At 39.6% G+C, this 57,671-nt stretch carries 54 protein-coding genes and 1 pseudogene (2 of these 55 only partly in view); 23 read left to right on the top strand and 32 right to left on the bottom strand.

All coding sequences use genetic code 11. The features are described from left to right. Window positions 1-19, top strand: the end of a protein-coding gene (locus tag MP622_RS02410; protein WP_044737390.1) for a hypothetical protein. 1,529 nt of this gene lie to the left of the window's left edge; 19 of the gene's 1,548 nt are visible here — the last part of the coding sequence; its start codon lies beyond the left edge, outside the window; it ends in the stop codon at window positions 17-19. A gap of 97 nt (window positions 20-116) precedes the next feature. Here the strand turns inward: MP622_RS02410 and MP622_RS02405 are convergent, their stop codons facing one another. The 4 genes from MP622_RS02405 to MP622_RS02390 form a co-directional block, all read right to left on the bottom strand. After that, window positions 117-614 carry a DUF2505 family protein gene (locus MP622_RS02405; protein ID WP_151503737.1) on the bottom strand — a complete coding sequence of 166 codons (498 nt, stop codon included), beginning with the start codon at window positions 612-614 and terminating at the stop codon, window positions 117-119. A gap of 136 nt (window positions 615-750) precedes the next feature. Continuing rightward, complete coding sequence (locus MP622_RS02400; protein WP_151503736.1) at window positions 751-1,026, bottom strand: hypothetical protein; 276 nt, start codon at window positions 1,024-1,026, stop codon at window positions 751-753. Between the two features lie 18 nt (window positions 1,027-1,044). Next, the gene (gene pnuC, locus MP622_RS02395) at window positions 1,045-1,629 is read right to left on the bottom strand and encodes a nicotinamide riboside transporter PnuC (protein WP_151503735.1); all 585 of its coding nucleotides are present in this window, start codon (window positions 1,627-1,629) and stop codon (window positions 1,045-1,047) included. 106 nt (window positions 1,630-1,735) lie between these two features. Further along, window positions 1,736-2,224, bottom strand: a complete 489-nt coding sequence (locus MP622_RS02390) for a hypothetical protein (RefSeq protein ID WP_151503734.1) — start codon at window positions 2,222-2,224, stop codon at window positions 1,736-1,738. A 263-nt stretch (window positions 2,225-2,487) separates the two neighbouring features. Between MP622_RS02390 and MP622_RS02385 the strand changes: the two genes are divergently transcribed. Then, entirely contained in the window at window positions 2,488-2,931 is a 444-nt protein-coding gene (locus tag MP622_RS02385; protein WP_243792316.1) for a GNAT family N-acetyltransferase, read from the top strand. A gap of 4 nt (window positions 2,932-2,935) precedes the next feature. Here the strand turns inward: MP622_RS02385 and MP622_RS02380 are convergent, their stop codons facing one another. From MP622_RS02380 to MP622_RS02345, 8 genes are all read right to left on the bottom strand, one after another. Beyond that, entirely contained in the window at window positions 2,936-4,729 is a 1,794-nt protein-coding gene (locus tag MP622_RS02380) for a GGDEF domain-containing protein (RefSeq protein ID WP_243792314.1), read from the bottom strand. A 202-nt stretch (window positions 4,730-4,931) separates the two neighbouring features. Then, window positions 4,932-5,270, bottom strand: coding sequence for an FKBP-type peptidyl-prolyl cis-trans isomerase (locus tag MP622_RS02375; protein ID WP_016166921.1), 339 nt, complete (start codon window positions 5,268-5,270; stop codon window positions 4,932-4,934). A 28-nt stretch (window positions 5,271-5,298) separates the two neighbouring features. Beyond that, entirely contained in the window at window positions 5,299-5,829 is a 531-nt protein-coding gene (locus tag MP622_RS02370; protein ID WP_243792313.1) for a YaeQ family protein, read from the bottom strand. Between the two features lie 61 nt (window positions 5,830-5,890). Further along, window positions 5,891-6,901 (bottom strand): GTP-binding protein, encoded by a 1,011-nt coding sequence (locus tag MP622_RS02365; RefSeq protein ID WP_243792311.1) that lies wholly within the window; start codon window positions 6,899-6,901, stop codon window positions 5,891-5,893. 135 nt (window positions 6,902-7,036) lie between these two features. Beyond that, a complete protein-coding gene (locus MP622_RS02360) occupies window positions 7,037-7,723 on the bottom strand; it encodes a GntR family transcriptional regulator (RefSeq protein ID WP_016166924.1) in 687 nt (228 codons plus the stop codon). 15 nt (window positions 7,724-7,738) lie between these two features. Continuing rightward, window positions 7,739-11,338: an urea carboxylase gene (uca, locus tag MP622_RS02355; RefSeq protein ID WP_243792309.1), complete on the bottom strand. Its 3,600-nt coding sequence runs from the start codon at window positions 11,336-11,338 to the stop codon at window positions 7,739-7,741. Between the two features lie 16 nt (window positions 11,339-11,354). Continuing rightward, window positions 11,355-13,187, bottom strand: a complete 1,833-nt coding sequence (gene atzF / locus MP622_RS02350) for an allophanate hydrolase (RefSeq protein ID WP_243792307.1) — start codon at window positions 13,185-13,187, stop codon at window positions 11,355-11,357. Between the two features lie 338 nt (window positions 13,188-13,525). Further along, window positions 13,526-14,704 (bottom strand): outer membrane protein transport protein, encoded by a 1,179-nt coding sequence (locus MP622_RS02345; RefSeq protein ID WP_243792305.1) that lies wholly within the window; start codon window positions 14,702-14,704, stop codon window positions 13,526-13,528. A 1,021-nt stretch (window positions 14,705-15,725) separates the two neighbouring features. Here MP622_RS02345 and MP622_RS02340 point away from each other — a divergent pair. The 5 genes from MP622_RS02340 to trpC all read left to right on the top strand — a co-directional run bounded on the left by MP622_RS02340 (window position 15,726) and on the right by trpC (window position 19,293). Next, the gene (locus tag MP622_RS02340) at window positions 15,726-16,310 is read left to right on the top strand and encodes an NAD(P)H-dependent oxidoreductase (protein ID WP_243792303.1); all 585 of its coding nucleotides are present in this window, start codon (window positions 15,726-15,728) and stop codon (window positions 16,308-16,310) included. 11 nt (window positions 16,311-16,321) lie between these two features. Beyond that, a complete protein-coding gene (locus MP622_RS02335; protein WP_243792301.1) occupies window positions 16,322-16,645 on the top strand; it encodes a putative quinol monooxygenase in 324 nt (107 codons plus the stop codon). 195 nt (window positions 16,646-16,840) lie between these two features. After that, the gene (locus MP622_RS02330; RefSeq protein WP_016166930.1) at window positions 16,841-17,425 is read left to right on the top strand and encodes an aminodeoxychorismate/anthranilate synthase component II; all 585 of its coding nucleotides are present in this window, start codon (window positions 16,841-16,843) and stop codon (window positions 17,423-17,425) included. After that, complete coding sequence (gene trpD, locus MP622_RS02325) at window positions 17,426-18,472, top strand: anthranilate phosphoribosyltransferase (protein WP_243792299.1); 1,047 nt, start codon at window positions 17,426-17,428, stop codon at window positions 18,470-18,472. A gap of 14 nt (window positions 18,473-18,486) precedes the next feature. Beyond that, window positions 18,487-19,293 (top strand): indole-3-glycerol phosphate synthase TrpC, encoded by an 807-nt coding sequence (gene trpC / locus MP622_RS02320; protein ID WP_243792298.1) that lies wholly within the window; start codon window positions 18,487-18,489, stop codon window positions 19,291-19,293. Window positions 19,294-19,468: 175 nt separating this feature from the next. Here the strand turns inward: trpC and MP622_RS02315 are convergent, their stop codons facing one another. Then, the gene (locus tag MP622_RS02315; protein WP_243792296.1) at window positions 19,469-19,819 is read right to left on the bottom strand and encodes a DUF3147 family protein; all 351 of its coding nucleotides are present in this window, start codon (window positions 19,817-19,819) and stop codon (window positions 19,469-19,471) included. Between the two features lie 354 nt (window positions 19,820-20,173). Here MP622_RS02315 and MP622_RS02310 point away from each other — a divergent pair, with 354 nt between their 5' ends. Then, the gene (locus tag MP622_RS02310; protein WP_243792294.1) at window positions 20,174-20,860 is read left to right on the top strand and encodes a Smr/MutS family protein; all 687 of its coding nucleotides are present in this window, start codon (window positions 20,174-20,176) and stop codon (window positions 20,858-20,860) included. Window positions 20,861-20,953: 93 nt separating this feature from the next. Beyond that, window positions 20,954-21,502, top strand: coding sequence for a GTP cyclohydrolase I FolE (gene folE, locus MP622_RS02305; RefSeq protein ID WP_171069590.1), 549 nt, complete (start codon window positions 20,954-20,956; stop codon window positions 21,500-21,502). Between the two features lie 56 nt (window positions 21,503-21,558). On the opposite strand, the gene arsH is transcribed toward folE, so the two are convergent. The 3 genes from arsH to MP622_RS02290 all read right to left on the bottom strand — a co-directional run bounded on the left by arsH (window position 21,559) and on the right by MP622_RS02290 (window position 23,837). Then, window positions 21,559-22,263: an arsenical resistance protein ArsH gene (arsH, locus tag MP622_RS02300; RefSeq protein ID WP_016166936.1), complete on the bottom strand. Its 705-nt coding sequence runs from the start codon at window positions 22,261-22,263 to the stop codon at window positions 21,559-21,561. Next, window positions 22,260-23,309, bottom strand: a complete 1,050-nt coding sequence (gene arsB / locus MP622_RS02295) for an ACR3 family arsenite efflux transporter (protein WP_016166937.1) — start codon at window positions 23,307-23,309, stop codon at window positions 22,260-22,262. Before arsB ends, arsH begins: the two co-directional genes overlap by 4 nt. A gap of 204 nt (window positions 23,310-23,513) precedes the next feature. After that, a complete protein-coding gene (locus tag MP622_RS02290) occupies window positions 23,514-23,837 on the bottom strand; it encodes a metalloregulator ArsR/SmtB family transcription factor (RefSeq protein ID WP_016166938.1) in 324 nt (107 codons plus the stop codon). A gap of 90 nt (window positions 23,838-23,927) precedes the next feature. Between MP622_RS02290 and arsC the strand changes: the two genes are divergently transcribed. Continuing rightward, complete coding sequence (arsC, locus tag MP622_RS02285; RefSeq protein WP_243792292.1) at window positions 23,928-24,350, top strand: arsenate reductase (glutaredoxin); 423 nt, start codon at window positions 23,928-23,930, stop codon at window positions 24,348-24,350. Window positions 24,351-24,400: 50 nt separating this feature from the next. Here the strand turns inward: arsC and MP622_RS02280 are convergent, their stop codons facing one another. The 4 genes from MP622_RS02280 to hemE form a co-directional block, all read right to left on the bottom strand. Then, on the bottom strand, window positions 24,401-26,284 hold the full coding sequence (locus MP622_RS02280; protein WP_243792291.1) for a DUF4105 domain-containing protein: 1,884 nt from the start codon (window positions 26,282-26,284) through the stop codon (window positions 24,401-24,403). Window positions 26,285-26,346: 62 nt separating this feature from the next. Then, entirely contained in the window at window positions 26,347-26,817 is a 471-nt protein-coding gene (locus tag MP622_RS02275; protein WP_016166941.1) for a DUF3015 family protein, read from the bottom strand. Window positions 26,818-26,953: 136 nt separating this feature from the next. Beyond that, window positions 26,954-27,760, bottom strand: coding sequence for a DUF817 family protein (locus MP622_RS02270; RefSeq protein ID WP_228130573.1), 807 nt, complete (start codon window positions 27,758-27,760; stop codon window positions 26,954-26,956). Window positions 27,761-27,783: 23 nt separating this feature from the next. Then, on the bottom strand, window positions 27,784-28,854 hold the full coding sequence (gene hemE / locus MP622_RS02265; RefSeq protein ID WP_243792289.1) for a uroporphyrinogen decarboxylase: 1,071 nt from the start codon (window positions 28,852-28,854) through the stop codon (window positions 27,784-27,786). A gap of 202 nt (window positions 28,855-29,056) precedes the next feature. On the opposite strand from hemE, the gene MP622_RS02260 reads away from it, so the two are divergent. Together MP622_RS02260 and MP622_RS02255 are read left to right on the top strand one after the other, a co-directional pair. Further along, window positions 29,057-30,295 carry a L,D-transpeptidase gene (locus MP622_RS02260; protein ID WP_243792288.1) on the top strand — a complete coding sequence of 413 codons (1,239 nt, stop codon included), beginning with the start codon at window positions 29,057-29,059 and terminating at the stop codon, window positions 30,293-30,295. 173 nt (window positions 30,296-30,468) lie between these two features. Further along, complete coding sequence (locus tag MP622_RS02255; protein WP_243792286.1) at window positions 30,469-31,158, top strand: pirin-like bicupin family protein; 690 nt, start codon at window positions 30,469-30,471, stop codon at window positions 31,156-31,158. Window positions 31,159-31,278: 120 nt separating this feature from the next. On the opposite strand, the gene MP622_RS02250 is transcribed toward MP622_RS02255, so the two are convergent. The 3 genes from MP622_RS02250 to MP622_RS02240 form a co-directional block, all read right to left on the bottom strand. After that, the gene (locus MP622_RS02250) at window positions 31,279-32,721 is read right to left on the bottom strand and encodes a capsule assembly Wzi family protein (RefSeq protein WP_243792284.1); all 1,443 of its coding nucleotides are present in this window, start codon (window positions 32,719-32,721) and stop codon (window positions 31,279-31,281) included. A gap of 137 nt (window positions 32,722-32,858) precedes the next feature. Then, window positions 32,859-34,385: a lysine--tRNA ligase gene (lysS, locus tag MP622_RS02245; RefSeq protein WP_151503720.1), complete on the bottom strand. Its 1,527-nt coding sequence runs from the start codon at window positions 34,383-34,385 to the stop codon at window positions 32,859-32,861. A 129-nt stretch (window positions 34,386-34,514) separates the two neighbouring features. Further along, window positions 34,515-34,955, bottom strand: coding sequence for an SRPBCC domain-containing protein (locus MP622_RS02240; RefSeq protein WP_243792283.1), 441 nt, complete (start codon window positions 34,953-34,955; stop codon window positions 34,515-34,517). A 286-nt stretch (window positions 34,956-35,241) separates the two neighbouring features. Here MP622_RS02240 and MP622_RS02235 point away from each other — a divergent pair, with 286 nt between their 5' ends. Further along, a complete protein-coding gene (locus MP622_RS02235; protein WP_243792281.1) occupies window positions 35,242-35,757 on the top strand; it encodes a YqiA/YcfP family alpha/beta fold hydrolase in 516 nt (171 codons plus the stop codon). Window positions 35,758-35,817: 60 nt separating this feature from the next. Here MP622_RS02235 and MP622_RS02230 read toward each other — a convergent pair whose 3' ends face one another. Beyond that, the gene (locus MP622_RS02230) at window positions 35,818-36,363 is read right to left on the bottom strand and encodes an adenine phosphoribosyltransferase (RefSeq protein ID WP_016166950.1); all 546 of its coding nucleotides are present in this window, start codon (window positions 36,361-36,363) and stop codon (window positions 35,818-35,820) included. Window positions 36,364-36,843: 480 nt separating this feature from the next. Here MP622_RS02230 and rubA point away from each other — a divergent pair, with 480 nt between their 5' ends. The 7 genes from rubA (at window position 36,844) to pgaD (ending at window position 44,167) form a co-directional block, all read left to right on the top strand. Further along, on the top strand, window positions 36,844-37,008 hold the full coding sequence (gene rubA, locus MP622_RS02225) for a rubredoxin RubA (RefSeq protein ID WP_016166951.1): 165 nt from the start codon (window positions 36,844-36,846) through the stop codon (window positions 37,006-37,008). Between the two features lie 57 nt (window positions 37,009-37,065). Further along, complete coding sequence (locus MP622_RS02220) at window positions 37,066-38,244, top strand: FAD-dependent oxidoreductase (RefSeq protein ID WP_243792279.1); 1,179 nt, start codon at window positions 37,066-37,068, stop codon at window positions 38,242-38,244. Between the two features lie 60 nt (window positions 38,245-38,304). Then, a complete protein-coding gene (gene estB, locus MP622_RS02215) occupies window positions 38,305-39,243 on the top strand; it encodes an esterase EstB (protein ID WP_243792277.1) in 939 nt (312 codons plus the stop codon). Window positions 39,244-39,255: 12 nt separating this feature from the next. Then, on the top strand, window positions 39,256-40,149 hold the full coding sequence (oxyR, locus tag MP622_RS02210) for a LysR family transcriptional regulator OxyR (RefSeq protein WP_243792275.1): 894 nt from the start codon (window positions 39,256-39,258) through the stop codon (window positions 40,147-40,149). Between the two features lie 295 nt (window positions 40,150-40,444). After that, the gene (pgaB, locus tag MP622_RS02205; protein WP_243792273.1) at window positions 40,445-42,439 is read left to right on the top strand and encodes a poly-beta-1,6-N-acetyl-D-glucosamine N-deacetylase PgaB; all 1,995 of its coding nucleotides are present in this window, start codon (window positions 40,445-40,447) and stop codon (window positions 42,437-42,439) included. Between the two features lie 12 nt (window positions 42,440-42,451). Then, complete coding sequence (gene pgaC / locus MP622_RS02200) at window positions 42,452-43,714, top strand: poly-beta-1,6-N-acetyl-D-glucosamine synthase (RefSeq protein ID WP_044737415.1); 1,263 nt, start codon at window positions 42,452-42,454, stop codon at window positions 43,712-43,714. A 27-nt stretch (window positions 43,715-43,741) separates the two neighbouring features. After that, window positions 43,742-44,167, top strand: coding sequence for a poly-beta-1,6-N-acetyl-D-glucosamine biosynthesis protein PgaD (pgaD, locus tag MP622_RS02195; RefSeq protein WP_104441684.1), 426 nt, complete (start codon window positions 43,742-43,744; stop codon window positions 44,165-44,167). A gap of 372 nt (window positions 44,168-44,539) precedes the next feature. Here pgaD and MP622_RS02190 read toward each other — a convergent pair whose 3' ends face one another. Beyond that, complete coding sequence (locus MP622_RS02190) at window positions 44,540-46,162, bottom strand: inorganic phosphate transporter (protein WP_243792271.1); 1,623 nt, start codon at window positions 46,160-46,162, stop codon at window positions 44,540-44,542. A 440-nt stretch (window positions 46,163-46,602) separates the two neighbouring features. Here MP622_RS02190 and metH point away from each other — a divergent pair, with 440 nt between their 5' ends. Then, window positions 46,603-50,289 (top strand): methionine synthase, encoded by a 3,687-nt coding sequence (gene metH / locus MP622_RS02185; protein ID WP_243792270.1) that lies wholly within the window; start codon window positions 46,603-46,605, stop codon window positions 50,287-50,289. A gap of 57 nt (window positions 50,290-50,346) precedes the next feature. Here metH and MP622_RS02180 read toward each other — a convergent pair whose 3' ends face one another. Next, window positions 50,347-52,692 (bottom strand): nucleoside 2-deoxyribosyltransferase, encoded by a 2,346-nt coding sequence (locus MP622_RS02180; RefSeq protein WP_243792268.1) that lies wholly within the window; start codon window positions 52,690-52,692, stop codon window positions 50,347-50,349. A 176-nt stretch (window positions 52,693-52,868) separates the two neighbouring features. On the opposite strand from MP622_RS02180, the gene MP622_RS02175 reads away from it, so the two are divergent. Beyond that, complete coding sequence (locus MP622_RS02175) at window positions 52,869-53,072, top strand: amino acid transport protein (protein WP_243792266.1); 204 nt, start codon at window positions 52,869-52,871, stop codon at window positions 53,070-53,072. Here MP622_RS02175 and MP622_RS02170 read toward each other — a convergent pair. The 3 genes from MP622_RS02170 to MP622_RS02160 form a co-directional block, all read right to left on the bottom strand. After that, entirely contained in the window at window positions 53,069-53,380 is a 312-nt protein-coding gene (locus MP622_RS02170) for a hypothetical protein (protein ID WP_243792264.1), read from the bottom strand. The two genes, MP622_RS02175 and MP622_RS02170, sit on opposite strands and share 4 nt — an antisense overlap. A gap of 15 nt (window positions 53,381-53,395) precedes the next feature. Beyond that, on the bottom strand, window positions 53,396-53,536 hold the full coding sequence (locus tag MP622_RS02165; RefSeq protein ID WP_243792262.1) for a hypothetical protein: 141 nt from the start codon (window positions 53,534-53,536) through the stop codon (window positions 53,396-53,398). 141 nt (window positions 53,537-53,677) lie between these two features. Next, window positions 53,678-54,898, bottom strand: a complete 1,221-nt coding sequence (locus tag MP622_RS02160; protein WP_016166964.1) for an MFS transporter — start codon at window positions 54,896-54,898, stop codon at window positions 53,678-53,680. A gap of 102 nt (window positions 54,899-55,000) precedes the next feature. On the opposite strand from MP622_RS02160, the gene MP622_RS02155 reads away from it, so the two are divergent. Further along, the gene (locus tag MP622_RS02155) at window positions 55,001-55,783 is read left to right on the top strand and encodes a helix-turn-helix transcriptional regulator (RefSeq protein ID WP_243793437.1); all 783 of its coding nucleotides are present in this window, start codon (window positions 55,001-55,003) and stop codon (window positions 55,781-55,783) included. A 15-nt stretch (window positions 55,784-55,798) separates the two neighbouring features. Here the strand turns inward: MP622_RS02155 and def are convergent, their stop codons facing one another. From def to MP622_RS02140, 3 genes and pseudogenes are all read right to left on the bottom strand, one after another. Then, window positions 55,799-56,284, bottom strand: a complete 486-nt coding sequence (gene def, locus MP622_RS02150) for a peptide deformylase (RefSeq protein WP_243792261.1) — start codon at window positions 56,282-56,284, stop codon at window positions 55,799-55,801. Window positions 56,285-56,498: 214 nt separating this feature from the next. Then, window positions 56,499-57,079, bottom strand: a pseudogene (locus MP622_RS02145) (HutD family protein). Window positions 57,080-57,557: 478 nt separating this feature from the next. Then, window positions 57,558-57,671 carry the 3' portion of a TorF family putative porin gene (locus MP622_RS02140; protein WP_243792259.1) on the bottom strand. Its footprint extends 690 nt past the window's final position, so the window shows 114 of its 804 coding nt (coding positions 691-804); the start codon falls outside the window, past its right edge — the gene reads right to left on this strand; its stop codon occupies window positions 57,558-57,560.

Raw genomic sequence — 57,671 nt, 5'->3', positions numbered from 1 at the left:
GGCGAAATTAAAGAGCTAAATATTAGAATATCTAGGTAAATCAAGCCTAATCGCTTGGAATAGCAAAGGGCGCCATCTAGTCTTGTGCCCTTTGCTGATCTCAGCCCTAAATAAGTTTAAACAGTTAAATTCTTTTTTAATTCATCTTCAACAATCGTCAATTCAATTTCACTGAACTTACGAATTTCCCCTTCAGCATGTTTCTCTAATATTCCACCGATTAAAGGGACTTTCACTTTGACCGTCCACTCTAATTGAAATTCAATATGTTGATCTGAGCCTTTGACTGAACGGTTACAACTGGCTTGTAAAGGTAAATTCGCACCTAAATCGACAGTAGACGTCATCGCTTCAAGATTACTAATATCTGTGCGATGCAAGCGAAATGCATCTTTTAATAGTTTTTTGGCAATGTCTGGAATGTTTACATCTAAATTATAAGCACGTTTCAGAGTGTAGATGTCGCCTACTTTTTTTGATTCTAAAATTTCCAAATTTTCACCTGGAATTCGGCGACAAACTTGTTCATGTAGGCTCGTATCAGCAGCTAAACGTTTAAATTCTTCTAGCGATACACCCTGTATGGTTGCATTGACAATAAACTGATGTGCCATGACGGTTCCTTCTTTTTTGTTTTATCCTATTGGAAAAGCGCGAGTATTTTCATTACAAAACAACGTTGACTATACGTTGATATCATGACTGATTAAAGTCAATTCTGTTTAGACTGTCATTGACCCATTTTTTGTTTTACGTATTGGAAATGCCAAAAGTCACACTGATTTCTGATAAGCAATTGATCTTTAAATAATGATGTTGAAATTCAATGATGGCGTAGAATTCTGTAGCACCATCATCTAAACCTGTTGCAGCCCAAGTCGTACCTTTAGGAAAAAGGTCAAGCCAAGTGGCTTGATAAAAGTCTGAAACTGAATCAAATTGTAAATATTGTTCTGGATTTTGAATAATTTTACGGGCAATTTCATCAAACTGCTGTAACTTGGCTTGATTAAAATGGATCAACATTCACTTGCCCCAATCCTACTATTCAGCTTTTATGCCTGCCAAGTGTTGTTTTTTCTGGACTTGAATCCATTGCCACCAACCAAAAGCGGCTAAACCAACAAAGGCAGCGTATAAACCTGCAGTCAAAAACAGATCTTTATAAATAAACATCCCGACATAAACAATATCTACAAACACCCAAAGTACCCATGTCGCAATATGTTTGCGGCTAGTCCAATAGGTTGCCAATAAGCTAAATGCTGCCAATTGTGCATCTAACATCGGCACCGCTGCATCTGTCCAGAATTTCAGACTTAATCCAAAGGCCAATCCAGCCAGTGCAGACAACAATATTTGCCAAATTACCGTACTAGTTTTAATCGGCTCGATACGGATATAATGGTCTTGCTGCTTACCTTTCAGCCAATGATAAAACCCGTAGAAATTCACCACCATAAAGAAAAACTGTAAAATTGTTTCTCCATACAATTTAAAAGTATAGAACAAATAAGCATATAAAACGAAAGCGAGAAAATTAAACCACCAACACCACATATTGCGTTTAATGGTTAACGCCACGCCAATCACGCTGATGATGACAGCAAAAATTTCCAGTCCAGACATCAATGGTTCACTTTAAAAACTGATGGCACATTATGAGAAATTTTTCATAGAACGCAAGTTGCAATAAAAAGAGGCAAACTAGATGATCTTGAAACTTTTGACGCGATTAAAAGACGAGATCTGTGACTTCAGGATGCGTCTTAAACTCAGACTTATGTTCTGCACCATTTCGGTCAACATGGCTACAAAACACGCCATACTTTCCAACATAATATTCAAGTGACTGGTCATAGAAATTCCAATAAATCGACCACTCATTTAAATCTAGCTTGCGAATTTGGGTTAACGCTTTAGCAGGTAATTTTTTAAGCAAATTATGTTGGATTTCTTCTGCTGCTTGAATATCGCGAATATGAATATTTTGCTCAAAAAACTGTTTCACAGCATCATCAAACAGCAATTGATCATAATATTCAATTTCGATTACTTTGCTTTCTATTAATTTTGTTTCCGTCAGCTCTGTTTGAGCATCTTCGGGTAGGGTTTTAGAAAAATAGCGAGCACGATACTTTTCAGTCACTTTAATTTTGATAAAAATCTGCCACGCTGCTGTCAGGGCAAAGCCTAATAAACATAAAACAATAATTTTAAACATATTGTCCCCCTATTCAGGCATATTTTCAGCATTACGCTCACTTATATCATACGCTGTTTTATATTTTGGATGAGCCCAATTATCTTAAAAATCAGTTAAATGCATATACAGTTCGTTCAAATTTGTGATTTATTTCAAATTTAAGGGCTACTTTTTATTAAAAGATCAAACCTAAAACACACCAAAAAAACAACAAATCTCTACTGTTCCAATGTCACGAATTCACATGAAATAAGCGTGTTTTCAGGAAATAAGAACAAACAATGATTAGGGCAGCAAAAATTCAGGATATTCCTGAGATTCTTCATGTATTGCAGGAAAGTATCCGTTCCTGTATACAAGATCATCAACGTGTGGAAAGTAAAATTCAGGCTTGGCTGGAAAACAAAACGCATAGTAATTTATTGTTATGGATGCATTATAACGACAGTTGGATTTACAGCGTCAATCAACAAACTGTCGGCTTTATTATGGTCAGTGACTCTGGCAAAATACTGCTGAATTATACGCTGCCAGAAATGCAACATCAGGGTATAGGTTCTGCCTTACTCAACAGCGCTATTTCCCATTTGAAACTCAGAAATTTGCAACAAATCACCCTCGATAGCACACAAACAGCAATGTCGTTTTACCAAAAGCATGGCTTCCAAATCCGTGCATATGCTACTCCAGAGCAACACACTATCCCCATGATTAAATATATTTAATCTTTTACATTTTCAATTGATCTCGCCCTGCATTTTTGGCGAGATAAAGCTGCTGATCTGCCGCTTTCATTAGTTCATGAATATCAGAGTAATGGTGATTTCGATCAATATAAGCAGCACCAATACTCATGGTCACGTATTGTTTATGATCGCCACGATTCATATGTTCGAACTGATGCTGACGAATAATTTGAAGCAAATGCTGCAATGATTTTTCAACCACCACCACAGGCATATTCCGCAGTATAACCGCAAATTCCTCACCGCCGTAACGGGCTAAATAAGCGTGCTCAGGCAAATTACGTTGAATTACTTGGACCAATTGTTGCAGGATTTCATCTCCTTTGAGATGTCCATAATAATCATTATATTTTTTAAAATAATCGACATCTAACATAGCAAAAGTCAACACAGCATTATGCTGCTGTGCGGTTTCATTGAACTGACGCTGAATTTCTGAATTCAAGGCACGGCGGTTAAAAGCCCCTGTTAGTGCATCGGTTTGCGCCTGTATCTCTAGCCTTTCATTTAGCTCACTTAACTGTACAGTTCGCTCTTTTACTTTTTGATCCAATGAGGAATTAAGTTCTAATAAATTATTATTCAACTTCTCAATTCGATCGGAGTGATAAGCATAATTTTTTGCTTGTTGTACCATGATTAAAAAAGCATAAAAACTGGTCGAAGCAAAAGATAAGTTAACTGAATCGATCCAATTTAAACTCAGTAAAAAATCATGTAGAAAAGTGACACACAACAATACCACTGCCCATAAATTAATAGTGGAATATGGTTCGTGCCTATTTACGGTTTGATAGAATCCGTAAGCGAAGTTCACCACCACAATAATTCCCAACAAAAAACTATAAAATGCCAATTTTTCAAAAACTTCAGGCATGGATAAACATGTAATGACAATGTCGAAACTCAATACAAATACAGCTATGGTAAAAACTGCGGGATGCAAATAACGCTGATTGAGTAAAAACATGTAATTGATAAAGAAAAATGCTGAGAGATAGGTAAAAATATATTCGAGCCGTGTTCCCCATAACCAATCAATATTGGTGAACACCGTATAAACATAGGGTGCAGAAAATAAATTGTGTAAAGCTAAAAAAATAATAAAGACGCCAAACACAAAGAAACCTTGGCTTTGGTTATGTCTGACCCCTCGGAAAACGGCAAATAATATGGTGAATACACCAACGCCAATGACTGCACCGCATACGCCCGCGATGCTCATCATTAGTTGTTGGAATTGGCGGTTCACTGTTTGACTCAATCCAATTCGCATTGGGTTTTCTAAACCGCCATGTAAACTCTGAAAACTCGATACCTGCATGGTGACAGTAAAATATTCACTTTCGGCAATGAAATAAGCAAACCGAGGTGCATTCTCGGTTTGATGGGTTTGAATGGTTTTGCCAACCTTACCTAGTCTTAATAGAAAGTCACCATTTAAATACATCCGATACGCACCGTATTGATTTGGAATCCAAATGGCGATACGACGTCCTATAAATTCTTTTGGTATCTTAAAGTGACCAATAAAAGTTCCATAAGTATTTTGCGGATAACCCATTTCTTTAAAGGAAATCGGTAAAAGTACGGTTCTAGAAGGTATGGTCGGTGTTGCGGTTTGTAATAATTGTTTTGGATAATATTGCCACTGTCCTGACAAATACGTGGTCGTATTTTCTTCAAATGGGACTGAATTGATATTCTTTTGATGCGCGTAATAAGACTCGGCAACTGGTTCATACAGTGCCCAACTGGATTGCTGTAAAAGCAACATGAAACATGTCAGCGCATAAAGGATAAAATGCAATATCGTATATGGCTTAAATATTCTTATCTTCAAGTCGCGTTTATTCCTTGTTCGCGAATTTGATTTTTAATAAAAATAGAATGCACTAAAAAAACGTTTATTTTCAGTAGCAAGTTTAACCATAGCACGCTTTTTCCTAAACATGCTATGGTTTATTTTTCAAATATTATTAGTCACGTGTTTTAACGTCATATAATTCAATTTCAAAAATTAAATTCGAGTTGGCTGGAATAATATTACCCATTTTTCGCTCACCATAAGCCAAATGCGCAGGTACAATCAGTTTACGCTTCCCGCCCACTTTCATGCCCATAATGCCTTGATCCCAGCCCTTAATCACACGGCCCGTACCAATCACACATTCAAAATAGTTGCCACGGTCAAGTGAAGAATCAAATTTGGTTCCGTCTTCCAACCAGCCTGTGTAATGTGTGGTAATTAAAGCACCTTTTACCGCTTCTTTACCTTCGCCTACAACTAAATCAATAATTTCTAATTCATTTGACATATTCAATACTCCTCGAACACGCTTAAGTTTACTGTAACTGAATCCACTCAATTTGTGCTTGAGCATGATCACCTATGAGCGTCCACTCACCATCCATCACATTCAACTGCAATTGCATGGTACGTTCGCACAATTGCTGAATAGCTTCGGTAGTCGCTGGTGATAATTGCCAAACTTCAACATTACTGAGGGTTTTTAATTTGCTATTGCGTTTATACCACTCTTCAACTGCCGTACCATAAGCAATTACGGCAACCGACTTACAACGTGCGCTGGCTTTTTTGACTTTATCTTCGTCAGGACAACCCACCTCAATCCAATGTACCAACTGACCTGTTAGGTCTTTTTCCCAGAGTGCAGGCTCATCAGTTTCAAATAGATCTTTGGTAAATTCCAACTGTTCGCTCGCATAACGGGCAAATGCCAAAATTCGAACCATTAAACGTTCAATGGTTTCTGATGGGTGCAATGCCATGGTGAGTTGATAATCACCATATTGGTGAATATCCATGTTGGCAATATTTAAATCTGCCTTATAAATTGTTGCTTTTAGCGCCATGAAATGATCCTCAAATTTGGCGCCTAGCATATAAGATTTAACACAATTTTGCTGAACAGTTTTAATCCGTTTCCGTATCTATACGGCAGGCAAGTAACTGAGTTTCAAATAAAGCCCAGTCCCGTTCAGTTTGTACAATCACTTCAATACGGTTATCTACATTTTCAGGTGCAGACTGATAATTAAACTGATTCGGATTAAAATTAAAACTTTTCCAACCTTGATTGGTATTAAAAATACCCTTGATTCTGAGCCACTGCTGCTGTTCGCATAACAGGTCAAGTAAATCGTAGAAATCAAATTGCCAACGCTTGGAAAACTTCCACCCAGCAATACTATAACCCTGCGCAGTTTCTACATAATGATAAGGTAACTGCTTAATTTCAGGTAATGCCGACTCATGACTGTACTGTTTTTGAATCTGAATTAATGGTTGGATTTTGCGTTGCACACCTTGATATGGCAAATCAATTTCTGCCAGTTGTAATTGCCCCAAAGTAGGTTTTAACCATGTCTGAGCATAAGCCAGATATTCCTGCTGCAACTGTTGTAAAGCCTCTTTATCCACAGCTTGCATGTGTTCTGTATGTGAAATCACCACGATTTGCGCGGCTTTCAACTGATCAGCATACAGATGCTGTTTCACCCATTCCTGTTCATGCAAACGCGAACCATCCACCACCGTAACTAAAGCACGCATTTGAATTTGGCTTTGCCAATGTGGTTCAGTCAGTTGCTCTAACAGTTGAGCTGGATGACCCAAACCTGTAGGTTCTATGAATAAACGATCAGGTTGAGTTTCAGACAATAAACGAGATAATGCAATTTGCATGGGCAATTGACTGCTGCAACACAAACAACCGCCTAAAAGCTCCTTTACGGCATAACCTTCGGCTTGCGGAAGCAGATTTTGATCCACCCCTATTTGACCAAACTCATTCATCAAGACAGCCCAGACTTCGCCTTTAGGCTTTTGTGCCAATAAGCTATTCAGTAATGTAGTTTTTCCTGCACCTAAAAATCCAGAAATAATATGGGTCGGTACGGATTTTTGTGGGGTCAACAGTTTCAAAATGAGATGCTCGCAAGCCAAACGAAAAGTGAAGATTAATGTAATAGTATAACAAAATCTTCACTTTCGCTGCATGTACATATTACGAACGCATATGCCGTCGAATGTATTTTTAAACCGATATTGAATATAAATTTAAACAAACTGGCTCGGATCCAACATGTGTAAGGTAATCTTTTTCACCTCATCTCGACTTTGCTGAATATGGGTGGCAATTGCCGCGATTGCTTCTTCAGTTTTTTGCTCAAAAATTAATTTTAAAATATGTTGATGTTCCTGATATGTGGCTTCAATACGGTACTGTTTAGAAAAATCTAAACGGCGGATAATCCGTATTTTTTCACTTAAGTCTAAGTGAATTCGCGCCATCTCATTATTGCCTGCTGCACGAACCAAAGCGCAGTGAAAATCCTCATCCAGTTGCGAGAGTTGCTTTATGTCATTCAGATAATCTTGCGGTTCCACCATCCAAATTGCTTTCAGTCTTGCCAACTCACTGGATTGCTCACAATCTTGCTGTGACAACTTATAAATGGCATCTTTTTCCAGCACAATCCGCACATCATACAGTTCTTCATAATAGCGGAAGTTCAGTGGTCGGACTTGCCAACCACTGCGGAAACTGACCTCGACATAGCCTTCTTGCTGTAAGCGATACAAAGCTTGCCGAATTGGAGTTCGGCTCACCTCATATGCTTGTGCAACTTCAGACTCAGTAAAACGCTCACCTGGCATTAATTTGAAATCGAAAATATCGTTCTTAATGCGTTGATACACCAGCGCGGACAAATTGTCTGCACTTTTACTTGTCGCGCTTTTCATTTCCTATACTCAACTCTATTCCATATACACCAAAGGTTCTCCGCTGTGTACGGTTTGTCCCGCACGACAAATGACCGCTTTAACGATGCCATCTTCAGTCGCATACACAGGCAGCTCCATTTTCATGGCTTCAATAATAGCAACTGTTTCACCTTTTTTAATCTCCTGACCAGACTCAACAAAAATTTTCCAAATATTCCCCGTCATAGACGCATTCACAGCCAAGAAATCTCCAAAGTCCTCGAACTGTTGCTGAACGATTTCTTCGGGTTGCGCGCTATGTTCCTCTTTCCAACGCCCGACTTCTGCACTGAAAGCGTGTTGTTGCTGTTGCTTGAATGCTGCAATGCTTTCCGCTTCGTCCTGTAAAAATTGGGTATAACTGGCAAAATCAAACTCAGTTTCTTCAATTTGAATCTGTGCCGCACCATGTGCAAAATCGGTACGCCATTGATTCAACTCTGCTTCTGTCACAGGGAAGAATTTAATTTGATCGAAGAACTGCAAGAACCATTGTTTGTCGCCAAATTGTTTGTTTTGTTTAAACTTATTCCAGATCGGTAAGGTACGCCCCACCAATTGATAACCCCCTGGGGAGTCCATGCCGTAAATACACATGTACATACCGCCAATACCCACCGTACCTTCCGCAGTAAAGGTACGTGCAGGGTTATATTTTGAACTGAGTAAACGATGACGCGGATCAATTGGCACCGCACAGGGTGCAGTCAAATATACATCGCCTAAGCCTAGCACCAAGTAATTGGCATCAAAAATAATGTCGCGGACTTGTTCACGGCTGTCTAAACCATTAATCCGTTGGATAAAGTCAACATTGTTGGGCAACCACGGCGCTTTAGCACAAACACTTTCTTGATAACGCTCCACCGCACCCAACGTTGCACTGTCCTCAAATGCCATCGGTAAATGTACAATTCTCGATGGAATTTTTAACTGGCTTAAATCTCCCATTGAAGATTCCAACTCAAGTAAATGTGCAATCAGTTGTGGCTGTGAAATCACCAGACCATCATATTTAATTTGCAGTGAACGCACCCCAGGTGACAGTTCTAAAATGCCATCTTGGTTTGCGCTGCGAATCATTTGCATCAATTGATGCACGCGTAAACGCAGCGCCAAATCTAATACATTTTCACCATATTCCAGCAGAATATAACTGTCTCCTGCCTGACGGTAGATTGCTTTTGGTGTTGTTGCTGTTTCTTCACGTAAAGCCAGTATGGTGCTTCCGATTTCCGTCACTGCGGATACTTCAGCAACCGTTTGAGCCACAGAGAAATTCTCAATCTGCTCAATTTGCTGACGTTCTAAAGCATTGGCTTGCTCGACTGTCATCGGGTAAAAGCTAATTTTATCGTCGGCTTTTAATTGGCCCACTTTCCACAGCTCTGCTTTGGCAATCGTCACTGGACAAACAAAACCACCCAGACTCGGGCCATCTTTTGCTAAGATCACAGGAAAATCTCCCGTGAAGTTAATTGCCCCGATTGCATATTCGCAGTCATGTACATTGGAGGGATGTAAACCTGCTTCACCGCCATTTTCACGTGCCCAACTTGGAGTGGGTCCCGATAAACGGACACCTAAGCGGTTAGAGTTAAAATGTACTGTCCATTCGGTTTGGAAAAACTCTTCAATATATTCTGCTTTAAAGAAATCAGGAGCGCCATGCGGACCGTAAAGCACACCAATTTTCCATTCACGTCCATAACTTGGAATTAAATCAGGTGCGAGATCTTGAGGCTCTGCTGCCGCCAAAGTTAATCCAGCATGCGGCATATCAGGATCAACCAGTTTAATCATATCTCCAGTACGTAATGTACGCCCTGCATGTCCGCCAAAGTTACCTAAAGCAAAAGTTGCACGACTGCCTAAATATAACGGGACATCCAAACCATGACGTACAGCCAAATACGTTCGACATCCCGACTCAACTTGACCCAGTTTAAGCACCTGCCCCGCCTTCACCTGAATCGCCGACCAAAATGCAACAGGCTGATCATCCAAAGTTACGGCACATGGTGCACCTGTTAAAGCAATCGTAGTTGTCGTGTGGAACTTGAGTGTCGGCCCCGATAGAGTGAACTCAAAGCCTGCGGCATTTTGTGGATTACCCACAATTTTATTCCCCAATTGGAAGGCATAATCATCCATTGGCCCTGAAGGTGGCACACCAATATCCCAATAGCCTGTCCGTCCCGGATAATCTTGAATCGAGCTTAAAGTTCCCGGCTGCAAAACTTCAATTACTTTGGGCACATACGTAAAATCATCTAACATCCGTGTCCAAATGTTCATTTCGGCAAAACGCTGATCGGCAATGACTGCACGGGCATAATCCAAGTTGGTACTGATACCGTTAAGGCGTGTTTCACTCAGTACTTGCTGTAATTTTGCAATCGTTAGCTCACGGTTTTCCGCATGCACAATGATTTTGGCAATCATCGGATCAAAGTATTGTGAAATTTCTGTTCCCGTCTCCACCCATGTATCCACACGAGCGTGTTCAGGAAAATAAACTTCAGTTAATATCCCCGGACTTGGCTGGAAATTTTTAACTGGGTCTTCAGCATAAATACGCACTTCAATTGCTGCGCCTTGTGGCTGAATATTCTGTAATTTTTCCCAATCTAAGCCATCACCCGCAGCCACTTTGAGCATACATTCAATTAAATCCAGCCCTGTTACCATTTCTGTCACAGGATGTTCGACTTGTAGACGAGTATTAACTTCCAAGAAATAAAATTCATCACGCTCAGCATCATAAATAAACTCGACGGTGCCCGCGCTACGATAGTTAACCGAAGCACCTAGTTCTACTGCCGCTTGATGCAACTTCTGACGCGTCCCTTCAGGCAATAATGCAGCAGGCGTTTCTTCCACCACTTTCTGGTTACGGCGCTGCAATGAGCAATCACGCTCACCTAATGCCACTACTTGACCCAAGCCATCGCCAAAAATCTGGACTTCAACATGACGTGCTTTATCGACAAAACGTTCTAAAAACACGCCTGCATCTTTAAAAAATTGTTCACCTAAACGTTTGACACTAGCATAGGCATCTTGCAGTGCTTCAGGCGTATCACAGCGGGTTAAACCAATACCACCTCCTCCTGCGGTGCTTTTCAGCATAATTGGATAACCAATTTCTGCCGCAGCAACCAATGCTTCTTCTAAACTATTGAGCAAACCTGTCCCCGGTGTCATTGGGACATGTGCAGCAGCCGCCAATTCACGCGCACGATGTTTCAGACCAAATTCCAAAATCTGTTCGGCAGTTGGCCCCATAAAAGCAATATGGTTGGCTTCACAGGCTTGTGCAAATTCAGCACTTTCAGACAAAAAACCATAGCCTGGAAAAATTGCTTCAGCACCTGTTTGTTTAGCAGCTGCAATTAATTTTTCAATCGATAAATAGGTATCAGCGGGTTTGGTTCCTTGTAAGTCCACTGCCAGATCAGCATCTTGAACATGCTGCGCATAACGGTCACTGTCCGAATACACAGCAACACTGGTGATTCCTAATTTTTTTAAGGTACGTATTGCACGTACAGCAATTTCACCACGGTTAGCAATTAATACAGTTTTAAACATGAGCGTTCCTATTTTTTTAATGTGTTATTTGTAGTTGTTGTGCATTACGATGCTGAATATAGGCGCGCCAGCCCCCAAAATGACTGATGTTTTCAGCATCGGCTAAACCATATGGCTCGCAAATAAAACCCTTGACCCAACGCCCATCACTCAGCTCAACATTGCCCATCCCCAATGGCGTTGGAATTTCAGCGACAAACTCACCAAATCGAGCTGTTGGCACATCCCATAGTTCCACGATAATTTCCTGTCCATTACTTTGACGTGCCAAACCTGGTTTTGGTGGAATCGTGCCATTCAGTGCATATAAGGCATAATTGGCTGAGGTTTTAGTGGTTTCGACATGCACTGCTTGGCGTGTGCTGAGTTGGAAATTCAGGGGCATACCTGTCAAATGTGCACCCACTACCGCCACACGAATATGCTGTGCGGATAGTGCAGAGATTGACTTTACCTTTTCAGCATAAGGACGTCCTGTCGCACCTAAAGGCAATTGCAGATGTGCTTGCCATTGACGACCAAAATCTGCCAAAGCACGGTCATGCCATGCCGGTGCAATCAAGCTGATGCCAAACGGTAAACCATCTTCGCGGAAACCCGCAGGGAGTGCCAAAGCACTTAAGTCTGCAAGATTGGTAAAATTGGTATAAGTGCCAAAATGTGAGTTGTATTGAATCGGTTCCTGCTGCATTTCTGCAAGGGTATGAATGGTTGGTGATGTAGGTACAACCAAGGCATCAAACTCTGACAGCAACTCTTGAATTTGTCGCGCCAAATCATTTTTGAGATATTCGGCTTTATAAGCATCGAGTGCCGTATAGTTTTTGCCTTGTTGAACAATCTCCAAGACGGTTGGATCAAATGCTTCTGGAGCTTGTTCGAGTAATGCTTCAACCGCTATCGTACGCTCAGCCACCCACGGGCCTTGATAAAGCTGTGTTGCCAATTGTTCAAAAATTGAAAAATCAATTTCAGTCAACGTGACATTCATTTGCTTTAGTTGTGCAATCGCTTGCTGAAAAGCTTGCTCTGCTTGTACATCACCAAAGAATTGCAAAGTTTTTGGAATCGCAAAATGAAGTGCCGAAGATAATTTTGCGGGTGCTGTTTCAGGGTTATGTCGTGAGTAACTATCACGCACATCAAATTGTTCCAGTACCTGCGCCACGACCTCCGCATCGTCTACCGTTAAGGCAAATATGGAAATACAGTCAATACTTTTTACGGCTGGCATTAAACCATAATTTGAAAAACGTCCTTTGGTTGGTTTTAACCCCACAATATTGTTAAAAGCGGCAGGTACACGACCAGAACCTGCGGTATCTGTGCCTAATGAGAATGGTACCAAACCACGTGCCACCACACTGGCAGAACCTGAACTTGAACCGCCACTGACATACTCAGAGTTAAAACTATTCGGGACTGCCCCAAATGGAGAACGTGTACCGACCAAGCCTGTTGCAAATTGATCAAGATTGGTTTTGCCCACCACTATCGCACCTGCCTGTTTCAGCAAACGCACTGTTTCGGCATCTTCTTGCGCCATATCATGCAAAACTTTACAACCCGCTGTTGTGGCAAAGCCAACAACATCAATATTGTCTTTGACAGCAAATGGAATGCCATACAGGGGAAACTGTTCAAATAATGCTGTACTGGTTGTACTATGTTTTTCTAATTCTTCAATCTGTTGTTGCAAAATTTGAGGAGTCGCAAGGGAAATCCACGCTGTATCTTCTGTATCAAAAGCCTGTACCCACGTCATTAAATCCGTTAATTGAATGTGTTGTGTTTTATAGGCATTTTGCCATTCTGCGATGGTCCAGCCAAAAGATTGAAGTATGTTCACTTTATGCATCCTATCTTGTATACAAGTTAAGATTCATAAAGCGAATTTTATGCCAATATTTATTTATTATTAAAAATCAATATTTTGATTAAATTTACATACAAACCTACATTTAAATGAGTACTTGGAAATAAAAGGATGCATTTTTTTAATACAGTAAAACATACGTTATGCACTAAAGCGTGCTGCATTTTAAAACATGAATAAGCCAATAGAAGGTAGAAATAAAAAAGCAGCAAAAAAACGTGATGGTAAATTTAAAAGACCATGAGTAAAAAATTTCCTTCCCCCATTTTCAGGGAGAAGGAAGGACCTAAACTGGTAAATATTTTTATTGATTATTTAGATGAATAAGAAATTTTCATCCCCACGGCATAACCAGTATTATCTTTGAAATCACCAACGACACGGCCATCTGATACCTCACCTTTTACATCACCAAACCACATATAACGACCACCTAAACTAAAGGCGACATTTTGGTTAATGTTGTATTTAGCCGCTAAACCCACACCCCAATAACCTTCAACAGGACCTAAAGTTGGCGCAGGTGCACCTGCACCAGAGTCCCATAAACCAGAAACAGACATTGCAAGTTTTGGTGATAAGCGCTTACCAACACCAAGTTCAACAGCGGTTTGGTCATCATGATACGTTACTAAAGGCAACCCACGTCCATTTTGTAACGCATATGCAGTAGTCGCTTTTAATGCTGGTGGATAGTAAGCAAAATCACTCCATGGCACCCAACGGACTCTAGCAAATACAGCCGTAGTCTGATTTAAACCCGTTTGCAGATTTAAGTTCACAGACTCTGGCGTTGTCACACTGCCTCTATTGGTATGTGAATAATCGAAGCCAATTAGGTCTGCCAAAGGAACATCTTCTTTAATTGCTGTTTTATGTTCAATTTCAGAACGATAAGTTAACGATGCAAGAATACCTAGCTCAGGCTTGGCATAGCTCATACCCGCAACCCAACCTACAGCCATATCATCAAAACTATTGTTATATCCACTTGAGGCTTGATACGTTAAACCACGTAAATGTACATCTGCTTGTAGTTCTTGTAATGCAGGACCACCATAGATCATAAAGTTTTTATTGAGGTTATAACCCAATAAAGTTGTGAGGTTTTTTGACTTTACCTCAACGCGTGTATAGGCATCAGATGCAGGTAAATTGGTCGCGATAAAATTATTCTCGCCTTCAAATTTTACTTTTGCGCCATATGGCTCATCATAAATGAGCGCCAAACGGAAGCTTGGGTTTAAGTCAGTTTTTACGGCATAACCCATTGTTTGAAAATCTTCTGCCAAATCAGATATATGATTTCCACTTGTGTCAGTCCCCTGTACATCAGGATCAATATGCGTATAACTTACTTCTGCATAGGTACCCTTTTCAAACAGCGCATCGATTTGCTGTGGCGAGCGCTCTAAACCAGCAGCAAAAGTTTGACCAGACAATACTGACAATACCGCAATATTGAGGTATTTTTTCTTATTGAATTTCATCTCTATTCCTTTAGTCAATTTAAACAAGTGAACGTGTTTCGATCCTATAAATACACGCACTTATTAAAGATTAAATAGTGAACTACTTAATCTCGGTGGTTACCCATGTGGGGTAATTCAGATAGTTTTAGCTTGCTGCTATTACGCAGTATTTTTAATACTCAAAACTGTAATCCAGAAAATAACGCTCACTATTTTAGATGCTCAATTCGATCCGATGAGCTCAAGTAAACAAAGCTATATTTGAATTAAGAGAGTTCTGCTCACGATTACGGTATAGAGCCCCAAAAATGGAATGATACTCATGTCCTTGTCATGAAACAGTGACGTACTTTTTTTTTACACCAAAATCTGTTATTTCTTATTTATCATCCTGATTCCAAATCCTTTTTAGCAGCAAACTCTTGTAATCCCACAAGAGCAAAATATCTATGTTCTTTTCGAATCCAATAGTTACTATCTTTAATCGTTCGATTTCACATCGATATTTTTCAACAAGTAACATATTTCTAAGAAAACCATAGTCATCCTTAATTATGGATTTCTTAAAAATATTACTTACGAATTTCACTCATTCACTGAGATGCAATCGGCATCTGAAGATTAGCAGTCTCAAAGAATGAAACACCCATGCAAAAGAATGGTTAGCGAATGGTTTTGAAGGAGAAAAAATTTAAAAAATGCTGCATAAATAATCCAGAAAAAATGCACTAGACCATATGCTACTATTCATCAATCATGATTAAATTTTAAACCTTCAATTTAACATCAAGATGTCACAACTTAATGATCATCATCAGAAACAAAGCCCTTTAAAATTCTTGATTTTTTAATTGCTTAACAATGGATGTCACAGCAATAAAATTGCTACTTTTACGATCTACCCTCTAGTTCTGTTATGCAATTTTAAAACCCAATTGTTGACTTATAATCAAGAATATTTTGCAGATTCATCGATTTTTCAGCATCAAAGACTTAATTATACTTTTGCCCAATTCAAAAAATTTGGTTGAGTCATTCAATGAAAAACATTCTGATTGTCAACGGTGCAAAACAATTCGCGCATTCAAACGGCGAACTTAACGACACACTAGCCAATTTTGCAAACACCCATTTAAATCAACAGGGACACAATGTTCGTATTACAAGAACAGATGCTGAATATGACATTCAGCAAGAAGTTGAAAACTATGTTTGGGCGGATGTAATTATTTATCAAATGCCAGGTTGGTGGATGGGTGCACCATGGACTATGAAGAAATACATCGACGATGTTTTTACTATAGGTCATGGTACGTTGTATACCAATGATGGGCGTTCACGTAGTGATGCCAGCAAAAAATATGGATCAGGTGGTTTAATTCACGACAAAAAATATATGCTTTCTCTCACGTGGAATGCTCCGATCGAAGCATTTGAAGATCAAGAACAATTCTTTGAGGGAGTTGGGGTCGATGGTGTCTATCTACCCTTTCACAAAGCAAATCAATTCTTAGGTATGCAAGGTTTAGACACGTTTATTGTCAATGACGTCATTAAAGCACCGAATGTACCTCAATATTTAGAAGCCTATCGCTCACACTTAGACACGATTTTTACAGTATAAAGGACATCACCATGTTAACTGTCATTGCAGAAATTCAAATTCATGAAGGTATAGTACATTTTGAAACTGTCCTGAATGCATTTAAGAATGTCACGCCTAAAGTGCTACAGGAAGCAGGTTGTTTTGGTTATGAGCTTTATATTGATCAAGACAGTAACGCCAGTTTCCAATACAAACCTTCTAATTCGATTATTATGTTTGAAAAATGGCAGTCTTTAGCTCATTTGGAGCAGCATTTAAACACGGCGCATATGCAAGACTTTCAACAAAAGGTGAAAGATGCCGTAAAAGAAACAAAAATTCGGATTATGCACTTGGGGCTAAATAATAATTAAATCCTTCGTAGCATGATGATTGTGTATGAAATTATCACAAGACTGTTAAAAACTGATAAAGTAGCCTGCGCTTAGCAGGCTTTTTTATGTCAAACTCAAATATAGGCACTCGTTTTAATTAAAATGGGCGACTATAGAGATAACGACGAAAGTACTAAGCGATAAAATTATGCAACTCAAGAGGTTACATCTGAAATGCTTCTCATGATCGACAATTATGACTCCTTTACTTACAACATCGTGCAATATTTTGGCGAGTTGAACCAAGAAGTAAAAGTAGTCCGTAATGATGCCGTGACCTTGGAAGACATTGAACGATGGCAACCGAAGTATTTGGTCATTGGTCCGGGACCTTGCTCACCTACTGAAGCAGGCATTTCTATTCCAGCCATTCAACATTTTGCTGGAAAAATTCCATTACTCGGTGTGTGCTTAGGTCATCAAAGTATCGGACAAGCTTTTGGCGGCAATATCGTTCGCGCCAAAACCGTCATGCATGGGCGTTTATCGGACATGTATCATAGTGACAAGGGAATTTTTAGCAATCTACCTTCACCCTTCTCTGCAACCCGCTATCACTCTTTGGTGATTGATCAAGCGAGCTTGCCAGATTGCCTAGAAGTTACTTGCTGGACCCAAGAAGCTGATGGCTCAATGGAAGAAATTATGGGCGTAAAACATAAGACACTGCCTGTCGAAGGTGTGCAGTTCCACCCAGAATCGATCCTCAGCCAACACGGTCACCAAATCTTCAAAAACTTTTTAGAGATTTATGCATAAATGAATATTCAACAAGCTTTAAATCATATTACCAAGAACATCCACCTGACTCAGCCACAAATGGAAGAGGTCATGCGGACTATCATGAGTGGTGAAGCCACCGATGCACAAATTGGTGCGCTCATGATGGGACTGCGCTTAAAAGGCGAAAGCATTGATGAAATTACGGCAGCTGCACGCGTGATGCGTGAGTTCGCCACAAAAATTGATGTGAGTGATGTACCCAACCTGATTGATATTGTCGGAACGGGTGGTGATGGGCAGAATTTATTTAACGTTTCTACCGCTTCAGCTTTTGTCATCGCTGCGGCTGGTGCCACCATTGCCAAACATGGTAACCGCGGTGTATCAACCAAATCTGGCTCATCTGACTTATTAGAACAAGCAGGCATTAATCTTGATTTGAACATGCAACAAACTGAGCGTTGCATTCGTGAAATTGGTGTCGGTTTCCTTTTTGCACCTAATCATCATAAAGCCATGAAATATGCAGTGGGTCCACGTAAGGAACTCGGTATCCGTAGCATCTTCAACTTACTCGGCCCGCTTACGAATCCGGCTGGAGTAAAACGTCTGGTAATCGGTGTATTCTCAAATGAATTGTGCCGCCCAATTGCGGAAGTGATGAAGCAACTTGGCGCTGAACACGTGATGGTGGTGCATTCTAAAGATGGACTAGATGAAATTAGCCTCGCTTCATCAACTTATGTTGCTGAACTAAAAGATGGCGAAGTGAGTGAATGGGTGATTAATCCTGAAGATGTCGGTATTGAATCACAAACGCTAACAGGTTTAATCATTGAGGATTCTGCTGAAAGTTTAGCACTGATTAAAGATGCACTCGGCCGAAAAAAATCTGATCGTGGCGCCAAAGCCGCAGACATGATTGCCTTAAATGCTGGCGCAGGCATTTATGTGTCTGGTTTAGCTAACAGCTATAAACAAGGTGTGGCTTTAGCACACGACATTATTTACGGTGGGCAGGCTTTAGAAAAAATGAGTGTGCTGTCTGAATTTACCAAAACACTCAAACAATACGAAGCTTAAGGAAGGATGCTCACATGGTCGATATCGCAAATACAATTTTAGGCAAAATTGTTGATCGTAAACATGAAGAACTGGCAGCACGCCTCAAGCAACGTAGCCTGCATGATGTGGAACAATGGGCACAAGAAGCAACACCCGTGCGTGGTTTTGCTCAAGCATTGATGAAGAAGCGCCCAGGTGTCATTGCTGAAATTAAAAAAGCTTCTCCTTCAAAAGGGATTATCCGTGAAAACTTTAATCCTGCGGAAATTGCAGCACAATATGAACAAGCCGGTGCGGCTTGCCTATCGGTTTTAACTGATGTCGATTTTTTCCAAGGTGCAGATGAGAATATTCAAATCACTCGTACACACTGTGCTTTACCAGCACTGCGTAAGGACTTCCTAGTCGACCCGTACAATGTCATCGAGGCGCGTGCCCTGCATGCTGACTGTATTTTACTGATTGTCGCCTGCTTGTCAGACCAACAATTAGAAGAAATGTCAAAAACAGCGTTTGAGCATAATTTAGATGTCTTGGTTGAGGTACATGATGAGGAAGAACTTGAGCGTGCTCTACAACTTTCTGAGCGCTGCTTGTTAGGGGTGAATAACCGTAATCTTAAAACCTTTGATGTGGATTTAAATACATCAATTCGTTTGAAGAGATTACTTGATCCTTCTCGCTTACTCATTACTGAAAGTGGCATTGCAACCCCAGAAGATGTTCGTATGATGCAAGAGCATGATATTCATAGTTTCTTGGTGGGTGAAAGCTTCATGAAGCAGCCACGTCCAGATCATGCCTTCACCGCATTATTTGGTCAGCCTGTAGACGTTTAAAGCACAAGTCAAAGGGTAAAACTGAGTTTTACCCTTTGACTATTTCAAAATCGCAAAAAGCCAAATACGTAGATATACAAAATCTTGGCTTATATTGCTTTTAAAACTGTTTGGCGCATCTGTGATTGCTCGGATTGGTCTATCAATGCATTCGCATGGCACACCTAATCACCCTTTAAATAAGATGAATACCAAAATATTGCAATAGTTTTGCCCAAAGACCAAAAATAGTAATTGTCATCAAACAACAGCCCATTAAAGTTATCCAAAAACCATAATGTTGATATAGTAATGGAAATGCCAGAAACATAGGCAATGTAGGGATTACATACCAAAATGTATACCAAGCATGATTCGCGATTTTTTGAGGTTCTTGTCCTTCTAACTTCATCCAAATCAGAACCAATACTGTGACGATAGGTAGAGCTGCAATCAAGCCACCTAAGCGATCACTGCGCTTTGCAACTTCAGAAATTAATATCACCATTCCTGCGGTTATTGCATATTTGACGATAAGCGGAAGCATGGTTCTACTCCAAAAAAAGTAAAAAAACACCAATCTTTATTTTATACAAACTGAATGAAATGCTTGGTTAACATAAGCATAGCTATAAAAGAGAAATCATTCTTAAATATTGCCTAAATGAACCGCCAGATTATGTACTTCTCGCTCTAAATTTTGCATAGCAATACTATATTGGTTCAGTCCGTCTAAATGTATTTCAACAGGCAAACGACCTTCTCACTTTAAGATTTTTACGCTAAATATCCCACAGATTAAATCCATACAACTTGCTATAAATGCAATTCAGTTCAATTTACCCTTGTTTAAGACTATAATTAGCAGCTAAATCTTATCTTGCAGTGATCTCTGGACATTATGAGCAAACATGATTCATCGCTTTCTAAAGATCAGTACAACTTACTGAAGGCTTTTAAAAAGCAAATTAATCATCCACATTCAACCGCTGCTGAACAGCAAGTTGAAGCGAAAAAGCAAGCTGTAATAGCTGAGCCAAATGATGCCGAATTATTTCTAAAATCCATGCAAGGTGTACAAAAAATAGATGCAGGCAATATCGCTCAAATTTCCAAAAGCCCAAAAAAGAAATTAGACGCTCAGGTTTTAGCAAAGCGAGCAGCGGCTGTTGGTCCAACTGAATCTGAAATGGCTGAACTTTCCGACACACAAGCCATGCTTAACCCTGTAGCCAGTCAAGCAAACTTGAGTTACCGCATTGCGACGTTGCAACATAAAGTTTTTGAAGATTTAAAAGCTGGTAAATTACGCTGGTTTGAAGCTGTAGATTTGCATGGCTGTACTGTTGAACAAGCCCGTGTTGCCGTATTACAAATTATTCAGATGGCGAAGGATGAAAATCAAAATGTCATTAAAATTGTCCACGGCAAAGGACCTGAAGCCATTTTAAAAACCTATGTCAACGGTTGGTTACGTCAACATCGTGACGTACTGGCATTTGCCAGCGCACCTGATAATCAAGGGGGTACGGGCGCGGTTTTAGTTCTACTTAAACGTTCAGAAAAAAATCCGAAGCACAAACAGTAATCGGATTTTGATATTAAACACGGTATTTTTTCGGTTTTCTGGTACAATGCCGTCCTTGTTCAATATAAGAGTAAGTGAAAACGTCTTATGTCTATGCAGCAATCCTACGCAAATATTTTAACTGCCGTTGGTGAAGACCTAAATCGTCCAGGTTTGGTTGATACACCTGTGCGTGCTGCTAAAGCGTTTTCGTATTTAACGTCTGGTTATAGTAAGACGCTAGAAGAAGTCACCAATAAAGCGGTGTTTCCATCAGACAACCGTGAAATGGTCTTGGTGAAAAATATTGAATTTTATTCGCTTTGCGAACATCATCTCCTACCTTTTTATGGTCGCGTACATATTGCTTATTTACCTGAAGGCCATGTGCTTGGCTTGTCTAAATTTGCTCGCATTACTGAAATGTTCGCACGTCGTTTGCAAATTCAAGAAAACTTGACCCAGCAAATTGCAGAAGCTGTTGCTGAAGTCACTCAGGCACGTGGTGTTGCTGTGGTGATTGATTCTGCGCATATGTGCATGATGATGCGCGGTGTCGGTAAACAAGAGTCAACGACTCGTACCGTTTCATTTATTGGTGAATTTAAAACCGATAAAGAATCACGTCGTGAATTCCTCAGTGCAGTGCCTGAAAGTTACTGATTCATCTCAAATGAATTAAAAGATAAACCCCGAAGCATTCGGGGTTTATTTTTATCTTATTGTGAGCGCTGATTCACACGCTTCGACAACTGTTCTGCGGTTTCAACACGTTCTGAATAACGATCCGTTAAATAGGCTGCCTGACCACGAGTCAACAAAGTAAATTTATACAATTCTTCCATCACATCCACAATACGTGTGTAGAAAGAGGAATCTTTCATGGAGCCATCTTCTTCAAATTCCAAGAATGCTTTTGGAATCGAAGACTGATTTGGAATGGTGATCATGCGCATCCAGCGTCCTAATATACGCATTTGGTTGAGTGCATTAAATGATTGCGAACCACCACACACTTGCATCAAGGCCAGTGTTTTGCCCTGTGTCGCTCGAATAGCCCCTGCTGCCAATGGAATCCAGTCAATCTGTGCTTTAAAAATCGAACTCATGGAGCCATGACGTTCTGGTGAACACCAAACCATGCCTTCAGACCAAGCCAACAGTTCATGCAACTCTTTGACTTTTGCATGTTCCAGATCAGCATCCTCTGGCAAAGGTAAGCCTTTAGGGTGGAAAATTTTCACTTCAGCGCCGAAGTATTCCAGAATTCGACCCGCTTCCTGTATTGCTAAACGGCTATAAGAACGCTCACGGTTTGAACCATACAACAGCAAAATGCGTGGCGGATGCTGAATAGCTTTCGCTTGGACTTGCTCTAGTGTCGGCTTTGGTAATAACGCTAAATCAATATTTGCAAAACTCATCCCAGAACCTCAGTTTTAAAATATTTTTTGCGTAACCATAAAGACACACTGACCAATGCAATTAACACAGGAACTTCCACTAAAGGGCCAATAACCGTGGTAAATGCGACTGGAGAAGCCAAACCAAAGGTTGCAATCGCAACAGCCAATGCCAATTCAAAGTTGTTGCCCGCAGCCGTAAATGAAATCGCAGTGGTACGCGCGTAGTTATTGCCCATCCATTTACTCATAAAGAAGCTGATAAAAAACATCACCACAAAATAAATGGTCAATGGAATCGCAATACGCAATACATCCATCGGCAGACTGACCACTTCACCACCTTTGAGGCTAAACATCGCTACAATGGTGAAGAGCAATGCCATTAAACTGAGTGGACCAATTTTTGGCAGAAAATGGGTTTGATACCACGCCAAGCCTTTTTGTTTGACTAAAATCAGTCGGGTTAAAAAGCCCAATAAAAATGGAATGCCCAAATAGATCAGTACCGCTTGGGTAATCATCCAAAAACTAACTTGAATGACTTGAGCATCAACCCCGAAATATGGCGGTAAGAAACTCAGGAATAACCATGCATAACTGCTGAAGAATAAAATCTGGAAAATACTGTTAAATGCAACTAATGCTGCAACATATTGGTTATCGCCACATGCCAGATCATTCCAAACCAAAACCATGGCAATACAACGTGCCAGCCCAATTAAGATCAGTCCTGTCATGTATTCGGGATAAGATTGTAAAAATATGATTGCCAAGACAAACATCAGACACGGTGCAATCAACCAGTTTTGTACCAGTGACAGCATCAAGGTTCGCTTATCTTTAAAAACTTCTGGTAAAGCTGCATAGTCCACCTTTGCCAACGGTGGATACATCATCACAATAAGACCAATGGCAATTGGAATATTGATACTGCCGACATGCATTTGATTTAAAGTAACCGAAGCTTGAGGGATAAATACCCCTATTGCCACTCCAAGCGCCATGGCAATAAAAATCCACAAGGTTAAATTGCGGTCTAAAAAAGAAAGTCTAGAAGTCGACATGTATTTTCTCAATCAGGGAGATATGTTTTTGTATCGAATAGATCTCATTCGATAGATTTTTTGATCAGCTTAAAACAAACAAGCATCCAATCTTCTAAATACAAGACACCTTCGACTCTGATTTTATTTAATCAGGACTCCATCTAGGTATTAAATTCATTCAAACATCAGTTATCGGACAATAGACCTACTGAATAAAGTGAATCAATCACAATGGACATTGGTCGAAGTATTCAAATAAAGAGTTTCTCTGTCTGTTTGCGCTGACTGAGCAATGATCTTTAACACCGCATTCGCCCATTCAGGTAAGTCTGGATTTACGCGGTAATATACCCACTGCCCTTTGCGCTGATCTAATAAAACCGACAAATTTCTTAACAATGCCAAATGTCGTGAAATCTTAGGCTGACTCAATTGCAATAATTCCGTCAGTTCACATACACAGACATTTTCTCTCACGAGTACCCATTTAATGATATCTAAGCGAGTGGGGTCAGAGAGACATTTAAAGAAATCAGTTTGATCCATTTTACAGCCCAAAAATTAATAATTGCAAATATACGTATATCCATATATAAATGCAATAAAGTTTATTTAACAAAAGATGATGTCTAAAAAATGATTAAGATTTATCATAATCCTGCTTGTGGTACGTCCAGAAATACCCTTGGTCTGATACAAAATACAGGTCAAGAACCAGAAATTATTGAATATCTTAAAACTCCGCCTACTAAAGAGGAACTAATTGATTTAATCAAGCGCTCAGGATTATCAGTACGGGATGTTTTACGCAAGAATGTTCCACCTTATGAAGAATTACAACTAGAGCAGTCAACGCATACCGATGACCAACTCATTGATTTTATGTTGCAATATCCAATTTTAATCAACCGTCCTTTTGTGGTAACTGAACTTGGCGTAAGGTTATGCCGTCCCTCTGAAGTCGTTCTTGAAATTCTTTCTGCTCCACAACGTGGTTCTTTTAGCAAAGAGGATGGTGAATTACTCATCGATGAACAGGGACAACTGATCAAAAAATAAAATAGACTGCAAAAAAGGCACTTCGAAAGTGCCTTTTTCTTCGCTTAAGCTTAGAAGAATCGGACATAACCCAAGCTCAATTTATTCCAGTCCTGATGATCTTGATATTGGTATTCCCACCCTACACGTAATGCATTCTGCGCATTCAAGGCATATTGTACTTGTGAATTCAATCGAACTTGCCACTGGCGCGAATCTTCCCAATATGGCAATTCGACCTGCACAATCGAATTAATATGGTCTGCCCAAATGTTCTGACAACCGACCGTTGGCCCCATACCCAATCGCCAGCCTTTATCTAATGATTTTCCACCTTGAAGATAGGTTTGCATTTGCGCATAACATAGATTCTCTCGTTTTGAATCTGCATAGCTATAACCCATCTGCATTTTTAAACTGGCAACACCATGTTGATCCTGTTCACTAAAACGCCCTGAAGAATCTGTCGCTTCTTGTTGCCAACCCAGATTAAATCCCCATGTCAACGGCGTTTTAAATGCTGTAATCGGGTTATAAGAATTTACTGTCAGAAAGTCGAAATGCTCCAGTTTCAACTCATCCTGACGGGATTGAATCGAGCCATCCCAAAACAACAATTGTGTTCCGACGCGGTAACCGCCTTGAGGATCAATCAAATCATGATAGGCTTGACGGTGTCCCAACTCAATAAATTCATCGTCTTGCACGGTTCCTGCTTTTACCGAAAAATTTCGAGCATCGTGAGATTGTGTCGGATCAATACGTGGACGTTCAGGTTCTTTACGTTGCCTCTCTAAATCAATCGCACTGCGTAAAGTCAGTAATTCACGTAGATTAGGCTGTGCAAAAGCAACATCCACTTTACGTGCAACCAATTGTAAGTACAAATCGTCATAGGCCATTTCTAAAATTTTGGCACGATCTTCCACAGAATAAGCTGCCAAAATGTCTAATCTTTGTTTTTGTTCAGCAAAAGCAACCTGATGGGCTGTTTTAGCCAAACTTTGCCCATGCTGTTTGGCTTGTGCCAATAATTGGGTTTCTAAGGCAGGACGATAGACTGTTTCACGAACAATTCCTTGCTGATCAATCGCTTTAATGGTCTGCATTGGAATGGCTGCAACTTTAAACTGCTGACTTAAATTGAGTTCGGGACGGACTAAATCAATCAGTCCTAACAGTCGGTAAGCACAGTTATCACTAACAAAATAATAGGGAAAAGTCACATGTTGCATTTCCCAAATATGCTGTACCAAAAAGCGTGTTTCTTCTGGATTTAAATTAAGTTCATATTCCCACAAATCACGACTTTCTAAATCACCATATTCTTTTACTTTGCGATAATACGGCATTAAAGAATATTCACCGGGGTATTGCCCTGTTAAACCTTTCCAAGCAAAAGACCAACCATCCGCGCTTGCGACAGTGGCTGCATAGTTCACAGCATAGGAAACCAAATTTAATTCTTTCTGATCTTTGGGGTCTAAACGCAATAAAGTATGCCCAAACATCGAACTCGGATTACCCATAAAGTCAGTTGCATAAATTAAAGTCGCTTTATAGGGTTTAATTTCGCCAATCCATTTGTCTAATTCAGAACATTCAACTTGTGGTAAATCTGTCGTGGGAATATTCAGTTGCTTGATTAACCATTGACTGCGTGCTGGAAATTTACAACGTACTGATTGATTCGGAGCTGCAGATAAGAATAATGCTTCGATATTGGCATTTAATTCATTTTGTAAATGTCCGCCTCTTTCTGGGCTAAGAAAGTAACCTGCATAGTGAACTTCACTTTGCCCTTTAGCATTGGCATACATTAATCTTTGCCAAGTTGTCTCTTGCGCCAGATGTTTCTGGGTCGCCATTTCAACATAATGGGTAGATGATGTCGGCTCAACAGCATACGCCAGACCAGAACCGAATAAAGCCGTAAATAAAGCAATCTTTTTCATTCAAATTTAATTTTTTAGATATAAAAAACCCTGTCAGATTGACAGGGTTTTACAACAATCGATTAGACGTAAGCTTTGAGAACTTGGTCTTTTGCCATTACAGCTTGTAGCGATGTGAGTACTTGGTAGGAATCTTTATTCTCTGTAGAGTAAATCTCAGCAAAGTTTTGCTTAGATACGGCAAAGAAACGCGCTTTATCTTCTGCTTTAATATTGAGTAATTCAGCCAACACATTCAAGCTTTCGCCCTGACCTACCGCCATATCACGCGCCAATGCTTCTGCATTTTCATTGGTAAATGTGACTGCTTGTGCAGTGACTGTACCCGAACCACTACAACCGAGAGTACCAAAAGTGATACCAAATAATTGGTTAGCAAATAAACCATTTGTTGTAGCAGCAAGTAACTTCGGCACTTTACCTGATTGGCCCGCCCAAATCTCAGAACCAATACCGCAACCAGCATCGCTATCTGCAAATGCTGCTGTAGAACCTATTGCCAATACTGCTGCTAACGCTACTTTTTTTAACATTGCACTTCTCCAGAATTATTCTCTGAGTGTTCTAATTATTTACATGTAATAATGGATTACACAAACTTAGATTATCCGCATATCTTTAATAACGCAAAACAATTTATATTAAAGTTAAAAAAATAAAAATAAACTATTAATATTCATCATTATTTAACTGCCAATCACCCTTTGAGTTGCGTATTCCAAGTATTTTCAAGACTAAAACTAGACTTAACAATAGCAACAAATACCATGAACCTAGCTTGCCCCAACCCACCATATGCCAAGCATCAACCTGACTTGGATAAAGCCAGATTTTGTAAAAAGTACTCACGTTTTCAGCAAGCCAGATAATAAAAGCCAAGACCCACAAAATAGGCAACATCGGCAATTGAATGGTGTGATGTTGCAACTCAAAACGAATCTTAGTTTTCCAAAACATCACAATACTCCAGCCAAACAGTACATAGCGAATATCTGGAATAAAGAATTTGCTCATAAAATTCAAATAAGACAACACTGCCAAGGTCAACATATGACTGAATTTTGGCAAAGCCTTAAAAGACACGGTATAAAGCCGTAAAGAACGCGCAAAAAAACTTCCGACGGCTGAATACATAAACCCAGCAAATAAAGGCACTGTCCACAGTTTAAAAATTGCAGGTTGTGGATATTGCCATGAAGCAATGGCTGGATGCGTAAGGAAAATTTCCATCCCCATTGCCATAATGTGAAATAGGGCAATGACTCTGGCTTCTGCCCAAGATTCTAATTTTAAATATAATAAGCAGCACTGAATAATTAAGGCATAAAACAACAGGTAGTCATAACGATAAAAACCATAATGTTGTTCATAACCTAATGGCGCAGTAAATACAAAAGCCAATAATAAAAGTATTCCAAATAAGGCAGCCGAAGCTGCCTTATAAGAAAACTCAACACAAGATTGAGCAACACGCAACACTGTAAATACTCAACCTAAATTTATAGATACTTTGCGCTATATTCATGTACGGTGTCGATGAACACTTTCGGATGATCTGGGTTCACCCATTGGGTAATACCATGACCCAAATTCGCAATATATCCCGTTTTTTCACCATTGGCATACGCGTCATCTAACATGGCTTGAGTGGCTTTTTGAATCGTTTGTGAAGAACCATATAAAGTTGCAGGGTCTAAGTTACCTTGTAATGCTGCGCGACCATTGACAATTTTACGTGCTACAGTTAGTGGCGTCGTCCAGTCTAATCCAAGTACATCTGCACCTGTTGCAACCATGGGTTCTAACCATTGACCGCCACCTTTAGTGAATAAAATCACTGGAATTTTGCGACCATCTTTTTCACGTTTTAAACCACAAACAATTTTTTGCATGTAATTTAATGAAAATTCGATATATTCACGATGCGCTAATGCTCCGCCCCAACTATCAAAGATTTGAACAGCTTGTGCGCCCGCATCAATTTGTGCGTTTAAATAGTCAATGACTGCAATCGCCAATCGATCAAGCAAAGCATGTAAAACTTCAGGCTGTGCGTACATCATGTTCTTGGTAAAGCGGAAGTCTTTGCTAGAACCACCTTCAACCATATAAGTCGCTAAAGTCCATGGGCTTCCCGAAAAACCAATTAAGGGTACCTGACCGCCTAAAGCAGAACGAATGGTCGATACCGCATTCATGACATAATCTAAATCCGACTTTGCATTGAATGTCGGTAAATTCATGACATCTTGTTCAGTACGCACGGTTTTATGAAACTTTGGGCCTTCGCCTGCCTCAAAATACAAACCTAAACCCAATGCATCTGGAACGGTCAAAATATCTGAAAATAAAATTGCGGCATCTAAGTCATAACGACGTAAAGGTTGTAAGGTTACTTCACATGCAAACTCAGTATTTTTACATAAAGAAAGGAAATCACCTGCCTTTGCACGTGTTTCACGATACTCAGGTAAATAGCGTCCTGCCTGACGCATCATCCATACAGGCGTAGTATCAACAGGCTCACGCAATAAAGCACGCAGAAAACGATCATTTTTTAAGGTCGCCATTGACTTTCCTAACTTAATTTAATCTTTGCAGCATCATAACAAAAAGGATTAAATTTTAATAACTTCTCGCATGATTAAAATTTAATGTTCTTGTTGGACAAACGTCTATTTAAACAAAACAAATACTGCATCTGCCATTTTTTTCTGCAATACTTGCGTAGTTTGTCACTTAGTAAATGAATAATTCTTAAGGTTGAATTACATGTTCGTTCGCACAATACTCGCAATGAGTTTAGGCTGCCTTTTTGCTGGCACAGCTTTTGCCACAGCTACTACTGCTGAACAACCATTAAAGCCCAAAGTCGTTACCAATACTGCCGTAGAAGACCCAATTAATCCTCTTGCTGTAGGCGCAGCATCTTCAGCACAAGATGCACAAATTACGCCTCAAGAACAGCAAGACTTAAATAAAGCGTCACAGACTTTACAAAATCTTCAACAATCTGAAGATAACACAGCAGATATTGGAACTGCTCCAGCTAGTGCAGCTGTAGCAACGAGTTCAGCAACAGCAGCCACTTCTCCTGCTGCAAAAGCTTCTTGGACACTTGATGGTCTGAATAATGCATCTTGGTTTGACAACATTGGTAAAGGTCAATTCCCTGTTTATGCACGAACTCAAGTCATGTTGAATAACTCACATGCTTCACCGGGTGCGATTGACGGTACCAGTGGTAAAAATACATTAAAAGCACTTGCTACTTTTCAGCAAATGAATGGTTTACAGCCAACTGGAACTTTAACCAAACAAACTTGGGATGCCTTAGTGGCTAAACAAGGGAATCGCCCAGCATTTGTAGAATACACCATTACCGATGCTGACCTTAAAGGTCCATATGCACCATCTATTCCACACGACTACGCATTACAAGCCAAAATGAAAGGTTTGTACTACACTCGTGTGACAGAAATGTTAGGTGAAAAATTCCACATGGATGAAGATTTCTTGAAGAAACTTAATCCAAAAGCAACATTCAAGAAAGCTGGTGAAAAGATTATTGTGACGAATATTCGCAATGAACTCCCAGAAGACATTCATTTAATTGTTGCGCATAAAGGTGCAAAACAACTGTATCTATTTAATAGTCGCAACCAAATGATTGCTTCTTTCCCAGCGACTATTGGTAGCTCGGATACCCCATCACCAGAAGGCACCTATAAAGTAACTGGCGTAGCACCAAACCCTTGGTATAGCTATTCTCCAAGCAACTTTGTTCAAGGTAAAAACTTAAAGCCACTTTCTTTACCACCAGGTCCAAACGGCCCAGTAGGTAACATTTGGATTGGTCTAAGCAAAAAATCATTTGGTATTCACGGTACACCTAACCCATCTGCAATTTCAAAAACAGCATCGCATGGTTGTATCCGTTTAACCAACTGGGATGCCAACGACCTTGGTAAAAAAGTTCGTTCTGGCGTGACTGTAAAATTCTTAGAATAATTCTAGAAAATAGCGCTGAATAGCCTGCATGTGCAGGCTATTTTTTTAAGTTAAATTTCTGATTATATTTAATGTTGCAAAAATAGAATGAATTGTCGCTTATATAAGATTTAAACCACATAATCGAAACGCTATGATGAGTCCATGAACAAATTAAAAATAGGATAACGATCATGCAAAGTTATTTACATCGTAGTGAAAATCGCGGTCATGTCAAAGCAGGATGGCTCGAGTCTAAACATAGTTTTTCTTTTGGCAGTTGGTACGATCCAAAATATATGGGTGTAAGCGTATTACGTGTCATTAATGATGACTTAATTGCAGCCCATAATGGCTTCGGCACACACCCACATGACAATATGGAAATTTTGACCTGTGTACTTAAAGGTACAATTTCTCATAAAGACAGTATGGGCAATGAACGTCATATCTCTGCGGGTGAATGGCAGCTCATGAGTGCGGGTACAGGTGTACAACATAGCGAAATTAATCAGGGCGATGTTCCTGTACACATGCTACAAATTTGGATACATCCTGATATCCGTAATGCTGAACCTAATTATCAACAAATTCAATGTGATCCAAAATTACAGCCGAATCAATGGCATGTGATTGCAGGTCCGAATAGTGATGCTGCCATGCATATTCGTCAGCAGGCTGAAGTCAAAACTGCCTTTATACAAGCGACACATAGTTTGGCGGTCAAATCGATGCAGAAACTCAATTATGTCCATGTAATTTCTGGTGAGCTTGAAATTGCGGGTGAGATCTTAAAAGCTGGTGATGCTTTAGCATTTGCTGAAGAGGCTGAAATCAAAGCGTTGACAGACAGTCAATTGATTTGGTTTGATTTACCGGTTTAATCAGTACATGCTTTTCTAAGTATGCGATTGATTTAATAATTTCTTTGAATACGACTCACATTGATAGCTCTAGAATAAAAAAACCTCACAATTGTGAGGTTTTTTTATTCTATTTAGAAATTAATAGCCCCATGCTTTTGGGTCTAATGGTAAATCTACAGCAACTGAAAGCCCTGTATCATTACCATGCACATCTGAATCACTCACCCACCCATTTAATTTCAAAGGAATATCTGGGCGAAGATAATGTGACCATGTTAAATCGAGTGCTTTCACTTCATCTTTTTCTGGGAATGCCTGATTAATATCCAGATTAGATTGATTAACTTTAGCCACTAAAACACGTCCAGACACACGGTTCATAGGATCTAAACGAATATTACCGCCGACTGAATACATTTCACCATCACCGCCCATTGCATGACCTAATGGGAAGCCATGTTGGTAATAACCATCTTTATATACATAATGATTATACGAAATACCTTTCACATCACCATTTGTACGGGTGTCCGCCCACTCTGTATACAGTTGGAATGGCTTATTTTTAAAACTTGAAGAATAATCTATACCAGCTAAATACATTTTTTTAGATGGAAGCAATCCAGCCTCATCTTCACCCACGTACTGACCATAAACGCTCAGCGGTGTATTCAACCATTGGTTTAGATTTAAACGCGCATCAAAACCTGCAAGTTGGTTTGACTTATCATCATCTGAATTATAGAAATTATCATTGCCTTTAATTGCATTCCATAATGAATCCCAACTTTCCGAGCGTCCTTCACCACCCCATTGAATCATGCGCGATGCACCTAACTCTAAATAAGGCAAAGGCTGTGCGGTTAAACGTAATCCAATCAGTTTTGTGTCTGGAATAGCATCATAATCTGCGAGTTGACCTGCAAATGCTTGATACTGCCAAGGTCCAATCCATGACAACCATTTCGTTTCAAATGCACTTTGGTCTGCACGTTGCATGGTCAAACCATAAACAGGACGGCTTGCATCACCACGGATTAAACTCCCCTCATGTCCTGGTCCCCAATATGTTGGCATTTGACCAGCAATCAACCACTGGTTCCACAGTTTACCCGCCAAATATGAACCTTCAACATTGACATATTCCCCATTATCGATCATCGGGTCATGTTCAACGTTTATTTTTAATTTGGCATCCCAATTCTCGCTACCCGCATTTAATTCCAATGCACCCACATATTGAGATTTGTTACTTGCAGCAAACGCTTGTGGAAATTGCTTTTCGTCTGTTGCCGCGTAAAGACTCACTTTCGCCAGATGATTATCCGCTTTTAAACTCGCCAAAACAGAGTCAATTACTTTTTGTTGTTCAGGTTTACTAACACGTGCTTGGGATAACGCACGTTGGATTTCATCGCCACTCATTGGCCATGTTGAGGTACTAATTTGAATAACGCCTTGTTGATTTAACCAGTTCAAATCCGAACGTAAATCCTCATTATTCACGACAATCCCTTGCGCAAAACCCGATGACGCCGACACCATCAACAACGCCGAAACTAAAGCTCTTTTTAAAAACATTATCGTGACTTTCTCGTTACTTAATTCTGCCGACTACCATATTTTCTTTGATTGAATATTGCAACCTGAGTATTGATTTTTGTTGTAAATCATCAACAAAAAACCCGCCGAAGCGGGTTTTTTTATAAATATAGACCTTAGTCTTTACGGCGCATGTGTGGGAATAAAATCACATCACGGATACTCGGCGCATCCGCAAAAAGCATGACTAAACGGTCAATACCAATACCTTCACCCGCAGTAGGAGGCAAACCGTATTCAAGTGCTTCAACAAACTCTGCATCATAGTGCATGGCTTCATCATCACCCGCATCTTTTTCCGCAACTTGTGCTTGGAAACGTTCAGCTTGATCAATTGGGTCATTTAACTCAGAGAAACCATTTGCTAATTCACGACCACCGATAAAGAATTCAAAACGGTCAGTAATATGTGGATTATCATCATTACGACGTGCTAATGGTGAAGTTTCAGCTGGGTATTCAGTAATAAAGGTTGGTTGACGTAATTTAGTTTCAACCGTTTCTTCAAATACAATCGTTTGAAGCTTACCTAAACCAAAACCAGGCTTCACTTGTTCTTTTAATTCTTCACGAATAAATTGAGCAAGGAACTCACGGTCACCTACATTTTCAGGGGTAAACTGTGGGTTATTCTCTAAAATCGCATCAAACATAGAGATTTTCTTGAATGGCCCTTTGAAGCTAAACACTTCACCTTGGTAAGGCACATCAGTTGTACCTAAAATATCCAAAGCCAACTTTTCAAGCATATTTTCGGTCAATGCCATCAAGTCTTTATAATCAGCGTAAGCTTGGTAAAACTCGATCATTGTAAATTCAGGGTTGTGACGCGTTGACACCCCTTCATTACGGAAGTTACGGTTAATCTCAAACACACGTTCAAAACCACCAACCACTAAACGTTTTAAATAAAGTTCAGGCGCAATACGCAAGAATAAAGGCATATCTAAAGCATTATGATGCGTTTCGAATGGACGCGCAGATGCACCACCCGGAATGACATGCATCATTGGTGTTTCAACTTCCATGAAACGTTCGTTGTTTAAGAATGCACGGATCCCTGCAACAACTTTGGCACGAATTTCAAACGTCTTACGTGTTTCTTCATTTACAATCAGGTCAAGATAACGCTTACGGTATTTCACTTCTGTGTCATTTAGACCATGGAACTTATCTGGCAGTGGACGTAGTGATTTGGTCAATAATTCAAAATGTTGAATGTGAACATATAAATCGCCTTTGCCCGAACGACCAATATAACCTTCTACTGCAATAATATCACCAAGGTCTAAACCTTTGATGGTTGCCAAAGTAGCTTCGTCTAACTCTTTACGTGCAACATAAAGCTGAATACGACCTGTCATATCTTGAATCACGATAAATGATCCACGGTTCAACATGACACGACCTGCAACTTTCACATAAACATGCTCAGCTGCTTCAATCTGTTCTTTCGATTGATCTTGAAATTGTTCTTGTAAATCTTGCGCATAATGTTCGCGCTTGAACGAGTTCGGCCATGGGCTAACGCCCATTTGTTTGGCTTGCTCTTCAATTTGCTTCAACTTGGCATGACGCTGTGCAATTAAATCGTTTTCGGAAATAGGTTGTTCAGAAGTCGATTGAGCGTTGTTTTGCGTCATCTCTGCCTCGTAAAAAATACTAAAAAATGAAGTGCTATAGCATAGCAGATTCATTCATGATTTCGTATGATTTCTCTTAAACAAAATAATGACCGCGAATTTAACTTTCTTTTCTACAACTCTATTATTCTATTGTTCTGCTAGTTCTCGAACACGCTGCAATCCTTGTTCAAAAGCTTGCTCCATCATGTATTTATAATCTTCTGTCGTTTCCAGTTCGACACTCAGTATCGTTTTTCCATCAACTTCTTCCAAAGAATATTGTTCGAGCAATCCTTGCCACTGCTGAACTTCAGGGCTAGTTAAATCCTCCACCCCATCTTGTAATAGACCTTGATATTGAAAAATAACTGAACAATTCGGTAAATAAACTAAAATGGTAGCAATCAAACCATCGCCATGACTGTCCATAAATAAAGTTCTTCCCCCCACTGTCCAATCAGACTGTATTTTTGACCCTTCCGCAAAGAACTTAGTCCATTCAGTATAAGTATCTGCTGACCAAAGAATCTTCCATATCTTTTCAGGGCTTGCATCTATACAGATACTAAAACGAAGATGTTCCATCATTTCATTTTCTCAAGCGACTTGCTTCTTTCCAAACTACTGAATAATTTCTACAAGCAGTAAAATAAATCGTTAAAAAATATTTATAAACTTGGCGAATTACTCCAAAAATACAATATATCTCTCTGTTTTATCTATTATTAAAAACTACATCACCATATCATGCATCCCACTCTTAGACCAAATGCTAAGATCAATGCCAACTGAAGATTCGTAAAATGAACATAATTTAAAAAAGTTGAAAAGTGAACGTTTATTAATCCGTTCTATCTTTGCAAAAAGAGAGCCTATGAATGCGATAACAATCAATATAGACCAATCGAAAATTCTTTTTTTTCATGGATTAGATTCATCTAAAGAATCGACAAAATTCCATGCAATTGACTCAGTAAAAAAATATTGTATTGATGTGGATTACAGAAATTTAAATTATTCCACTGTTGCTGAATTTTATCAAAATGCTTTAGCAACTATTAAACCTGACTTATTAATAGGTCACTGTTTAGGCGGATATTGGGCGCTTAAAATGTCTTTACAGCACCGAATTCCCTGTATTGTCGCAAATCCCACTTTAACGCCAGATTTCCGCACGGATTATCCTGCAATTACTGAATTCGATTTAGAACACGATATTCCTCAAATTGCCTATATTGAACTTGGTGATGAGGTTTTAGACATGTACGCAACTACAGCTTTTTTAGAACCCTACATGCAAGTTGAAGCAGTTGAAGGTGGACACCACCGACTGGCTGCTCCAGAACGCGTCAACCAACTGATTCATTATATGGAACAGACCTTTTTTTAGCGCAATAAAAAAGCCAATCAAACGCAGTTGATTGGCTTTTTCTCTACAGCTCTAACACGCTTAAGCGACAGCAGCGTGTAATGGCTTTGAGTTTTCTTCCAACACTGTCCACACTTTGAAGCCTAAATCTTGATGCAAAGTTGGTAAATCTAAGAAAATGCTCGCACCCAATACTTGATGCTGACATTTATCCATTAATTGTTTCACCGCTTTTAAGGTTCCACCTGTGGCAAGGACATCATCTACGATAATCACTTTTTGTGGCTGAATATTGGCTGCAATTTCTAAACGATCGACACCATATTCAAGGCTATAACCTACACCAACCACTGGAGGTGGTAGCTTTCCTGCTTTACGAACCAATAAAAGTCCTTTGTTTAAGCGTTGCGCCAATAGACTTGCCAACACAAAACCACGTGCTTCTACCGCCACAAAACTTTCTACTTCAGCCAACTGTTCTTCTGGAATACTTTCAATTAATGCATCGGCTAATGGGCCAATATTACTCATAAATAATGGAGTCAAATCGTAGAAGCAAATCCCAGGTTTTGGGAAATCTTGGACAGTACGAATGTGCGACCACAATACAGCAGACAAATTTTTCATGGGAGAGAATTTAAGAACGGAAGGAATAGGTGAATTTTAACGCTTTTTCAACGCTCAGGATAGATAATCATCAGGTTTTCAGCCGAAAACAATTTTAATCACTTTTTTTAACATCATGATTTTTATAAATAATTTTTATATAAAATATTAACTATAGACCTATATGATTATAAAATAGCATTTTCACAGTTTTAAATCTGCTCGACTTTAGTCGCAGAAAATTGGACTTGTTCTGTTGCTCATCAAGCCTATCTAGATTGTCTAACAAAAATACAGCGCAGTGATTGAATTGATAAGTTTTGTCCCACTCAGCCATTCCGATTCAGAATTCTCTAATTAAAATCCGATATTTGCTTTACATTCGTCCTAGAACTGCGTAAAAATTTAGGCGAAAATAACGCTAGCCATTAGATCATTAGAGCCATGCGGTATATGAGTTATTACTGATCTAAATTGACCCGATCAGAATTGGAGAATCAGATGAAAAAGTATCAATGCATCGTTTGTGGATGGATTTACGACGAAGCAGAAGGCTGGCCGCAAGACGGTATTGTTGCGGGCACTAAATGGGATGATATTCCAGATGACTGGACTTGCCCAGATTGTGGTGTTTCTAAAGCCGACTTTGAAATGATTGAAATTTAATAATAACTAAAGACCCTTCTAGCGGTCTTTTTTTACACCTTATCCTTGGAGAAAGAAATGCAGCCTATCGTTATCATTGGTTCAGGCATGGCTGGCTATACCGTGGCACGTGAGTTTCGTAAACTCAATGCGGAACAAGAACTTATTATGATTACCGCTGATGATGCCAGCAACTATGCGAAGCCAACCTTATCTAATGCATTAGTAGGCAAAAAATCTCCTGAACAAATCGCCTTAGGTGATGCTGAAAAAATGAGCTCACAACTCAATATGCATATTGAAACGCATACTTGGGTTAAAGAAATTCGCAGTGAGCAAAATCAACTTGTCTTAGAAAAAGATGGTCAATCGAGTACCTTAGACTATGCAAAACTGATTCTTGCTATAGGTGCAAATCCAATTCGTTTAGCAATTGCTGGAGATGGCAGTGATGATATTCATGTAGTCAACTCTCTCAATGACTATAAAGCATTCCGTGAAAACCTAGACAAACGTCAAGATAAACGTGTGGTGATTTTAGGTGCTGGATTAATTGGCTGCGAGTTTGCCAATGATCTACAAAATACGGGATATCATGCCACAGTCATCGATTTGGCTGCCCAACCTTTAGGTCGACTACTGCCTGCGCATATTGCTTCTGCCTTCCAAGAAAATCTGGAAGAAACAGGCATTCATTTTGTATTGGGTACGACTGTTGAGAAAGTATCTAAAGTCGAAAATGGCGATTATCTTGTCACTTTAGCCAATGGACAATCTGTAATCGCTGATATAGTACTTTCAGCAATTGGTTTACAGCCAAATATTAGCTTGGCTAAAACAGGCAACATTCACACCAGTCGTGGCATTTTGACCAATAGCCATTTGGAAACCAATCAAGCGAATATTTACGCAGTGGGTGACTGTGCAGAAGTGAATGGCACACTACTTCCATATGTAATGCCAATCATGCAACAGGCACGAGCACTGGCAAAAACCTTAAATGGTGAGCATACCGCAGTACATTATCCTGCGATGCCTGTAGCAGTCAAAACACCTGCAGCACCACTCACGGTTTTACCAGCGCCGATTGATGTTGACGTGAATTGGGAAACGGAAGAATTTGACGATGGTATGTTAGCCAAAGCCTTTGATAGCTCAGGGGCTTTGCGTGGTTTTGTACTGTTAGGTGCAACTGCAGCGAAACAACGATTAGCACTAACCAAGTTAGTTCCAGACTTGATTCCTGTATCAGTTTAAGTTCAAAATAGAGAGGACGTTCACATTTTTGAATGTCCTCTTATTAGGGGAGAAAGAAGAATGAATAGCGCATTACAATTCAAAAATTCACCTTACACCCCGTTTATGCATGAAACCAAGGTAAACTTGGGGAATGGAATTGAATTACACGTCGAAGTTGGCGGTCAACCTGAACATCCAACCATCTTACTCATTATGGGGTTAGGTGCTCAATTATTATTCTGGCCCGATTTCTTTTGTAAAACACTGATTGATCATGGCTATCGTGTTGTTCGTTACGATAATCGTGATATTGGATTGTCTTCTAAAATACGCCATCAGGGACCACGTCTAAATACCATTAAATTGATGGGTCGTTTTGCACTAGGCTTAGAAAACCAAGGTGCACCTTATAATTTACATGATATGGCCGATGATGCCGCCTTGCTCATTGAACGCATGGGACTGGAGAATGTCTTTGTTTTGGGTGCATCCATGGGCGGAATGATCGCACAAATTCTAGCTGCAAAAAATCCAGATAAAGTCAGCAAATTAGGACTGGTGTTTACCAGCAACAATCAACCTTTACTTCCTCCTCCTTTTCCAAAGCAATTGTTCAGCCTTATTGGCCGACCAGAATCGAATGATGAGGAAGGAATTATTAACCACAGCTTAAAAGTATTTAACATTATTGGTTCACCTGGTTATATCAATCAGCTGGAAACCATGCAAACCGCTCGTAAATTATATCAACGAAGTTATTACCCAGCGGGTGTACTTCAACAGTTTTTAGCAATATTATGTACAGGCTCCTTGCTACATCTGGACAAGCAGATTCAACAACCGACTCTTGTAGTTCATGGTTCACGTGATCGCTTGCTCCCGCCTAGCCATGGTAAAGCTGTTGCAAAAGCAATTACAGGCGCTAAATTTGAATTAATTGAAGGAATGGGGCATGATATCCCACCGCATTTCATTCCTCATCTTAGCGGATTATTTGCTCATCATTTTAAATCTTAAAATTAGGACACTATGGCTGCATTACCATCCCTGAGACAGCTGTCATACCTTGTAACACTGTCTGAAACGCTGCACTTTACTGAAGCAGCGCGTCGTTCGTTCGTGACCCAATCTACCCTTTCGGGTGGGATCATGGAACTTGAACGCTTACTGGGTGGCGTCCTCGTTGAACGCGATCGCCAAAATGTACGTTTAACCCCGCTTGGCGAACAAGTTGTCGCTCGAGCCCGTGTTCTACTTGCTGATGCCCAAGACTTAATGCGCTTAAGTCGTGAAATGAGTGAGCCTTTGACTGGCGATCTACATTTAGGTGTTATTCCAACGATCGCGCCTTTTATTTTGTCGCAGTTACTTGATGAAGTGCATAAGCAGCTTCCTAAAATTCAGTTGCATCTGCACGAAGCACAAAGCGAAAAAATTGTTGAAAAACTTGAGCATGGTAACTTAGACATGGTGTTATTGGCTCTGCCATTTGACACGCGTGGACTTAAAGTTGCTGAAATTGCAAAAGAAGACTTGTTCTTGGTGTGCCATAAATCTGACCAACGTTCTTCACAAGCGGTAACGCTGGAAGATTTAGATTTATCACGTTTAATGTTGCTGGAAGAAGGTCACTGCTTACGTGATCATGCTTTAAGTGCCTGTCCGATTGGCGAACGTAAAAATGATCATCGCTTAAAGGCAAGCTCATTACCAACTTTAATTGAAATGGTATCTGCGAACTTGGGCTTTACTCTATTGCCCGAAATTGCGTTGCATACCAATATGATTAAAGCCAACTCTGATTTGGTTGTGAAACCTATTCAAGATGCACCAAGCCGTACTTTGGCCCTGATTACACGTAAGAGCACACCTTTGCAAAGTGAATTTGATGTGCTGTTGCAAATTCTGCAAAAAATTACCTAAGAACGAATTTTCAAATCCAAGCTTTAAAAACCCAGTGTCCGCACTGGGTTTTCCATTTTTACAGTACTGAGCCACTTAAAATAACTTTGCAACACTCAATACAACACTTCTGCAATTAATTGTTTTTATTTTGTATCACCTCTTTAAATAATGCGTTTTTTAAGAAAACTTTCAGGTTCAGAATTTATAAATGCGCAATGAACAAAAGACCTTAGTCGACTCTCAAAAATAAGAACAATTTTGAGTTTTTGTGATCGCTAATCTCCCGTACTAAAAGTTTTTAGAAGATATCTTTATGCTTGCTCGCTTTGCATCTCCTTGGTTTCCACTTTCACTAGGATTATTATGTTCGCTCAATGCGTCATTCAGTATGGCAGCCGAGCCTCCCAAAGTTGACCCCTCTACTCTAACCATTATTGGCTATCATGAAATTACCGATCAGAAAAATGCCCTGATCCCTGATTATGCAGTAACGCCACAACAGTTTAGTCAGCACCTTGATTGGCTACAAAACAATGGTTTTCACTTTATCAATGTCAACCAACTTATCCAAGCTCACCAAGGCAAATACCGTTTGCCGAGCAAACCTGTATTATTGACCGTAGATGATGGCTATCAATCATTTTACACTCATGCTTACCCTATTCTAAAAGCCAAACATATTCCTGTAGTACTTGCTGTCGTTGGTTCGTGGCTTACCCCAAAAGCCAATCAAGCAGTACATTTTGGTGATGATATTATTTCACGTGACAAAATTCTGACTTGGTCAGAACTGAAAGAAATGCAGGACAGTGGTTTGGTCGAAATTGGGAATCACAGTTTTAATTTACATTGTGGTATCAATGCCAATCCACAAGGTAACTCTGAACCTGCGGCCATTACACGTCAATATGATGCAAAACACCAACGCTATGAAAATGATCAACAATATACCACCCGTATCACCCAAGATCTAAAGCATAACAACGAGTTACTCCAAGCTCATGGTTTAAAAGCACCACGTGTCATGGTTTGGCCATATGGTCGCTATAACATGCAGGATGTGAATATTGCGAAACAGTTAGGTATGCCAATTACCATCACTCTGGATGATGGCCCCGATCATGTGCATGGTTCTTTGCAAACGCTGAACCGGGTTTTGGTTGAAGGCAATATGAGTACCGCCGATCTGGCACAAGAAATTAAAAATCGTGAAATGAATTTGGGCGATAACAACCGCCCACAGAAAGTCATGCATATTGATTTAGACTATGTTTATGACCCAGATCCTAAACAACAAGAACGCAACTTGGGCATTTTGCTAGATCGCATTCGCGCTATGGGAGTCAATACTGTTTATCTTCAGGCATTTTCAGATTCTGATGGTGATGGTTCTGCCAACATGGTGTATTTCCCAAATCGTCATTTACCGATGCGTGCCGATCTATTTAATCATGTGGCTTGGCAAATTCAGACTCGAACCCAAGTCAGCCGTATTTATGCTTGGATGCCACTCTTGGCATGGGAACTCCCTCAAACTGACCCTGTAAGCAAAGATGTGGTTGAGACCCAACAAGTCAGCCAAGATCATTTAAACATGGGGTATTTACGTTTATCGCCTTATTCTCCACGCGCACGCCAAACCATCAGCGAGATCTATCAAGACTTAGCAAAATCTACACCGTTTAATGGCATTCTGTTCCATGACGATACCACCCTATCCGATTATGAAGATGCCAGCCCAAATGCTTTAACGGCCTATGCAGCACAAGGCTTACCGACTGATTTAGCAAAAATTCGTGCAGATGATGCCTTGTTGCAAAAATGGACTGCATATAAAACCAAAACCATTGATGATTTTGCCATGCAGCTTGCCAGCCAAGTCCGTCAGTACGAACCCTTCCTGCTCACTGCACGTAATTTATATGCGCAAGTTGCATTAAAACCTTATGCAGAAAACTGGTATTCACAGTCACTCGAAGAGTCCTTAAAACGTTATGACTTCACTGCCATTATGGCAATGCCGTATATGGAACAAGCGCCTGATGCAGACCAGTTTTATCGTGACATCGTTCAACGGGTTAATTCTTTCCCAAATGGCATGAAAAAAACGGTCTTTGAGCTGCAAGCCACCAACTGGCGTAACAATCAGAAAATTCCTTCACAAGAACTGGCAAATACCATTCAGTCCTTATATACCCAAGGTGTTATGCATGTTGCTTATTACCCTGACGACCCAATTCAAGGACATCCAGACCCAAAAGTCATGCATGATGTCTTTGCAACCAAATCTTCTCAATTAATTCCATAAAGGCAGTTGAGTATGTTACCTCATTTCAATCTTTGGCTGCGTCACGCGCTCAACTTTGTGTTTTATTACCCGTTGTTCATGTCTTACCTGTGGATGTTAGGTGCACTGATTTTCTATCGTAAAGAGCGTAAACAACCTGCCTATCAACACCCCAAGACATTACCGCACTACCCTCTGGTTGCGGTATTAATCCCTTGTTTTAATGAGGGTGATAATGCAGAAGAAACCATTAGTCATGCTTTAAAACTCGACTATCCGAATTTTGAAGTCATTGCAATTAATGATGGTAGTTCAGATAACACCGCTGAAGTATTGAATCGATTGGCACATCAACATGAACGCCTACGTGTGGTACACCTTGCGAAAAATCAAGGTAAAGCCATGGCGTTACAAGCGGGCAGCCTAGTAACAGAAGCAGAGTTCTTATTAGGAATTGATGGGGATGCACTCCTTGATCCTCATGCAGCGACATGGATGATGCAACATTTTATTGCAAATCCCAAAATTGCAGCAGTGACAGGCAATCCACGTATTCGGACCCGTTCAACACTCTTGGGACGTATTCAAGTGGGTGAGTTTTCTTCAATTGTGGGAATGATCAAACGTGCTCAGCGCAGCTTCGGACGACTATTTACAGTCTCAGGAGTGATTACCGCATTTCGTAAAACTGCCGTACATCAAGTTGGATATTGGTCGCCAAACATGCTCACCGAAGACATTGACATCACTTGGAAATTGCAGCGTGCAGGTTGGGACATTCAGTTTGAACCGAATGCACTGGTGTGGATTTTAATGCCTGAAACGCTTTCTGGACTTTGGAAACAACGTCTACGTTGGGCAATGGGTGGCGCTCAGGTCTTAATCAAAAATTTGGATGTATTCATTCAACCCAAACTCAATTTTTTATGGCCACTAATGTTAGAGCTTTGCCTGACTTTGGTTTGGTCTTATTTAATGTTGTTATTGGCAATTCTATGGATCATTCATTTAATTTTCCCAATCGCTGCACTCAGTGGAATTAGCTCACCATTTTTACCTTATGGCAGTGGTGTTTTACTGGGAGCAACCTGTCTCATTCAGTTTGCTTTAAGCAAATGGATGGATAGTCGTTATGAACCGAACCTAGGCAAGAACTACTTCTGGATGATTTGGTATCCATTTGTATTCTGGCTCATTACTATAAGTGCCACCATTATGGCTTTTCCAAAAGTACTGTTACGTGGTGAAGATAAGCGCGCGCGCTGGGTCAGCCCAGACCGTGGTATCCGTTTATAATACGCAACACGATTAGAGTATCTCAAAATGAAATCTCAACATGATTTAGTGATTGATTTGCGTCATTTATTGCCTTGGCATAAACGCTATATGTCGAATACCACTACGGCATTAATGTGGGGTGCGTGGCTTCTGCTTTGGCGTCCCTTCTTACTGGTATGGATTCTCATACAATTACAGAAAAGTACAGCGGTACACCATCTGATCAATGCGCTAAGTATAAGCATTGAATATGGTGGATTAGAACTGCTGCTCTGTAGTGTGGGTTTATTGCTCTGGAGTCGATTTATGCCGTCTGCGAGTGATAAAATGGAAAACTCAGAACATCCCTTAGCCACACAGCAATATGCTGACTATTTTGAGCTCAGCAACCAAAAAATTGTACAATCCAGACAGCATAAAATCACCGTGGTTCATCATAATGACCAAGGACAAATCGTTGATTTAGAATAATGAAAGACGTTTTTTAACGTACTCTAATCTTATAAATTGACCTCAAGTTATCTTGGGGTCTTTTTCATCTCTATTAGATTGAAGTCTAAACAAAGCATGCAACAAGTTTCGATTGCTGTTCCATCCTACACATGAAATCTAATCTTTTTGTATCTATCCCTTAACACTTCAATTTTTCAGCTCTAATCACGCTAGAGTTTAAATGTTTTACTCAGCCCTATACTTCTGTTCAAACCGTGTAAATCAAAGCTCTTCACTGGACAATACTCATCACATCTTCATGAACCTTCAATCGCCCCCTCGATGGGATGATCTTTCAGATACAAAAAAAGCGCTGACAATGCAGCGCTTTAATTCCGTCTCTTAAGAACTTTAAGAAACGAACTGGAGGAAAATCCAGTATAAACCACCTGATAAACAAATGGTGGCAGGAAGTGTAAAAATCCATGCCGAAAGAATTGTTTTTACAGTTGCAAAATTCAAGCCTGATTTGTTCGCGACCATCGTACCCGCAACCGCACTGTTTAATACGTGAGTTGTTGACACAGGCATACCAAAACCATCGGCTGCTGCAATTGTTGACATTGCTACAAGTTCAGCAGACATCCCTTGACCATACGTCATGTGATGCTTACCAATACGCTCGCCTACAGTCACTACGATACGCTTCCAGCCTACCATTGTACCTAGACCTAAAGCCAATGCCACAGCTACTTTTACCCAAGTTGGGATGTACTGTAAAAAGCTATCCAAATTGCTACGGTACTCTTTTACCACCTTTTGCTGCGCTTCTGGCATCGCAGGTAATTGGTCTGCTTTATCCAAACGCTTAAACGCAGTCGTGCTCAAATACATATCATTACGGATAGATGAAACTGCATCTTCAGGAATATTTTTTAAGTCACCATACTGAGCAACACGGTCACCTAAATGATCGGTCAAACTTGCCAAAGCAGGTACCACTTCTGGTGTGATTTCTTTGGTTTGAATATAAGCTGTAATGGTTCGACGCGCTTGTTCATCTGGAATATCTGCATGTGCAGGATACATCGCCACAGCAGCTTGAGATGACAATTGCTCAAATGACTGGATATGTGTTTGGTCTAAATTCTTATTGAGTGAATAGGCCAATGGCACTAAACCAATCAAAATTAACATGATTAAGCCCATGCCCTTTTGACCGTCGTTTGAACCATGTGCAAAACTTACACCTGTACAAGTAAAAATTAGAATTGCACGAATAAGTGGCGGTGGTGGTTTGTTGCCTTCAGGTGGCTGGAACAACTCCAACTGGCGTTTGAAGATTTTTTTCACCAACAAGAAAACCACAGCAGCAAATGCAAAACCAATTAATGGAGAAAACAGTAATGCTTTACCCACTTTAATGACTTGGTCCATATCTACACCGCTGGCACCACTACCTGAGTGTAATAGGTAATTCATAATCCCTACACCCAAAATAGAACCAATCAAAGTGTGTGAACTCGATGCAGGAATCCCCAAGAACCAAGTGCCTAAATTCCATAGAATTGCAGCAATCAGCATGGCAAAGACCATAGCAAAGCCTGCCCCTGAACTCACATTCATGATTAGTTCAACTGGCAATAAGGCGATAATGCCGTAAGCAACCGCACCACTGGCAACCATAACCCCAAGGAAATTACAAAAACCAGCCCACATCACTGCAACAGGTGCAGAAAGAGCATTGGTATAAATTACTGTTGCTACTGCATTGGCTGTGTCATGGAAACCATTCACAAACTCAAAGCCCAGTGCAATTAGTAATGCCGTCGCTAAAAGAATAACAGAATACAAACTTAATGGTGGTACATGCGACAAGTCAGCAGATACCTGAAACCCAATATAAATGAGGGTCGCAATAATGACCGTAAAAAACACCGGCATAAAAAACTTCGGTGTTGGAACATGCACATTCGTCGACTTGTTCGATGCTGAATGCATACGATCTTGGACGGGAGGAGTTTTTGAATTCATGCAGACGGTTAAGAGGATAATAAAATCCCCTTATTGTTAAATTAAATTGTGACAATTATATGACAAACAGGTGTCATATAAAGCCAAATTTTTAACAATTGACCTGTTTTAAATCACTCCGCGCTACAATGGGGAGGATTTTTGACTGTAAATCTGTTTTTTTCAAATACTTATAACAAAAAAATATTTCATGTAAAAAAGTAGTTGATTTTCAGAATTGTAAAAAAATTTGTCACTCTCTGATGGGCTTTCACCTTGAAATTGAAACCGATTCATCATGCCAATGTAATATTGCATTTCAATGAAATAGCAAAATAACTCTTATTTCTTACATGAATACTGCTAACTTGACAGTCAAAAAGCTGAATTAAAATAAAATTAGCCCTGAGTTCTGCTAAAATATGCTCCATTTCAAGATTTGCCGTGTATTGGGGTTATTTATGTCCACGCTTACCACCCTTAAAAAACTTCTCGCTGAGCGTATATTGATCATCGATGGTGCGATGGGCACCATGATTCAGCGTCATAAGCTTGAAGAAGAAGATTACCGTGGTGAGCGTTTTGCCGATTGGGCACATGACTTAAAAGGTAACAATGACCTTCTTGTGCTAACTCAACCCGAAATCATTCAAGGTATTCATGAAGCTTATCTTGATGCAGGCGCAGACATTATTGAAACCAACAGCTTTAACGGCACGCGTGTTTCAATGTCTGATTATCACATGGAAGATCTTGTTCCAGAGATTAACCGTGAAGCAGCACGTTTAGCTAAAGCAGCTTGTGAAAAGTATTCAACCCCAGATAAACCGCGTTTTGTAGCAGGTGTACTCGGTCCAACATCGCGTACCTGTTCAATTTCGCCTAATGTAAATGACCCTGCCTTTCGTAACATTACCTTTGATGAGCTAAAAGAAAACTATATTGAAGCGACTCATGCACTGATTGAAGGCGGTGCAGATATCATTTTGATTGAAACCGTTTTTGATACATTAAACTGTAAAGCTGCAATTTTTGCGGTGAAAGAAGTCTTTAAGCAAATTGGTCATGAATTACCACTCATGATTTCAGGGACCATTACCGATGCTTCAGGTCGTACCTTAACAGGTCAAACTGCTGAAGCGTTCTGGAACTCGGTACGCCATGGTGACTTACTTTCAATTGGCTTCAACTGTGCCCTTGGTGCAGATGCCATGCGTCCTCACGTTAAAACCGTGTCTGATGTGGCTGATACGTTCATTTCTGCTCATCCAAATGCTGGCTTACCAAATGCTTTTGGTGAATATGATGAAACACCAGAACAAACTGCGGCCTTCTTAAAAGAATTTGCAGAAAGTGGTTTAATCAATATTACCGGTGGTTGCTGTGGTACGACACCAGACCATATTCGTGCGATTGCCAATGCTGTAAAAGACATTGCACCACGTCAAATTCCTGAAACTAAGCCAGCTTGTCGCTTAAGTGGTTTAGAACCATTTAATATTTATGATGACTCATTGTTCGTTAACGTCGGTGAACGTACCAACGTTACCGGTTCAAAAAAATTCTTACGCTTAATTCGTGAAGAAAACTTTGCCGAAGCTTTAGAAGTTGCACAGCAACAAGTGGAAGCTGGCGCTCAGATTATCGATATTAACATGGATGAGGGGATGCTCGATTCGCAAAATGCGATGGTACATTTCTTAAACCTAGTGGCCTCTGAGCCAGATATTTCACGTGTGCCGATCATGATTGACTCATCAAAATGGGAAATCATTGAAGCAGGCTTAAAATGCGTACAAGGTAAACCTGTTGTTAACTCGATTTCGTTAAAAGAAGGTTATGACGAGTTTGTCGAAAAAGCTCGCCTGTGTCGCCAATATGGTGCTGCAATTATTGTGATGGCCTTTGATGAAACTGGTCAGGCCGACACTGCTGAGCGTAAACGCGAAATCTGTAAACGTTCTTATGACGTTTTGGTTAACGATGTTGGCTTCCCTGCTGAAGATATTATTTTTGACCCGAACGTGTTTGCAGTAGCAACAGGTATTGAAGAACACAATAACTATGGCGTCGATTTTATCGAAGCCACAGGTTGGATTAAACAAAACTTACCTCACGCCATGATTTCTGGTGGTGTATCGAACGTTTCATTCTCGTTCCGCGGTAATGAGCCTGTTCGTGAAGCGATTCACTCTGTGTTCTTATACCATGCCATTAAACAAGGCATGACCATGGGGATTGTAAATGCCGGTCAAATGGCCATTTATGATGATATTCCAGCCGAGCTAAAAGAAGCAGTTGAAGATGTCATCTTAAACCAAAACCAAGGTGAATCTGGTCAAGCTGCGACTGAGAAACTGCTTGAAGTCGCTGAAAAGTTCCGTGGTCATAGTGGTGCTCAACGCGAAGCAGAAAACCTTGAATGGCGTAACGAACCTGTAGAAAAACGTCTTGAATATGCATTGGTTAAAGGTATTACCACCTACATTGACGAAGATACCGAAGAAGCTCGCCTGAAAGCCAAACGTCCTTTAGATGTAATCGAAGGCGCTTTGATGGACGGCATGAACGTTGTTGGTGACTTGTTCGGTTCAGGCAAAATGTTCTTACCTCAGGTTGTGAAATCTGCACGTGTTATGAAGCAAGCTGTGGCTTGGCTCAACCCGTACATTGAAGCTGAAAAAACAGGCAGCCAATCTAAAGGTAAAGTCCTCATGGCAACTGTTAAGGGCGACGTACACGATATTGGTAAGAATATTGTTGGCGTAGTACTTGGCTGTAATGGTTACGACATTGTTGACCTTGGCGTGATGGTACCTTGCGAGAAAATCTTGCAAACTGCAATTGATGAAAAATGTGACATCATTGGGTTGTCTGGTCTGATTACTCCATCTTTAGATGAGATGGTATTTGTTGCGAAAGAAATGCAACGTAAGGGTTTTAACATTCCTTTATTGATTGGTGGCGCGACTACTTCTAAAGCACACACAGCAGTAAAAATTGACCCTCAGTATCAAAACGATGCAGTGATTTATGTTGCAGATGCTTCACGTGCTGTAGGTGTTGCAACCACTCTCCTTTCGAAAGAAATGCGTGGAAACTTTATTGCAGAGCATCGTGCTGAATATGCCAAGATTCGTGAGCGCTTAGCCAACAAGCAACCAAAAGCTGCCAAATTGACTTATAAAGAGTCGGTTGAGAATGGTTTTAAAATTGACGAAAGCTATGTACCGCCAAAACCAAATCTTTTGGGAACACAAGTCCTCACCAACTACCCGCTTGCGACACTCGTAGATTATTTTGACTGGACACCATTCTTCATTTCTTGGAGCTTGGCAGGTAAATTCCCGAAAATTTTAGAAGATGAAGTGGTGGGTGAAGCGGCAACTGACCTTTACAACCAAGCACAAGCGATGTTGAAAGATATTATCGACAACAACCTTTTTGATGCACGTGCTGTATTTGGTATGTTCCCTGCTCAGCGCACAGATGCTGACACAGTGAGTGTATTTGATGAAGCGGGTCAAAATGTTACACATACTTTTGAACACTTACGTCAACAATCTGACAAAGTCACAGGTAAACCAAACTTGTCTTTAGCAGATTACATTCGTAATGATCGTGAGCAGCAGGACTACTTAGGCGGATTCACTGTATCGATTTTTGGTGCAGAAGAATTGGCGAATGAATACAAAGCTAAAGGTGATGACTACTCTGCAATTTTAGTGCAGTCATTAGCTGACCGCTTTGCTGAAGCTTTTGCCGAACACTTACATGAACGCATTCGTAAAGAGTTCTGGGGTTATAAAGCTGATGAACAACTCAGCAATGAAGAACTGATTAAAGAGAAATATGTCGGTATTCGCCCTGCACCGGGTTACCCAGCTTGCCCAGAGCACTCTGAAAAAGCGGTGTTGTTTGACTGGTTAGGTTCTACCGACAAAATTGGTACTAAACTGACTGAACACTTTGCAATGATGCCGCCATCTTCGGTAAGTGGTTTCTATTATTCACATCCACAAAGCGAATACTTTAACGTGGGCAAAATCTCTCAAGACCAACTTGAAGATTATGCAAAACGGAAAGGTTGGACACTTGATGAAGCGAAGCGTTGGTTAGCGCCGAATTTAGATGATTCGATTGTTTAATTCATAACTTTCTTTAATTGACTACCCCCTCAATTGAGGGGGTTTTAAAATGGTAAATTATGCTGCTAAGTCTTTATCCACTTCAATTAATAATGCATCCCAAAATGCTGGATTAATAATAAAATTAATATCTTGCATTTTAGTTTTAATAAAACCGTCCATCAACCTCATATTATAATTAAAATGATAAATAAACTTAATTTCTCGGTTTTCTATGCAAACCCCAATAAACCCATACCACAGCAAAATATTAATTATATCTTCAACATTACTAGAAGCTACATTCTGATTCATATTTATTATGTTTTTCAACTCTCCAACTGACAATAATGATTTTACCCCAATAAAACTATACAAAATATCATGTAATTCATTATTTATATCATTCAACTCATAGCTAATATCAGTTAATAAATCAGTCGAATATGCTTTCATTCCTTTTGAAATATCATCTTCAGTTATAAGCTGATGGTTTAAGTTTACTGCAAAACTTTTACATTGATTTATTAGATTAAGTAAAAATCGTGGCCTCATTAATGATCTTTCAATAAGATACTGTGAACTTTCTTCACCTTTAAAATGGCTTACAAAAAGCTTTTTCCAAGCTTGCTCAAAAGTATATCCACTATTGAAACCTTCATTAGCTACTATTCTTAGTCTTACCATTTCTCTTAAAAGATCTGTATCTGTCCAATCTAATAAAACATTTCCTTCTTTACCACGATCAGCTGTATGTTGTACTAAAAGCTCATAGACATCATTTCTTAAAAAAATGATAATCTTTATTTCATTATTTATATGAGAAAATTGTCTTTGAATCTTCTTAGTACAATCAATCAACGCTCTCACTATTAATAAATCTTCTTTTTGTAAGCCAGATGTTGGCCATCCTTTGTCAATATTATCAATTAAAAGCCAAACATTTTTTTTATATTTTAGATACTTTTTCAATTGATCTGTAATAGCTTTAATATCATGCTTGTATAATAACTCTGTCAATTGTGGTGAAGACAATCTTACTCCTGAATCTTCTCCATATTTTTCGAAATAATCAGTTGAAATTCTTGTCATTAGCGTTGACATTCTTTCTGAGAAATCACCTTCTGTATCATATCCCTCAGCTTTATATAAATCTGCAATTTCTCTATAAGGCTGATATAGTGATTCATTATGTAAGTGTAACTCTTTATCACTACTTAAAATCTTATTGCACAACTCTAAAAGTAAGACATACTCCCAAAAGGCCATAATAGTATGCTGAAAAGTACCCTCTTGTAGAAAATTTAAAATTTGCTCTTTGAATTTTACAAATTTATAACCCTCTGGTTTCAAATCAAGGACAAGATTCTGGTTAGAAGATCGTTCTTTATCTCTAATTTGTAAAAAAATTGCTGACTTACCTGATCCTTTTCTTCCTACTACTAAATTAGCCTCTCCACGTATAGCTTTAAGATATTGTTCAGTCTTTAAATAATATCTTTGCAAACTTCTCATTTCATTTTCAGCAGAAGTAGAACCCAAATCAATTTTTTGTAATTCAGTTATATAGTCATTAGTTGAAAGCTCATTTTCTTGTTGAAAAAATGCTGCTACAGAAGCTGCGAAATCAGCCATCACTTCATTAATATCATCTAATTTATAGCAATGCTTAACTAAATCTCTATAATCTAAAGGAGCTGAATCATGACCCATTTGGATCAAAATATGTGGTTTTTCTAATCCCTTTGATAAGCCAGCAATGAATGCACTTCTAATGTTATGAATTTCAGAGCCATCTATATGACTTGATAATATTGGAATCACAATACCCATAGATTCTGTAACTTGATGAATTGCTTCATGTGCTGATAAACGTGGTTGTTCTGATGGATCAAATGTTCTAAATATATATCTAGATTTTTTTATTCTGGATTCAATTCGACTAATCCAATCAGTTTTATGTTTGCTTAATACAAAATAAACAGGAGCTTGCTTATTTAATTTTTTCTCTAAAAATATAGGGTCATTAAACTGTCCAGAACTTAAGAAGTCACCTAACTGTTGCTGGTTAACATATTCTTTGTAACCTAACGTATCAAAAATACCTACATCGTGTATTTTAGGCTGCCCTATACTTAATGAGTTATTCTTTGTAAGTAATATTCGCTTTCCCTTTCCAATTGCATAACCAATCTCATAAGTCACATTTAAATTTAGAATACTTATATCTGCTATCAAAAAATCAGCTTCATCTATTCCACTTAAAACCTCATTAGCTATAAAATGACCTGCAATATCCATATGTTTCCAAGTCTTTATTTCTATTTCAAGATTTTTCCTATTAATTATAGAAACAGCTGATTCTATACAATCTCCAACTTCACTAGGGTTCGCACAATAAGCATAAAAACCAATCTTCTTCATTATAGTATCATTAAGTCATAAACCTTCATGTTATAGTAATTAATGTCTATTTTACATACAATGATTTTTAATACTTTTAGATGCTTAAAGCTTGGTAATACAGAAATATTCAAGACTACATCTAACTATTCAAGCTTTTATAAATCCCTAACAAACGGAACTTAAGCTTCATCATCATGAACAGTACTCAACTCTTACTCGGCGTGATCTTTAGCTCAATTGGTTTAGGCTATTTTCTCTATGGCAAAAAGCAAAGACTGACTGTGCCCTTTGTAGCCGGTCTGGTTCTAATGGTTTTCCCTTATTTTATAGAAAGTAATGTTTTGCTGAGTGGCATTGGGATTCTACTGTCGATCATTCCTTATTTTTTACGTTTTTAGAATGACTTAGCGGTTTCAAGCGATTCAAATTTAATGTCGGTCACATTCCAGTGATGCATCATTTCACGTAAAAACACAAAGTAAACCAAGCTAAATATTCCTTGTTTCGTGACCTTAGCCAAATAATATTCCCGACACTCAAGAAATGCATTAAAGCCACTTTCAAGCTGTATTCGACCTATGCTGTGTTGATTCGGAAAAAATAAACTCAAAATTTGCTCAAATAAAGTATCCGTACTGATTGCACTTTTAGGCTGAGCATATTGGATGGGAACCGATTCTAATATTTCTTCAATTACATAGATCATCAACTCAATGGCAAGTTAATCTAGTACCCCATGACGCATACTGTTCGACTGAATAAAACTTAAGCCTTTATTGACCTGAAAATGCCGCCCTTCTATGTCAAAACTAAGCTGTTCCAAGCCTAAGGAAAATTTGATTGGAAAATCTGGATCTGTCATTACATCTATCCTCCAGAATCGAAGCGCGTAATGATCCGTTATATTCAGTCATTCATTACAACAAAGATGCCAAAAAAAACGCGCTATCTTGTTCTTCTCACAAGATAGCGCGTCTAAATGTAAAGTTCTGCTGTAATCAGTTTAATTTGCTTGGGTCTTCGGTAAAAATGCAGTGGCAAAGCCTAATAATGGTAACAATGAACACACACCAAATACCCACTCAATGCCTTTTAAGTCTGCCAAATAGCCCAAACCTGCTGCGGCAATACCGCTCACGCCAAACATTAAGCCGAACATTAAGCCCGCAATCATGCCCACTCGTCCAGGTACCGCTTCTTGTGCATACACCACCATGGCAGCAAAAGCAGAAGACAACACCAAACCAGTCATGACGGACAATACCGTAGTCCAGAACAGATTGGCAAAAGGCATCATTAAAGCAAACGGCGCCATGCCGACAAAGGACACCCAAATTACCGCTTTACGTCCAATTTTGTCGCCAATTGGACCGCCTGCAAAGGTTCCTAATGCCACCGCAGCCAAGAAGGCAAATAAATGTAACTGTGCCGATTGCAGGCTGATATGGAATTTATGCATCAAGTAAAAAGTAAAGTAATTACTGATACTGGCAATATAAGTAAATTTGGCAAACATCAGCACACAGATGGTCGAAAGTGCGATCACTAACTGGCGCCCGTGCAATTTACTTTGCACTTGTTGTGCCTTGGCTGCCAGTTGTTTTTTACTGTGACTAATACTCCAACGACTCACACCAAATAATACCCAAATGGCAAGTAATGCAAATACAATCAACAAGGCCACTGCATGTTGCCCAAAGGGCACAATAATTAGTGCAGCCAATAAGGGCCCAATTGCTGTTCCTGTATTACCTCCCACCTGAAAGGTCGATTGTGCTGTACCAAAACGCCCACCCGATGCCATACGCGCCACGCGGGAAGCCTCAGGATGAAAGGTCGATGACCCCACCCCAATCAGTGCAGACCCAATAAGCAATACCGTAAAACTAGGTGAAAATGCCAACAATAAAATACCACTCAAGGTCACCAGCATACCCAATGGCAATAAATACGGTTTAGGATTTTTGTCGGTATAAAGACCAATCCAAGGTTGCAGCAATGACCCAGTAATTTGATACACCAATGAAATGAGTCCAACTTGTGCGAAACTCAGCGAGAAGTTGGTTTTCAGCATCGGATAAATCGCAGGCAGAACGGCTTGAATCAAGTCATTCAGTAAATGTGCCAGTGCCACAGCACCTACAATTTTCACAATCATCCCTTGTGGCTGAAGACTTGCCACAGCTTCATCCATGCTTTCCTTCGTCTGTATTGAAGACGTCATAGCTGAAAAACTCCAATCATTGATATTTCAAACAATATTGTAAATTGTCATTCACAACGTTATCTTCCAATAATCCCTGTATAAGTGACAAATTTCATGAAAATATCAGATTCACTGATTGAAACAGAAATGTCTGAACTGGTGATTGGACTTTCCTCTGAACATACTTACCGCGAAATCACTCCAGTACACCACCATTCACGGGCACAATTCCTGTATGCCTCGACTGGGATTATTCAGGTCTTTACTCCAAATCATGTATGGTTGATTCCACCTATGTGTGCACTGTGGATTCCGGCTTATGTCGAACATAGTGTGATTTCTTTAAGTCGGGTCAAAATGAACACCGCCCTCGTAGAAGCCCAAGCGGCATCGGTATTGGGTCAACAGTGTTTTATTATTCGGGTCAGTAAGTTATTGCACGAACTCCTCATTCGTTTAAATGTGATTGAGCAAATTCCCACGTCAGAATTATTGAGTTCGGATGAGCTTTCCCGTGCAATACAAATTTTGATTTTTGATGAAATTCAGAAAGCCAATTCTTTACCGATTCAGATTCCTTGGCCACAAGACAAACGGCTATTGAATATCTGTCAAACGCTCTTACATGAACCACAATATCCTAAAGATTTAAGCACATGGGCAGACGAAATTGGCACTAGCACCAGAACCCTGATGCGGATGTTCCAAAAGGAAACGGGGATGTCATATCGGGCATGGCTACAACAAATGCACATTGCTCAAGCCCTGAGTAAAATCGCCAGTGGTGAGTCGATTGCACAAATTTCAAGGGGACTGGGATACAGCAATCCAAGTGCATTTAGTGCCATGTTTAAACGGCATTTAGGACAAACACCACAGCAATTTAAATATAAAGATGAATGAAACAACCGATATAGCTTAGGTAGTCAATCGGTCGACAAACAAAATACCATTGAGATGATCTACTTCATGTTGCACGATGCGTGCTGGAAATCCTTCAAACGTTGTTTCCATAACATCACCTTCTAATGTGTGATAGAGCACTCTAATGACTTGCGCTCGCTCCACCTGCGCACGTTGATTGGGCACACTTAAACAACCTTCTTCACCCAGACACGTGGTTTCAGAAAACTCTAATATTTGCGGATTAATCATGACCACAGGTTGCATTTCAGGTGCGTCGGGGTATCGTAGATTCGGGCGCGACGCAACAATAATAACCTGTTTAGAAATATACAATTGTGGTGCAGCGATGCCAACACCATTACGCTCTAACATCGTTGCATGCATAACTGAAGCCAATTGCATCAACCATTCGCTATTAAACTCTGCTTCAGCAACAGGCGCAGCTTTTAATTTTAAGATCTCTTCTCCGCGTTGGGCAACGGGTAAAATTACGCTCATACACTCTGTTCCTAATATCAGAACTCAATGATTGGTTTCTATCTATTCTGAACCAGTTATATATAAATTGAAATCATCAGTTTAATGATGAATTTCTAAACTTGATCTATTTTTGTGCAGTTTTTGGCAGTTCAAATGGGCTTTTACTGCACTGTTTATTCAAGTCTAATACCAACATACGTCGAGATCTTGCCTTAATATGTAGTTTATTCTGTTAAATTTTGCTTAATTCAATCCAGCAACATTGCCGTTCAGCAGATGTAGGAAAAACAAGATGTTTCACATTCTGATTGGAATGCATGTAGATGCTCTGGTGTTGCTCAAGCTTAAAGTGTTGGCCATCCACAAACAATTCTAGTGCTGAAATACTTTGATTAAAGATAAACACCACATCTGCTGAGGAGAAAAACTCAAGTGCTGATGAAGTTTCTATCCATTGATAACGGGCAGTATAATGCTGCGGTGAATAGATTAAATTAATGTCACGGATCGCCTCTGCCAGTAGATTACAACTGACTAAACTATCACCACTAAACTGTATCGACTGTAATGTCTTTAAAGTGAGCGCTACTCCATCAATATTCAGATGAATGCCAGTGCCATCCAATACCGTCAAAAAGCGTTGCATACCTTTAAACTGAGAAAAGGTCCCGAAGTCGTGACATCTGCCATGGAAATGCGCCAATCAAAATCGGTTAAGCTCTCACCTGTACTACGCGCTAGTTCTAGGGTATAACCTGCTCCATTCTTCCAAGGCATTTTTTTATAGTGATTTGCTGTAAGCAACTCGATCATCGTGTAAATTTCCCTTTTAAATCATAACGATTGCATAGACAAAATAATCATGCATTTGGCATAAGTAATTGGTTTAACTTTGTACATCGACAAATGAATAAAAATATTCTTTATTTTTTAATTTTCAAACCTTTATACACTTGAGTTAGCGTTGAAACAGCAGTGACAATGTGTTCTTTACATCCCAGCAGCAATCAACCTTCGTCCGTTAATTCTGCTAATTCAGGGTTAACCCTCCGATAGCGACAATTCAATCCATCATCTGATTTATCTTAACGTAGCACACACTTATTTGTATATACAGGATTATACATAACAACTATATAAATCCAATCAGCATAAGCTTAGAAATTTTCTTATAAACTCAACCACCTGCTAAATTAATATTAGTAAAATACAAAGGGTTATTCCAATTCTCAGAATAACCCTTTGTTGTAATAATGTTCTGAATCAGATCTATTTAAATGATGACAAAATTTTAGAATTCCTTGGTAATACTAAAAATTACTGCATCATCAGCATAAGTTAAATCTTTATTAATATTTGAATCGACATAATACAAATCAAAAATAAAGTCATTATAGTTATAATT

The sequence above is a fragment of the Acinetobacter sp. PK01 genome (assembly GCF_022819285.1).
GTDB classification, from domain to species: domain Bacteria; phylum Pseudomonadota; class Gammaproteobacteria; order Pseudomonadales; family Moraxellaceae; genus Acinetobacter; species Acinetobacter tandoii.
This window is presented reverse-complemented; position numbering and strand designations above follow the sequence as displayed.

Bases quoted from the DNA above. Each gene is read 5' to 3' on its own strand.
- MP622_RS02405 (WP_151503737.1), bottom strand. From the start codon at position 614: ATGGCACATCAGTTTATTGTCAATGCAACCATACAGGGTGTATCGCTA.
- MP622_RS02400 (WP_151503736.1), bottom strand. From the start codon at position 1,026: ATGTTGATCCATTTTAATCAAGCCAAGTTACAGCAGTTTGATGAAATT.
- pnuC (WP_151503735.1), bottom strand. From the start codon at position 1,629: ATGTCTGGACTGGAAATTTTTGCTGTCATCATCAGCGTGATTGGCGTG.
- MP622_RS02390 (WP_151503734.1), bottom strand. From the start codon at position 2,224: ATGTTTAAAATTATTGTTTTATGTTTATTAGGCTTTGCCCTGACAGCA.
- MP622_RS02385 (WP_243792316.1), top strand. From the start codon at position 2,488: ATGATTAGGGCAGCAAAAATTCAGGATATTCCTGAGATTCTTCATGTA.
- MP622_RS02380 (WP_243792314.1), bottom strand. From the start codon at position 4,729: ATGTTGCTTTTACAGCAATCCAGTTGGGCACTGTATGAACCAGTTGCC.
- MP622_RS02375 (WP_016166921.1), bottom strand. From the start codon at position 5,270: ATGTCAAATGAATTAGAAATTATTGATTTAGTTGTAGGCGAAGGTAAA.
- MP622_RS02370 (WP_243792313.1), bottom strand. From the start codon at position 5,829: ATGGCGCTAAAAGCAACAATTTATAAGGCAGATTTAAATATTGCCAAC.
- MP622_RS02360 (WP_016166924.1), bottom strand. From the start codon at position 7,723: ATGAAAAGCGCGACAAGTAAAAGTGCAGACAATTTGTCCGCGCTGGTG.
- uca (WP_243792309.1), bottom strand. From the start codon at position 11,338: ATGTTTAAAACTGTATTAATTGCTAACCGTGGTGAAATTGCTGTACGT.
- MP622_RS02345 (WP_243792305.1), bottom strand. From the start codon at position 14,704: ATGAAATTCAATAAGAAAAAATACCTCAATATTGCGGTATTGTCAGTA.
- MP622_RS02340 (WP_243792303.1), top strand. From the start codon at position 15,726: ATGAAAAACATTCTGATTGTCAACGGTGCAAAACAATTCGCGCATTCA.
- MP622_RS02335 (WP_243792301.1), top strand. From the start codon at position 16,322: ATGTTAACTGTCATTGCAGAAATTCAAATTCATGAAGGTATAGTACAT.
- MP622_RS02330 (WP_016166930.1), top strand. From the start codon at position 16,841: ATGCTTCTCATGATCGACAATTATGACTCCTTTACTTACAACATCGTG.
- trpD (WP_243792299.1), top strand. From the start codon at position 17,426: ATGAATATTCAACAAGCTTTAAATCATATTACCAAGAACATCCACCTG.
- trpC (WP_243792298.1), top strand. From the start codon at position 18,487: ATGGTCGATATCGCAAATACAATTTTAGGCAAAATTGTTGATCGTAAA.
- MP622_RS02315 (WP_243792296.1), bottom strand. From the start codon at position 19,819: ATGCTTCCGCTTATCGTCAAATATGCAATAACCGCAGGAATGGTGATA.
- MP622_RS02310 (WP_243792294.1), top strand. From the start codon at position 20,174: ATGAGCAAACATGATTCATCGCTTTCTAAAGATCAGTACAACTTACTG.
- folE (WP_171069590.1), top strand. From the start codon at position 20,954: ATGCAGCAATCCTACGCAAATATTTTAACTGCCGTTGGTGAAGACCTA.
- arsH (WP_016166936.1), bottom strand. From the start codon at position 22,263: ATGAGTTTTGCAAATATTGATTTAGCGTTATTACCAAAGCCGACACTA.
- arsB (WP_016166937.1), bottom strand. From the start codon at position 23,309: ATGTCGACTTCTAGACTTTCTTTTTTAGACCGCAATTTAACCTTGTGG.
- MP622_RS02290 (WP_016166938.1), bottom strand. From the start codon at position 23,837: ATGGATCAAACTGATTTCTTTAAATGTCTCTCTGACCCCACTCGCTTA.
- arsC (WP_243792292.1), top strand. From the start codon at position 23,928: ATGATTAAGATTTATCATAATCCTGCTTGTGGTACGTCCAGAAATACC.
- MP622_RS02280 (WP_243792291.1), bottom strand. From the start codon at position 26,284: ATGAAAAAGATTGCTTTATTTACGGCTTTATTCGGTTCTGGTCTGGCG.
- MP622_RS02275 (WP_016166941.1), bottom strand. From the start codon at position 26,817: ATGTTAAAAAAAGTAGCGTTAGCAGCAGTATTGGCAATAGGTTCTACA.
- hemE (WP_243792289.1), bottom strand. From the start codon at position 28,854: ATGGCGACCTTAAAAAATGATCGTTTTCTGCGTGCTTTATTGCGTGAG.
- MP622_RS02260 (WP_243792288.1), top strand. From the start codon at position 29,057: ATGTTCGTTCGCACAATACTCGCAATGAGTTTAGGCTGCCTTTTTGCT.
- MP622_RS02255 (WP_243792286.1), top strand. From the start codon at position 30,469: ATGCAAAGTTATTTACATCGTAGTGAAAATCGCGGTCATGTCAAAGCA.
- MP622_RS02250 (WP_243792284.1), bottom strand. From the start codon at position 32,721: ATGTTTTTAAAAAGAGCTTTAGTTTCGGCGTTGTTGATGGTGTCGGCG.
- lysS (WP_151503720.1), bottom strand. From the start codon at position 34,385: ATGACGCAAAACAACGCTCAATCGACTTCTGAACAACCTATTTCCGAA.
- MP622_RS02240 (WP_243792283.1), bottom strand. From the start codon at position 34,955: ATGATGGAACATCTTCGTTTTAGTATCTGTATAGATGCAAGCCCTGAA.
- MP622_RS02235 (WP_243792281.1), top strand. From the start codon at position 35,242: ATGAATGCGATAACAATCAATATAGACCAATCGAAAATTCTTTTTTTT.
- MP622_RS02230 (WP_016166950.1), bottom strand. From the start codon at position 36,363: ATGAAAAATTTGTCTGCTGTATTGTGGTCGCACATTCGTACTGTCCAA.
- rubA (WP_016166951.1), top strand. From the start codon at position 36,844: ATGAAAAAGTATCAATGCATCGTTTGTGGATGGATTTACGACGAAGCA.
- MP622_RS02220 (WP_243792279.1), top strand. From the start codon at position 37,066: ATGCAGCCTATCGTTATCATTGGTTCAGGCATGGCTGGCTATACCGTG.
- estB (WP_243792277.1), top strand. From the start codon at position 38,305: ATGAATAGCGCATTACAATTCAAAAATTCACCTTACACCCCGTTTATG.
- oxyR (WP_243792275.1), top strand. From the start codon at position 39,256: ATGGCTGCATTACCATCCCTGAGACAGCTGTCATACCTTGTAACACTG.
- pgaB (WP_243792273.1), top strand. From the start codon at position 40,445: ATGCTTGCTCGCTTTGCATCTCCTTGGTTTCCACTTTCACTAGGATTA.
- pgaC (WP_044737415.1), top strand. From the start codon at position 42,452: ATGTTACCTCATTTCAATCTTTGGCTGCGTCACGCGCTCAACTTTGTG.
- pgaD (WP_104441684.1), top strand. From the start codon at position 43,742: ATGAAATCTCAACATGATTTAGTGATTGATTTGCGTCATTTATTGCCT.
- MP622_RS02190 (WP_243792271.1), bottom strand. From the start codon at position 46,162: ATGAATTCAAAAACTCCTCCCGTCCAAGATCGTATGCATTCAGCATCG.
- metH (WP_243792270.1), top strand. From the start codon at position 46,603: ATGTCCACGCTTACCACCCTTAAAAAACTTCTCGCTGAGCGTATATTG.
- MP622_RS02180 (WP_243792268.1), bottom strand. From the start codon at position 52,692: ATGAAGAAGATTGGTTTTTATGCTTATTGTGCGAACCCTAGTGAAGTT.
- MP622_RS02175 (WP_243792266.1), top strand. From the start codon at position 52,869: ATGAACAGTACTCAACTCTTACTCGGCGTGATCTTTAGCTCAATTGGT.
- MP622_RS02170 (WP_243792264.1), bottom strand. From the start codon at position 53,380: ATGATCTATGTAATTGAAGAAATATTAGAATCGGTTCCCATCCAATAT.
- MP622_RS02165 (WP_243792262.1), bottom strand. From the start codon at position 53,536: ATGACAGATCCAGATTTTCCAATCAAATTTTCCTTAGGCTTGGAACAG.
- MP622_RS02160 (WP_016166964.1), bottom strand. From the start codon at position 54,898: ATGACGTCTTCAATACAGACGAAGGAAAGCATGGATGAAGCTGTGGCA.
- def (WP_243792261.1), bottom strand. From the start codon at position 56,284: ATGAGCGTAATTTTACCCGTTGCCCAACGCGGAGAAGAGATCTTAAAA.